We start from the raw sequence: 56,187 nt of genomic DNA on the forward strand, positions 1-56,187 counted from the left end.
AGAACTGCGCGGCGTCCAGCAGGTAGAGCGACTCGCTGCCGGCCTTGACCGAGGCGGTCAGGGAGTGGATGCGCGGCAGCAGGCGGGCGAAGTAGAAGCGCGCCGTGCCGAGCTTGCTGGCGTAGAACTCGTCCTGGACTTCCTTGCCCAGGGCCGCGCGGGCCATCAGCGCCCACATGTAGGCATAGGCGGTGTAGCCGAACACGTGGAGGTATTCCACCGAGGCGGCGCCGATCTCGTTGGGGTTGGTCTTGGCGCGGTCCAGGACCCAGGCGGTCAGCTCGTCGAGATTGGCGATGGCGGCCTTCAGCGGCTCGACGAATTCGCTCAGCTCGGCGGAGGCGCCACTGGCGAAGGCTTTGATCTCGTCGGCGAAGTGCTGGTAGAACGCGCCGCCGCTGCCCACCACCTTGCGGCCCATCAGGTCGAGGGCCTGGATGCCGTTGGTGCCTTCGTAGATCTGGGTGATGCGCACGTCGCGCACCAGTTGCTCCTGGCCCCACTCACGGATGAAGCCGTGGCCGCCGAAGACCTGCTGGCCGTGGACGGTGGTTTCCAGGCCGAGGTCGGTGAGGAAGGCCTTGGCCACCGGGGTCAGCAGGGCGACCATTTCCTCGGCGCGCTTGCGCACCGCGGCGTCCTCGCTGAACTTGGCGGTGTCCAGCTGCATGGCGACGTAGCTGGAGAAGGCGCGGCCGCCCTCGTTGGCGGCTTTCATGGTCAGCAGCATGCGGCGTACATCGGGGTGCACGATGATCGGGTCGGCGGCCTTGTCCTTGGCGACCGGGCCGGTCGGCGCCCGGCTCTGGATGCGCTCGCGGGCGTATTCCACGGCGCTCTGGTAGGAGCGCTCGCCGGAGGCCAGGCCCTGGATGCCGACGCCCAGGCGCTCGTAGTTCATCATGGTGAACATGGCGGCCAGGCCCTTGTTCGGCGCATCGACGATGTAGCCGGTGGCGCCGTCGAAGTTCATCACGCAGGTGGCCGAGGCCTTGATGCCCATCTTGTGCTCGATGGAGCCGCAGGACACCGCGTTCTGCTCGCCCAGCGAGCCGTCGGCGTTGACCATCACCTTGGGCACCAGGAACAGCGAGATGCCCTTCGGACCGGCCGGGGCGTCCGGCAGCTTGGCCAGCACCAGGTGGATGATGTTCTCGGTCAGGTCGTGCTCGCCGCCGGTGATGAAGATCTTGGTGCCGCTGATCTTGTAGCTGCCGTCGGCCTGGGGTTCGGCCTTGGTGCGGATGATGCCGAGGTCGGTGCCGGCATGGGGTTCGGTCAGGCACATGGACCCGGCCCAGACACCCGCGTACATGTTCGGCAGGTACTTTTCCTTCAGCTCGTCGCTGGCATGGGCGTTGAGCGACAGGCAGGCGCCGGCGGTCAGCATCGGGTAGAGGCCGAAGGACAGGTTGGCCGCGTTGACCATCTCTTCCACCTGCGCGGAGATCACCTTGGGCATGCCCATGCCGCCGTAGACGGGGTCACCGCCCACGCCGACCCAGCCGCCTTCGGCGTAGGTCTTGTAGGCCGCGGGGAAACCAGCCGGGGTGCTCACGGCACCGTCCTTCCACTGGCAGCCTTCTTCGTCGCCGCTGCGGTTCAGCGGGGCGATGACGCCGCCGGTGACCTTGCCGGCCTCCTCGAGGATGGCGGCAGCGGTGTCGACGTCGACCACTTCGGTCAGGGCCGGCAGCTCCGCCCAGAGCTTGGCAACCTCGAAGACTTCGTTGAGGACGAAGCGCATATCGCGCAGGGGCGCTTTGTAGTCAGCCATGTGCAAACCTCGTAAACACTCACAGGTGGCCAAGGGCGGCCGGTTTCACGGATAAGGCCAGAAGTGTACATGAACAACATTTAAGACACATAGAGTCTTAACGTGACTGAATAAAACAAAGTAGTCACGCACTTCTCTGTCCATCAAAAAGGCCCGCGCGGGGCGGGCCTTACGACCGTCGATAGGCTGGCTACAGAGAGAAGTTCTCCGCCGGCAGCTGCATCAGGCAGTCGCTGCCCGCCTCCACCGCAGCCCGGTGGGCCTCGGTACGCGGCAGCAGGCGCTTGAAGTAGAAGTCGCAGGTGGCCAGCTTGGTCTGATAGTAGGCGCTGTCACCCTCGCCCGCCTGCAGCTTGCCGTCGGCGACCAGGGCCATGCGCAACCAGAAGTAGGCCAGGGTGATGTAGCCGGAATACATCAGGTAATCCAGCGCAGCTGCGCCCACTTCGTCGGGGTTCTTCATCGCGGCCATGCCGACCTTCTGGGTCAGCTCGCCCCATTGCTGGTTGAGGCGCGCCAGTTCGGCGGCCTGGGCTTTCAGGCGCGGGTGTTCGGCCTGGGCCAGGCAGAACTTGTGGATCAGTTTGGTGAAGCCGCGCAGCAGCTTGCCCTGGCTGCCCAGCACCTTGCGCCCGAGCAGGTCCAGCGCCTGGATCCCGTTGGTGCCTTCGTAGATCGGGGCGATGCGGCAGTCACGCACCAGTTGTTCCATGCCCCATTCGCGGATGTAGCCATGGCCGCCGAACACCTGCATGCCGAGGTTGGTAGCTTCCAGGCCGGACTCGGTCATGAAGGCCTTGCAGATGGGGGTGAGGAAGGCCAGCAGGTTTTCCGCTTCCTCACGGGCGGCGGCGTCCTCGCTGCGGTGGGCGATATCCAGCTGCTGGGCGGTGAAGTAGGCCAGGGCGCGATTGCCTTCATTAAAGGCCTTCATGGTCAGCAGCATGCGGCGCACGTCGGGGTGGACGATGATCGGGTCGGCGGCCTTGTCCGGCGCCTTGGGCCCGGTCAGGGCACGCATCTGCAGGCGGTCGTTGGCGTAGCGCACAGCGCCCTGGTAGCTGGCCTCACCCAGGCAGAGCCCCTGCATGCCGGTGCCCAGGCGCGCGTGGTTCATCATGGTGAACATGCAGTTGAGGCCCTTGTTGGCCTCGCCGATGAGGAAGCCCGTGGCGCCGTCGAAGTTCATCACGCAGGTGGCGGAAGCCTTGATGCCCATCTTGTGTTCGATGGAGCCGCAGCTCACCGCGTTGCGCTCGCCCACGCCTTCACCGGCCGGGAGGAACTTGGGCACGATGAACAGGGAAATGCCTTTGGTCCCGGCTGGTGCGTCGGGCAGCTTGGCCAGTACCAGGTGGACGATGTTCTCGCTCATGTCGTGCTCGCCGGCGGAGATGAAGATCTTGGTGCCGGAGATCGCGTAGCTGCCGTCGGCCTGAGGCACGGCGCGGGTCTTGATGATGCCGAGGTCGGTGCCGCAATGGGGCTCGGTCAGGCACATGGTGCCGGTCCAGCGGCCTTCGGTGAGGCGGGTCAGGTACGTCTGCTTCTGCTCTTCGCTGCCGTGGGCGTGGATCGCCGACATGGCGCCGTGGGTCAGGCCGGGATACATGGCCCAGGACTGGTTGGCCGAGGCGACCATCTCGCTGATGATCAACCCGAGGGAGAGCGGCAGCCCCTGGCCACCATAGGCCGGGTCGGCGGCCAGGCCGTTCCAGCCACCCTCGACGTACTGGGCGAAGGCTTCCTTGAAGCCCTTGGGCGTGGTCACCACGCCGTCGCGCCACTGGCACTCCTCTTCGTCGCCGGAGCGGTTGATCGGCGACAGCACCTGCTCGCAGAACTTGGCGCCCTCCTCGAGGATGGCGGCGACCATGTCCGGGGTGGCGTCGCTGGCGCCCAGGGCCGCGTAGCTGGCCGGGTAGTCGAAGACTTCGTCAGTGAGGAAGCTGATGTCGCGCAGAGGGGCCTTGTATTCGGGCATGGCAGATTCTCCTTGGAAGGGCAGCACTCGAACCATCGACCCTACTGCGCGCCCGCCCTGCCCACAACAACGCTGCCGCTGCTGAATGCAGCGTCATAACCACCCCGTCCCGCAGCTTGCGCGGGAAACGAAAAAGCCCGCCGGATGGCGGGCTCTTTCTACAGCGCTTGAACCTTAGTAACCCAGGGCGAAGTCTTCTTCGGCCAGGTCCATCAGGTTGTTGGCGCCGGACAGCATGGTTTCCACGTGCGCGCGGGTACGCGGCAGGATGCGCTTGAAGTAGAAACGCGCGGTCTGCAGCTTGGCCTTGTAGAAAGCCGTGTCGCCGGTGCCTTCAGCCAGCTTCTCGGCGGCCAGGCGGGCGATGTCGGCCCAGAAGTAGGCCAGGCAGGCGTAACCGGAGTACATCAGGTAATCCACCGAAGCAGCACCGACTTCCTCGCGGTCCTTCATGGCGGCCATGCCGACCTTCATGGTCAGGTCGCCCCACTCCTTGTTCAGCTTGGCCAGGGGCTCGACGAATTCCTTGACGGCTTCGTTGCCTTCGTTGGCCTGGCAGAACTTGTGCACGATCTTGGTGAATCCCTTCAGCGCCTCGCCCTGGGTCATGAGGATCTTGCGACCCAGCAGGTCCAGTGCCTGGATGCCGGTGGTGCCTTCGTACAGCATGGAGATACGGCTGTCGCGGACGTTCTGCTCCATGCCCCACTCGGCGATGAAGCCGTGGCCGCCATAGATCTGCACGCCGTGGTTGGCCGACTCGAAGCCGACTTCGGTCATGAACGCCTTGGCGATCGGAGTCAGGAAGGCCAGCAGTGCGTCGGCGGCTTTCTTCTGCTCTTCGTCCTGGCTGTACTTGACGATGTCCACTTGCTTGGCGGTGAAGTAGACCATGGCGCGGTTGCCTTCGGCGAAGGCCTTCATGGTCAGCAGCATGCGGCGCACGTCCGGATGCACGATGATCGGGTCGGCCGCCTTGTCCGGAGCTTTCGGGCCGGTCAGGGCGCGCATCTGCAGACGCTCACGGGCGTACTTGATGCCGCCCTGGAAACCGATCTCGGCGTGGGCCAGGCCTTGCAGCGCGGTACCCAGGCGAGCGGTGTTCATGAAGGTGAACATGCAGTTCAGGCCCTTGTTCGCCGGGCCGATGAGGTAGCCGGTGGCGCCGTCGAAGTTCATCACGCAGGTGGCGTTGCCGTGGATGCCCATCTTGTGCTCGATGGAGCCGCAGGAAACGGCGTTGCGCTCGCCAGCGGAACCGTCGGCGGTCGGCATGAACTTCGGCACGATGAACAGGGAAATGCCTTTGGTGCCGGCCGGAGCATCGGGCAGGCGGGCCAGGACGATATGGACGATGTTGTCGGCCATGTCGTGTTCACCGGCGGAGATGAAGATCTTGGTGCCAGAGACTTTGTAGGAACCATCGGCCTGAGGCTCGGCCTTGGTGCGCAACATGCCCAGGTCGGTACCGCAGTGCGGCTCGGTCAGGCACATGGTGCCGGTCCACTCGCCGGAGACCAGCTTGGTCAGGTAGGTGTGCTTCTGCTCGTCGGTGCCGTGGGCGGACAGGGTGTTCATCGCGCCGTGGGACAGGCCGGGGTACATGCCCCAGGACCAGTTGGCCTCGCCGACCATCTCGCTGATGGCCAGGCCGAGGGACTCGGGCAGGCCCTGGCCGCCGTGGTCGACGTCGTGGGCCAGGCTCGGCCAGCCGCCTTCGACGAACTGCTTGTAGGCTTCCTTGAAGCCGGTCGGGGTCTTCACGCCGGACTCGCTCCAGGTGCAGCCCTCGGTGTCACCCACACGGTTCAGCGGAGCGATTACCTGCTCGCAAAACTTGGCGCCCTCTTCGAGGATGGCGTTGACCATGTCCGGGGTGGCGTCCTGGCAGCCAGGCAGGCTCTGATAATGCGCTTCGTAGCCGAGCAGTTCGTCGCGGACGAAACGAATATCACGCAAGGGGGCCTTGTAATCAGGCATAGCGGTAAACCTCTGCGGTGGGTTCCTAGTTCAGCTGACCGGAGCGCCGGTCGCTTGCTGCATCTGGTAAGCGATTGCCGAAGCAATCAAACAGGCGTTTGAAACATACGTTTACCCCAAAACCTTGTCAAGCGTCCCGTCCGACCGACCGGTCACGCACCTGAGCAGGCAGCCGCCCTGTCTCAGACAGTAAAGATCAAGAAACAGTGGGACAGCGCCCGGCCGGAAGCAGGAACGAGGGAGGAGTTCGGAAAGGGCTGGACCGGCCCGGGAAGCGATCAGGCTTGGGTGTCGATCAAGGTACCGAGCACGGCGTCGGCGGTTTCGATGACTCTGGCGCCGGCCTGGGCCTGGACCTTGCCGACTTCCAGGGCGACCAGGCTGGTGGCCAGGTCGGCGGCTTCCGCCTGCGGCTGGTCGACTCGGCGCAGGCTGCTGCCGGCGATATCGCCAGCGGCCTGGTCGATACGACGCTGGCCGGACTGGATGGCGCCGAGGCCGGCGCTGAAGGTACCCTGGATTTCCATGGCGGACACCGAAGGTGGAAGGGCGTTGCGGGCAATTGAAGCAGCCGAACCAACGCCGCGCAATCCGGCCTAGACGTAGTAGGAGCGAGCTTGCTCGCGAACGTTCCCGGCAAGGGCTTCGCGAGCAAGCTCGCTCCTACCCGGCAATCCGCAGCAGTGGAGAGAGTTTGAGGAACGCCGCCACCGCCGCGGGCGTCGCGTCGGCCAGGCGCGGCACGCGGCCAAGGCAGGGGGCGGGCAGGCGTTCGCCCAGTGTGGCCAGGTTCTCCTCCAGGCGCGAGGTGGCCGGGTCCACCACATTGGCCACCCAGCCCGCCAGGGTCAGGCCATCGCGGAGGATCGCCTCGGCGGTCAGCAGCGCATGGTTGATGCAGCCCAGGCGCACGCCTACCACCAGAATCACTGGCAGGCCGAGGGCGATGGGCAGGTCGGACAGGCTGGCCGAACCGGCCAGGGGCACGCGCCAACCACCGGCGCCTTCCACCAGGCTGAAGTCGGCGCCCTTGGCCAATACCTGGCGCACCGGACCGGCCAGGGCTTCCACATCCAGTTCGACACCCGCCTCCCGCGCCGCCAGGTGCGGGGCGATGGCCGGGGCAAAGGCCAGCGGGTTGACCTCGTCATAAACCAGCGGCAGCGAGCATTCGCCCAGAAGCGCCAAGGCGTCGCCGTTGCGCAGGCCTTCTGCCGTCGGCTCGCAGCCGGAGGCCACCGGCTTGGCCGCCGCGGTGGACAGTCCAACGGCCCGCGCGGCGTGCAGCAGGCCGGCGGCGATGGTTGTCTTGCCGATTTCGGTATCGGTGCCGGTGACGAAGTAAGCCACCGCCATATCAGTCTTCCTTCTTCAGCACGCCGTACACCACCTGGTAGGTGGCGGGCAGCCCCTGGGGCTGGCGGAAGCGCTCGTACGCCTCCACCAGCGCGAGGATGCGCGCGCGTCCGGTGAGCCCTCCGGGCCGTCCGGGATTGAGATTGTGCGCGCCCAGGGCCTTGAGTTCATGGGTAAGGCTGCGCAGGTCGGGGTAATGCAGGACCTCCGGCTGGCTGCTCAGGTCCAGCGGCAACAGGCCTGAGGCGGCGCAGAGGTCCTGGTAGTCCTCCAGGCGGCGGAAGCGATTGACGTGAACGAAGCCGTCCACCGCATGCCAGCTGTCGCGCAGTTCCTGCAGGGTGCCGACGCAGAGGCTGCTGAACGCGAAGATGCCGCCCCGCTGCAGCACGCGGCGGGCCTCGGCGAGCACGGCGGCGAAGTCCGCGCACCACTGCACGGCGAGGCTGGAGAAGATCAGCTGCTGGGTGTTGCCCGCCAGCGGCAGGTGCTCGGCATCGCCGGCGATGAAACGCTTGGCGCCACCCTGTGGGCGGGCATGGCGCAGCATGCCTTCGGCGATATCCAGGGCCAGGCCTTCGGCGGCGGGAAAGCGCCCGGCCAGGGCGCGAGAGAAATGTCCTGTGCCGCAACCCAGATCGAGCCAATGTTGCGGCGCGAAGCCATCCGGCAAGCGGCGCAGTAGCTCGTTGCCGACGGCACGCTGCAGGGCGGCGACGCTGTCGTAGCTGTCCGCCGCGCGGGAGAAGGAAGCCGCCACCTGACGCTTGTCCGGCAATTGGCCCTCGGCTTCGACTGCGATCCTTGGATCAGACATCGTCACCCTCACGCATGAAGCCGAGGATGGCCGCCGCCACCTCTTCCGGCCGCTCCAGCGGCAGGCCGTGGCTGGCCTCCTCGAAGACCTGCACCTCGACGTCCGGCAGCCACTCCAGCAGGGCCTTGGCGGCGGCGGCCGGCACCAGCGCATCGCGGCCGGAGAACAGATGCAGTTGCGGCCCGCCGTAACCTTGCAGTGCCGCGCGGGTATCCAGCACGTCCAGCAGGCGCAGGCCGGCATCCAGCACCTTGGGCTCGGTCGGCAGCTGGGTGACCTGCAGCTGGCGCGCCAGGGTGCGGGCATCCCGCGCGCCCTGGGCAACCAGTATGGTGAAGCGCTTGAGGGTCAGGCCGGGGTCGAGCCGGCAGGCCTCGTGAAAAGCCGCGAAGACTTCCTGGGACATGGCGCAGGGCCAGTCGTCGCGGTCGCGGAAGCTCAGGTTGCTGCACAGGCCGATCAGCCCGCGGCAGGCGTCGCCACGGCGCGCGGCCAGTTGCGCCGCCAGCATGCCGCCGAGGGACCAGCCGGCCAGCCAACTGTCGCGGGGCAGGCGCGCATCCAGTTCGTCGAGCCAGGCGCCGGCCTGGTCCAGGGTTGGCAGCGGCTCGATCTCCACCGCCAGGTGCGGCGCTAGTTCCTGCAAGGCTTCGCGAAGAGGTTCGAGGGCGGCCGGGCCGATCGCCCAGCCCGGCAGCAGAATCAGGTGTTCACGCATCGATGGCTTCCTCCTTCGCCAGGATTGCCCAGCATTCAGCCAGGGCGCTCAGCAAAGATTCAAGCTGCTCTTCGCTATGGGCGGCGGAGAAGGTGACGCGCAGGCGCGCACTGCCGGCCGGCACGGTAGGCGGCCGAATGGCACCGACCAGGATGCCGCGATCGCGCAGCAAGGCGGAAAGCTTCAGCGCGCGGGCGCTATCGCCGACGAGGATGGGCTGGATGGGCGTCGGGCTGTCCATCAGGGTCAGGCCGATTTCCGCCGCGCCCTCACGGAAACGCCGGATCAGCTTGTCCAGATGCTCGCGGCGCCAGCTCTCGCGCTGCAATAGTTCCAGGCTCTTCAAGGTGGCGCAGGCCACGGCGGGCGGCTGGCTGGTGGTGTAGATGTAGGGCCGGGCGAACTGGATCAGGGTCTCGATCAGCTCCTCGCTGCCGGCGACGAAGGCGCCCGCAGTGCCGAAGGCCTTGCCCAGGGTGCCCACCAGCACCTGCACGTCGTCCTGGCCCAGGCCGAAGTGCTCGACAATGCCGCCGCCAGTGGCGCCAAGGGGGCCGAAACCGTGGGCGTCGTCCACCATCACCCAGGCGCCCTTCTTCCGCGCCTCCTGGCACAGCGCCGGCAGGTCGGCGAGGTCGCCGTCCATGCTGAACACGCCGTCGGTGACTACCAGGGTATTGCCTTCGGCCTTTTCCAGGCGGCCGGCCAGGCTGGCGGCATCGTTGTGCAGGTAGCGGGAGAAGCGCGCCCCGGAAAGCAAACCGGCATCCAGCAATGAAGCGTGGTTGAGGCGGTCTTCCAGCACCGTATCGCCCTTGCCCACCAGCGCGGTGACGGCTCCCAGGTTGGCCATGTAGCCGGTGGAGAACAGCAGCGCACGAGGACGGCCGGTGAATTCGGCCAGTGCCAGCTCCAGCTCGTGGTGCGGGCCGCTGTGGCCGATCACCAGGTGCGAGGCCCCCCCACCGGCGCCCCACTTTTCCGCGCCATCGCGCAGCGCACGGGCCACCTCGGGATGGCTGGCCAAGCCCAGGTAGTCGTTGGAACAGAAGGCCAGCATGGGCCGGCCATCGACCAGCACCTCAGGCCCCTGCGGGCTCTCCAGCAACGGGCGCTGGCGGTAGAGGTTGTCCGCATGGCGAGCGGCAAGGCGGGAGGCGAGATCAAAAGGCATGGGCAGTTCGGTTTTTCGTAGGAGCCAGCTTGCTGGCGAACCTGCAGGAGCCGCAAAGGGTTCGCGAGCAAGAACTCGGCGTCCCCCTCGCTCCTACAGGGTTCGGTGACGCGGTATCAGGCGGATGCGGCGTCGTAGAACAGCTGCGAGTCGCGCTGCTCCACCAGGGCCTGCTCGATGGCGGCCTGGTGCACTTCGTCGGCGTGCTCTTCGCGCTCTTCGGGCTTGATGCCGAGGCGGGCGAACAGCTGCATGTCCTTCTCGGCCTGGGGGTTGGTGGTGGTCAGCAGCTTCTCGCCGTAGAAGATCGAGTTGGCGCCGGCCATGAAAGCCAGGGCCTGCATCTGCTCGTTCATCTGCTCGCGGCCGGCGGACAGGCGCACGTGGGACTTCGGCATCATGATGCGCGCCACCGCCAGGGTGCGGATGAAGTCGAACGGATCGACGTCCTTCTCTTCCGCCAGCGGGGTGCCCTTCACTTTCACCAGCATGTTGATCGGCACCGACTCCGGGTGTTCCGGCAGGTTGGCCAGCTGGATCAGCAGGCCGGCGCGGTCGTCCACCGACTCGCCCATGCCGAGGATGCCGCCGGAGCAGATTTTCATCCCCGCCTCGCGCACGTAGGCCAGGGTCTGCAGACGCTCGCTGTAGGTGCGGGTGGTGATGATGTTGCCGTAGAACTCCGGCGAGGTGTCCAGGTTGTGGTTGTAGTAGTCCAGGCCCGCCTCGGCCAGCGACTGGGTCTGCTCCTGGGTCAACTTGCCCAGGGTCATGCAGGTCTCAAGGCCGAGTTTCTTCACGCCTTTGACCATTTCCAGGACATAGGGCATGTCCTTGGCCGACGGATGCTTCCAGGCGGCGCCCATGCAGAAGCGGGTCGAACCGATGGCCTTGGCCTCGGCGGCGGCCTGCAGGACCTTCTGCACTTCCATCAGCTTTTCCTTGTCCAGGCCGGTGTTGTAGTGGCCGGACTGCGGGCAGTACTTGCAGTCTTCCGGGCAGGCGCCGGTCTTGATCGACAGCAGGGTGGAAACCTGTACCCGGTTCGGGTCGAAGTGCGCGCGATGAACGGTCTGGGCCTGGAACAGCAGGTCGTTGAACGGCTGCTCGAACAGAGCCTTCACCTCGGCGAGGGACCAATCGTGACGGGTAGCGATGGATGCGGTTGCACTCATGGAGGTTTCCTTCGACGCTTGTGTGGCGCCTCTTGTCAGGGATACCCGGACGTGAAGTCCGGGAATTCAGGCTCAGGGCATCATAAGTGGAGATGCGACGCTGTCAACCATGTTCGCGACACAGGTCGACATCTGATCATTTATTGATCACGCCTTCCCTTACACCAGGACAGGTCGCGCGGACCTGGCGAAACGCATGGTGGCAGCGTATACGCCCGCCGAGACCAGGAAGGTCAGCGGCGCCGAGAACGACTGCAGCACACCACCGGCCTGCATCAGTGCGAAGCCCAGCAGCACGCCGCAAAACCAGGCGGCCAGCCCCGCAGCATTCAGGTTGGGGGAATCGGTCACCAGGGCCGCGCCCTTGCCGAGGATGTGCGCCAGCGCCACGCCGACCCAGGCCACCACGAACACGCCCTGCCAGGCCAAAGCCTTGAGCAGCCAGGCGAAGACGTCCGCCAGCATCAATCCGTAGACCACCGCCCCCGCCACCAGGGCCCAGGCCAGGCGCGATTGACGCAGGCGCAGCAGGTCGCCGAAGAAGGCCTGCATGTTCACCGTGGCCAGGTAGTAATTGGCGGTGTTGATCCGCGTCTGGGTGACCCAGACGAACAGCAGGCCCCAGATGCCCATGAGCTGGAGGATGGCCAGCACCACCGTCACTTCGCTCAGCTCGCCCTGGCGCGGGATGCTCGCGGCGAGGTAGATGCCGGCCATGCCGTTGAGCAGGAAGGTCACCAGGTAGAAGGGCATGCCGAAATTCCAGCGGCCGTGGTAGCGGGCATCTCCCGGCTTGCCGAAACGGGCGTAGTCGAAGGTGAACATCATCAGCACCCACACGCCCATGTAGGCGGTGAAGCAATCCCACCAGCCGGTGGACGAAGGCGCGGCGGGGCCGAAGTCCAGCCACTGCGGCTGGTAGCCGTACTCGCCGATGGACAGCGCCACGGCGGCCAGCAGGCCGAACAGGTAGAAGGGCAGCAGCACGCCGTTGAACTTGTCCAGCCAGTTCTGCACGCTGCCGAAGATCAGCGGCACGCTGTACAGCACCACCAGCAGGGCCGCCACGGGGTAGGAAATTGAGGGGTAGAGATGGTTGAACGCCACGGCGATCACCGAGCCCTCGAAGACCGCGTAGTAGATCGCCGTGGAGAAGAAGATCAGCGTCGCCAGGGAGGCGCCGAGGCGGCCGAACAGCACGCGGGAAAACAGCGCCACGGAAAGGCCGCTGCGCACGGCGAAGCGGCTGATCACCGCGTTGACCAGGCCGTAGCAGACCACCGAGAGCAACATGCCGATGATCGCGTTGCGCGCGCCATAGGCCAGCGCCAGCGAGGCGCCGACCACGATGTAGAACATGGCGCTGCACACGGCCCACCAGGCCATGGTCAGCGAAAACTTGCCCATGCGGGCATCGAGGGGAACGGGTTGAGTGGAAAGGTCGATGTCTTGTTCTTGTGTCGACAGGCTTGCCATCTTGGTTTCTCCACAAGATGAAATCCGGGAATTGCGGCAGCAGGGGACCGCAGCGGCCCCCTGCACACAGGGAGCCACCGGTCGTACCGACGCGACTGTTGTTACTCAGGCAAGAAAGAAGCGGTTGAGGCGCTCGAGCTGCTGGTTGTACTGGCGGCGGGCGGCCAGGCCCTCCTCCAGGGTGATGGCGACGAAACGTGCGCGCTGGTTCGGCTGCATCTGCGCGATCAGGTTGAGGTCAGGGCTGATCACCGTGCCGATCATCGCGTAGCCGCCGCCGGACACCGCGTCCCGGTGCAGGACGATGGGCTCCAGCCCGCCAGGCACCTGGATCGAGCCGATGGGGTAGCAGGCGTCGACGATGTTCGACGGATCGGAGCCGGCGCCGAAGGGCTGCTCGCGCGGCTCGAACTCCAGCGGCGTGCCGCCCTTGAAGCGGTAGCCGGTGCGGTCGGCTTCCGAGCCCACGGTCCAGGTATCGGCGAAGAACTGCTCCGCCGCGCGGGCAGTGAGGCGATGGTGGTAGAGCCCCGGCACCACGCGCAGGGTCACCTCCCCGCCCAGCTCGATCTGCAGCGAGCGCGGCAGGGCCAGGCCTTCGCGATCCTGCGCGGAGGGCTGGCCCAGCGGCAGTTCGTCGCCGGCGGCCAGGCGTCGTCCATGGAATCCGCCGATGGCGCCCAGGCCATAGGTGGAACGACTGCCGAGCACTTCCGGCACGTCGATGCCGCCGTCGATGGCGACGTAACCACGGGCCCCGGCCTTGATGTAGTCGAAGCCCAGCACCTGGCCGGCACGGACGCGGAAGGCGGCGTCCAGCGGCATCTCGGCGCCATCCAGGCGTGGCGTCATGTGCGCACCGCAAACGGCCACCAGGGCGTCGCGCTGGAACTCCAGCTGCGGGCCGAGCAGTGTGCATTCGAGCAGCGCGGCGGTCGCCGGGTTGCCCACCAGCAGGTTGGCCGCGCGCAGGGCGTACTGGTCGAGCGCACCCGACGGCGGGATGCCCTGGTGGTAATGGCCTTCGCGGCCGGCGTCCTGCACCGAGGTGGCGAGGCCGGGTTTGAGCACCTTAATCGACATGGAGCACCTCCTGCAGGCGCTGCTTGCAGCCTTGCGGATCCTGGATGAAGGCATCCAGGTCGAAACTGACCGGGCGGATGCGCAACTGGAAGGTTCCCGCCTCGACCTCGGCCACGGCCTGGTCATAGGCGGCGCGGTCGATGGGCTTGAACTGGACGATGTCGCCCGAGCGGAAGAACACCATGGAGTCCTTCAGGTAGCCCAGGCTCTGTTGCGGGTCGTAGATGGGCGCGGGGGTGACGCCGAACATCTGGTAGCCGCCGGCGCCACGCACCGAGTAGATGCAGCCGAAGCAGCCGCCGTGGCCGAGGGTCAGTTTCGGCGTATCGGTGCGCGGGCGCAGGTACTTGGGCACCTGCAGTTGCTGCTCGCGCTCGACCATCTGGTACATGAAGGGCAGCCCGGCGACGAAGCCGACCATGGAGACGAACCAGGGCGAGCCGCTGTGGGCCTCGATGAACGCCTGCACATCGGCGAAGCCGTTGACCTTGGCCGCGTACTCCAGGTCGGTGGAGGACGGGTCCTGGTGGCGATCACGGAAGCGCATCAGCGTTTCATGGGTCCAGGGATCGTTGTAGAGCACCGGGATCTCGATGATCCGTGTCTGGATGCTGCGCTCGGCCGTGGCCTGGGCTTCCAGTTCGCGGACCTTTTCCAGCAGCACCTCAGGGGCGATCTGGTCGGGGTTGAAGCGGATCTGGAAGGAGGCGTTGGCCAGGCAGATGTCGAGCACGCCGGGCAGCGCCTGCTGCTCGACGGCGCGGGTGATCGCCATGCCGCGGAAGAAGGCTTCCAGCGACATAGATTCGGACACTTCGGCGAACAGGTGCTCGTCGCCGCCGAAGCTGTAGCGCACAGGTGCTGCGTTCATCTCAAGCCTCCGGGGCGGCGGGCGCCAGCAGAGCGGCCCGTTCGGCGAGCCAGGGTTCCAGGGTGCCGGTGTCGAACTGGCCATCGCGTACCGCCGGGTCGGCGAGCAGCAGGCGGTGCAGCGGCAGGGTGGTCGCCATGCCGGTGAGGCGGGTGGCGTCCAGCGCCGCTTCGGCACGGGCGAAGGCCTCGGCGCGGTCGCCGCCATGCACCACCAGCTTGGCCAGCAGCGAGTCGTAGTAGGCCGGCACGCGATAGCCCTCGAACAAGTGGCTCTCCACGCGGATGCCTTCGCCCTGCGGCCAGGCCAGCGCTTCGACCAGGCCGGGGCTGGGGAAGAAATTGCGCGCCGGGTCTTCGGCATTGATGCGCATCTCCAGCGCCGCGCCCTGGATGCGGATGTCCTCCTGGCGCAACGCCAGCGGCTCGCCGCCGGCGATGCGCAGCATCCACTGCACCAGGTCGATGCCGGTGATCATCTCGCTGATCGGGTGCTCGACCTGAATGCGGGTGTTCATCTCGATGAAGAAGAACTCGCCGCTGTGGGAGTCGAACAGGTATTCCAGGGTGCCGGCTCCGCAGTAACCGATGTCGCGGGCCAGGCGCACAGCGCTGTCGCACAGGGCCTGGCGCTGCTCCGCGCTGAGGGCCGGCGATGGCGCCTCCTCGAAGACCTTCTGCCGGCGGCGCTGCAGCGAGCACTCGCGCTCGAACAGATGCACCGCGTGCTGGCCGTCGCCGAGAATCTGCACCTCGATATGCCGCGCCTGGCGGATGAAGCGTTCCAGGTACACGGCGCCTGAACCGAAGGCGGCCTGGGCCTCGCGCTGGGCCAAGGGAAACTCGCGGGACAGTTCAGCGGCGTCGTGGGCAATGCGGATACCGCGCCCGCCGCCACCGGCGGAGGCCTTGATCAGCAGCGGGTAGCCCACCGTCTCGGCGCAGGCCAGGGCGGCGGCGAGGTCGTCCAGCTCGCCCGGGGAGCCCGGCACCACAGGCACGCCCGCAGCCTGGGCAGTACGCCGCGCTTCGGCCTTGTCGCCCATGCGGCGGATGGTGTGGGCATCCGGGCCGACGAAGATCAGCCCTGCCTCGACCACTGCCTGGGCGAACGCCGCGTTCTCGGAGAGGAAGCCATAGCCCGGGTGGATGGCGTTGGCGCCGCTGTCCCGCGCCGCCTGCAATAGGGCCTCTGCGTTCAGGTAGCTCTTGTCGGCGCGGGCCGGACCGATGATCCGCACCTCGTCGGCCAGGCGCGCCGGCAGCGATTCGGCATCCGCCTCGCTGCACGCCGCCACGGTGGGAATGCCCAGGGCCTGGGCCGCGCGGATGATGCGCACGGCGATCTCGCCGCGGTTGGCCACCAGCAGTTTGTGGATGAAGTTGCTCATCGCCCTTCCCTCACGCGTCGGTTTCGATGACGGCCAGCAATTGCCCCGGCTCGACCGGGTCGCCGTCCTCGGCGTGGAACGCCAGCACGCGGCCACCCTGGTCGGCAGTCAGTTCGGAGAACTGCTTCATCACCTCCACCAGCCCGATCACGGCATTGGCGGCCACGGTGTCACCCTCGTTGGCATAGTTGTCGGCCTCGGGGCTCGGCTTGCGATAGAAGGTGCCGGGGAGCGGTGAAAACACCTGAAATTCAGCCATGTCTTTTCCTCTTGTAGTACTTGTCTTGGCAGGCGTGGGAAAGGGGGATCAGCGCGGCGCCCGGACGGCAATGCCCGCCGCGTCGAGGCGGGCGCGGGTGCGCTGGACCAGGGCCAGGGCCCCGGGGGTGTCGCTGTGGATGCACACCGATTCGAAGGCGATCGGGATGTCCTGGCCATCCACCGTGCGCACCACGCCTTCCTGGCAGGCACGCAGGACCTTGTCGGCCACCTGCTCCGGGTCCAGCGCGGTGACCCGGCGGATGAACACGATGGAACCGGAGGCGTCGTAGTCGCGGTCGGCATAGAACTCGCGCACCACCGGCTGGCCCAGTTCGCGGGCGATGCGGCAGGTGGCCGAGCCGTCCATGCAGAACAGCAGCAGCTCCGGGTCGAGGCGGCGCAGGGTTTCGACGAACAGGCGCGCCGCGTCTTCGTCACGCGCCAGGTGCATGTAGAGCGCGCCGTGGGGCTTGATGTGCTGCAAGGGCATACCTTGCAAGCGGGCGAACTCGCGCAGTGCGCCGAGCTGGTAGAGCATGTCGTTGACCAGCTCCTGGGCCGGCGCGTTGATGTGCCGGCGGCCGAAGCCGACCAGGTCGCGGAAGCCCGGATGGGCGCCGATGGCCACGCCGTGGCGCTGGGCCAGTTCGACGGTGCGCAGCATGGTGTTGGGATCGCCGGCGTGGAAGCCGGTGGCGATGTTGGCGGTGCTGATCAGCGGCATGATCGCTTCGTCGACGCCATCGCCAATGGTCCATGGGCCAAATCCTTCGCCCATGTCGGAATTGAGGTCGACCTCGGTCATCGCGTGTTGCCTCTTGTTATCGGGTGTCGATGGGCCGACGTTAAAAGGCACCCCAGGTATTGGGAAGATTTATTATTCGATAGACTGAGTTCTGAAAAATCGATACCCCCCAGACAGGTCTCTACCATGGCATTCACCCTGCGCCAGGTCCGTTATTTCGTCGCCACCGCCGAGGTCGGGCAGATCTCCCAGGCGGCCATCCACCTGAGCATTTCCCAATCGGCGGTCACCAGCGCCATCCAGGAACTGGAGAGTCTGCTCGGCGTCAGCCTGTTCATCCGCTCGCCCCAGGGCATGACCCTGACCGACAGTGGCCGGCACTTCCTCAACCACGCCTACTCGATCCTGCGCAGTGTCGAGGACGCGCTGAAGAGCCCGCTGCCGGACACCAGCATCGAGGGCAGCCTGAGCGTGGCAGCCAGCTACACGGTGATGGGCTACTTCCTGCCCTACCACCTGCAACGCCTGGCGCAGTGGTATCCGGGCATCCAGCTGAACCTGTACGAGCAGGAGCGCGAAACCATCGAGCGCAGCCTGCTGGACGGCACGCTGGACATGGCCGTGGTGCTGACCGCCAACCTGCAGCATCCGGACATCGCCGCCGAGACCCTGTTCAGCTCGGAACGGCGACTCTGGCTGCCCAATCGCCACCCGCTCAGCGAGCGGCCCTCGGTCGGCCTGGAGGATGTCGCCCGCGAACCCTTTATCCTGCTGACGGTGGACGAGGCCGACCAGACCGCGCTGCGCTACTGGGAAGCCAGCCGCCTGCAGCCCAAGGTGATCCTGCGCACCAGTTCGGTGGAGGCCGTGCGCAGCATGGTGGCCAACGGCACGGGCGTGGCCATTCTCTCCGACCTGGTGTACCGGCCCTGGTCGCTTGAGGGCCGGCGCATCGAAACTCTGTCGCTGACCGACCCCGTCCCGCCGATGAGCGTGGGTCTGGCCTGGCGCCGCGACCTGGAATTCAGCGAACCGATGAAAGCCTTCCGCGAATATTTCCGGCACTCTTTCCTGGCCCCGCAACTGAGCAGTTCGCGGCGCTGAACCCGCCACGACGGGCGAGTTCAAATCATCAGTTCGACGCTAAAGGAGCACCATCCCGCGATGCGCACAGAAGGATTTTTCGAGTGGCTCGGCCGGATCATCGGCACCGCCATCCGCTTTATAGTCGACCTGCTGTCCGGTGTGCTGGGCGGCATCGGCCAGGCCATCGATGACTTCCTTAACGGCCTGGCACGGGCCATCGGCATGGACGTGTCCTTCTTCAGCCTGATCCTGCTGATCATCGCACTGCTGCTGCTCTACGCCGGCATCCGTGCCTTCATCCGCCGCGCCATCATCAGTGGCCTGATCCTGACGTTTCTCGGCCTGGTGGTGATGAGCTGGCTGATCGCCTGAACCGCGTCCCACGGAGGGGACCATGCATCCACTGCTCGCCCGGCTGCGGCCGGTCTGGCTTCGCCACACCCCCGCTTGCCTGCTCTGCCAGGCCCCCGGCAGCGACCTGCCCATCTGCGCTGGCTGCGAAACCGAGCTGCCGTGGCTCGGCGGTCGCTGCGTCATCTGCGCCATCCCCCTGCCCACCGTCGGCCTGCCCTGCGGCGACTGCCTGAAGCGGCCGCCGTCCTTCGATCGGGTCGAGGTGCCCTGGCGTTACGCCTTTCCCATGGACGGCCTGATCACTCGCTTCAAGCACCAGGCCCGCTGGCCCCTGGGCCGCCTGCTGGGAGAATTGCTTGCCCGCCACCTCGACCACGCCTTCAACGAAGGCATGCCGCGCCCCCATGCACTGCTGCCGGTGCCCCTGGCAGCGCCGAGGCTGCGTCAGCGCGGCTTCAACCAAGCGTTGATGCTGGCCCGCTGGCTGGGCGATGAGCTGCGGATCCCGCTGCAGGCGGACTGGCTGCGCCGGGTCGAGGACGGCCCCTCCCAGCAGGGCCTGGACGCCGGTGCACGGCGCCGCAACCTGCGCCACGCCTTCGCCCTGGATGAACGGGCCGAGTTGCGCGGCCTGCACCTGGCGCTGGTGGACGATGTACTGACGACCGGCACCACCGCGCACTTCCTCGCCCGCTTGCTGAAGCGCGCCGGCGCCGCGCGGGTCGACGTCTACTGCCTGGCGCGCACGCCCAAGCCCGGCGACTGCTGAAGGCTTGACGTGCCGAACCAGCGGGCGCAGCCTGCGCGCCAGACACCCAGACGGACCGCCAGCCCATGAGCCTGTCCAGCGCCCTCACCCAACAACTCACTCGCCGCCCGCAGCGCCTGGCGCTGCTGGAACAGATCGCCGTGCAAGGCTCCATCACCCGTGCGGCCAAGGCCGCTGGCCTCAGCTACAAGGCCGCCTGGGACGCCATCGACGAGCTGAACAACCTCGCCGAGCGGCCGCTGGTGGAGCGTTCGGTGGGTGGCAAGGGCGGTGGTGGCGCGCGGCTGACCGCCGAGGGCGAGCGCCTGCTGGCGCTCTACAAGCGCCTGGAAAGCCTGCAGGCGCGCCTGCTGCAAAGCGCCGAGAGCGAGCAGGACCTGGAGCTGCTCGGCCGCCTGATGCTACGCACCAGCGCCCGCAACCAATTGAGTGGCCGGGTGCTCGGCATCGAAGCCAAGGGCCGCAACGACCTGGTGAGCATCGAGCTGGCCGGCGGCGCACGCCTGCTGGCGCAGATCACCCACGACAGCACCGAGAAACTCGAACTGGCCCCGGGCCGCGGCGTGGTGGCCCTGATCAAGGCCGGCTGGCTACGCCTGCAGTCGCTCTCGGAACCGGCGGACGACACGCTCAACCAACTGCAAGGCCGAATCGAGGAAATCTTCGCTGCCGCCGACGGCCCCAGCGAAGTGCGCATCGCCCTGGCCAGCGGCCAGACGCTCTGCGCCCTGGTCGAGCCCGAACGCCAGGCGCAGCTCGGCCTGAAGGCCGGCGACCCGGTACGCGCACTGTTCGCCGCCGGCCAGGTCTTGCTGGGTACCGCGCTCTGAGCCCTGCCGAGCACGCGCTGCGCGGCCAATGGCGATAGACTGGGCGCCTTACTGCCGGAGCTGCCCATGTCTCACCCCTTCGATGACCTCACCCCCGACCTGGTACTGGATGCCGTGGAAGGTATCGGCTACCTCAGCGATGCGCGGATACTCGCCCTCAACAGCTACGAGAACCGCGTCTACCAGGTGGGCATCGAGGACGCCGAACCGCTGATCGCCAAGTTCTACCGGCCCCAGCGCTGGAGCGACGCGGCCATACGCGAAGAGCACGGCTTCAGCGCCGAACTGGCCGAATGCGAGGTGCCGGTGGTGGCGCCCCTGGTGCGAGACGGCGAAAGCCTGTTCGAGCACGCCGGCTTTCGCTTCGCCCTTTTCCCCCGCCGCGGCGGCCGCGCACCGGAGCCGGGCAACCTGGACCAGCTCTACCGCCTCGGCCAGTTGCTCGGGCGTCTGCATGCGGTAGGCGCCACACGCCCCTTCGAGCATCGCGAAACCCTGGCGGTGGACAACTTCGGCCACCAGTCCCTGGCGACCCTACTGGAGGGCGGCTTCATCCCTCGTAGCCTGCTGCCGGCCTACGAGTCGGTGGCCCGCGACCTGCTCAAGCGCCTGGACAAGTTGTTCGCCGACGTGCGTTACCAGCCGATCCGCCTGCACGGCGATTGCCACCCCGGCAATCTGCTGTGCCGCGACGAGGTCTTCCATATGGTGGACCTGGACGACTGCCGCATGGGCCCGGCGGTGCAGGACCTGTGGATGATGCTGGCCGGCGAGCGCCACGAGCGCCTCGGTCAGCTTGCCGAGCTGATGGATGGCTACCAGGAATTCCACGACTTCGACCCGCGCGAACTGCCGTTGATCGAAGGTCTGCGCAGCCTGCGCCTGATGCACCACAGCGCCTGGATCGCCCGCCGCTGGGACGATCCGGCCTTCCCCATGCACTTCTCCTGGTTCGGCAGCGAACGCTATTGGGGCGACCAGATCCTGACCCTGCGCGAACAGCTGTCGGCGTTGGACGAAGCGCCGTTGAAGCTGTTCTGAGCCAACGGCTTGTCCCCTACAGGTAGGTTGGGCTGAGCTAAGCGAAGCCCAACGCGCCGTGCCACGAATTGTTGGGCTTCGTCGAACTCAGCCCAACCTACTGGAGCTCCTCGCGAAGCCGGGCGTAAAGCCAGCCTTACGCGTTTCGCTTGCACAGTCTTGCGGAAAAAACCTGAGCACACAGACAAGCCCCGATCCCGCCATCTAGAATGTCGCACGACTCGTTAGCTGCCTAAGCAAGGACATTCCATGGCCACCGCCGACCCGCGCCGCGGGTACATCCTGGGGCTCACCGCCTACATCATCTGGGGACTCTTTCCGCTCTATTTCAAAGCCATCCAGAGCGTTCCGGCGCTGGAGATCATCGTCCATCGCGCCCTCTGGTCCGCCCTCTTCGGCGCGCTCCTGCTGCTGGTCTGGAAACACCCCGGCTGGCTGCGCGAATTGCGCGACAACCCCAAGCGCTTCGGTGTGCTCGCCGCCAGCGGCATGCTGATCGCCGGCAACTGGCTGGTCTACGTCTGGGCGGTGAACAACGGGCGCATGCTGGAGGCGAGCCTCGGCTACTACATCAACCCGCTGGTCAACGTGCTGCTGGGGATGCTGATCCTTGGCGAGCGCCTACGCCGCCTGCAGTGGATCGCCGTGCTGCTGGCGGCCGTCGGCGTGGCCCAGCAGATCTGGCAGGTGGGCGCGCTGCCCTGGGTGTCCCTGACTCTGGCACTGACCTTCGGTTTCTACGGGCTGATCCGCAAGCAGGCGCCGGTAGCGGCCCTACCCGGCCTGGTGGTGGAAACCTGGCTGCTGCTGCCCCTGGCCATCGGCTGGTTGCTGCTCAGCCCGAACGCCGCCTCCACCCAGGCCGCGTTCTGGAGCACGCCGGAAGCCCTCTGGCTGGTCGCCGCCGGCCCCATCACTCTGGTGCCGCTGGTGTGTTTCAACGCCGCCGCGCGCCACCTGCCCTATACCACCCTGGGCTTCCTCCAGTACCTGGCGCCGACCCTGGTGATGCTGCAGGCCATCTTCCTGTTCGGCGAGCACTTCGACCCGAGCAAGCTGGTCGCCTTCTCATTCATCTGGGCAGGCCTGGCCATCTACAGCGTCGACGCCTGGCTCACCCTGCGACGCAATTACTGAGCCCCCGTTGGTGGATCGAGGGAGCGCGATCCACCAACCGGGCCTGCCGCAGGGTGGACATTCCCGCGGCGGGTTTCCACCGATGGGGTCCGTCACTTCTCCTGATGCAGGTTCAGCTCCACCATCAGGTCATCGGCCAGGGTCTCCAGCTTGGCCTGCAGCACGTCCAGTGGCAGGGTCAGCGGCACCGCCAGCACCGCCTCGGCGTGGAACAGCGGCTCGCTGCTCATCGGAGCCGGCATCACCTCGGTGACCAGGCTTTCCAGGTTGACCCCCAGTTCCGTCAGCAGCCGGGTGATGTCGCGGACGATCCCCGGCCTGTCGTTACCCACCAGGTCCAGCAGGATCGGCTTCCAGGTACAGGCCGGCTCGATGCCGCTCTGTGCCAGCATCACGCGGATACCATGGGAGCTCAGGCCCTGCAGGCCCTCCACCAGCTCGTCGTAGCCCTCGGCCGGCACCGCTACGCGCAAGATTCCGGCGAACTGCCCGGCCATGCGTGACATGCGGCTTTCCAACCAGTTGCCGCCATGGGCGGCGATGCACTGGGCGATGCGCTCGACCAGCCCGGGCTGATCAGGCGCTATGACCGTTAATACCAGATGATCCACGCTCGACTCCTCATAGTGGCAACCGGCGCCTGGCCTCAGGCCAGGCTCAGCCAGTAGGTGAAGAAGACTTCGTCCCGCACATAGCCGAGCCGCTCATAGAGCGCCTGGCCGGCGACGTTGGTCTTCGCGGTTTCCAGCTGGATGCCGCAGGCGCCGGTATTTTCAGCGTGGGCGCGAGCGGCGTTCATCAGGTCTTCGCCCACCCCCTGACGCCGGGCTGCGGGCACTACATAAAGATCGCTCAACAACCAGGCCGGCGCCATCGCCAGCGATGAATGAAAGGGATACAGCTGCACGAAGCCCAGGGCGCTCCCCGCACCATCACGGGCGATCAACAGGGTCGAGTCGCCACACTGCATGCGCTCTTCGAGAAAGGCGCGAATCTCCGAAAGCGGTCTGGGCACCTCGTAGAAGTCCAGGTAGCCGGCAAACAGACTGGCGAGGTGATCGAGGTCACTGCGGGTGGCAGGGCGAACGGGCATGGTGTGGCTCCGGGCGAGGCTCGACGGAGTATAGGAAATGCCCTGCAAGCTGCGCGAAAAGGCCATCAAACGATGTGCGACGGCCTGTCGCAGTCCATCTGAAAAATAAATCGTGTACATTTTTCAGATTTAGCTGGAACAATGTGCCAGTTTTTTGAGAACATTCTGCCCGCCGTTGTGACCGTAAACCAGCTTTTAGTCGCATAACGACGCGACCCCGCTGATTTTCGCGACGGCTTCATGTAGTATGCCGCGCTTCGGACTACAAGAAGGGAAACCCCCGGTCCGAACGGATATTGAGCAGAGTGAGGCAAGCAATGACTGAGCGCGTTCAAGTCGGTGGCCTTCAGGTCGCCAGAGTCCTGTTCGACTTCGTGAACAACGAAGCCATCCCCGGAACCGGCATTGCCGCCGACACGTTCTGGGCCGGTGTGGAAGCCGTCATCAATGACCTGGCTCCGAAGAACAAAGCCCTCCTCGCCAAACGCGATGAATTGCAGGCCAAGATCGACGCCTGGCACCAGGCACGCGCCGGCCAGGCCCATGACGCCGTGGCCTACAAGGCGTTCCTCCAGGAGATCGGCTACCTGCTGCCGGAACCGGCCGATTTCCAGGCCACCACCCAGAATGTCGACGAAGAAATCGCCCGCATGGCCGGCCCGCAGCTGGTGGTGCCGGTGATGAACGCGCGCTTCGCCCTGAACGCCGCCAACGCCCGCTGGGGTTCGCTCTACGACGCCCTCTACGGCACCGATGCTATCAGCGAAGAAGGTGGCGCCGAGAAGGGCAAGGGCTACAACAAGGTTCGCGGTGACAAGGTGATCGCCTTCGCCCGTGCCTTCCTCGACGAAGCCGCGCCGCTGGAAAGTGCTTCCCACGTCGACGCCAGCGCCTACGCGGTGAAGAACGGCCAGCTCGCCGTGACCCTGAAGAACGGCAGCGAGGTCGGCCTGAAACAAGCCGCCCAGTTCGTCGCCTTCCAGGGCGAGGCCGCCAAGCCTGCCGCCGTGCTGCTGAAGAACAACGGCCTGCACTTCGAAATCCAGATCGACCCGACCAGCTCCATCGGCCAGACCGACGCCGCCGGCGTGAAAGACGTGCTGATGGAGTCCGCGCTGACCACCATCATGGACTGCGAAGACTCTGTCGCCGCGGTCGATGCCGACGACAAGGTCGTGGTCTACCGCAACTGGCTGGGCCTGATGAAAGGCGACCTCGCTGAAGCCGTCAGCAAGGGCGGCCAGACCTTCACCCGTACCATGAACCCCGACCGCGTCTACACCAAGGCCGACAGTTCCGAGCTGACCCTGCACGGCCGCTCCCTGCTGTTCGTGCGCAACGTCGGCCACCTGATGACCAACCCGGCCATCCTCGATGCCGCTGGCAACGAAGTACCGGAAGGCATCCAGGACGGCCTGTTCACCGGCCTGATCGCGCTGCACAACCTCAAGGGCAACACCAGCCGCAAGAACACCCGCACCGGTTCGATGTACATCGTCAAGCCGAAGATGCATGGCCCGGAAGAAGTGGCCTTCGCCACCGAAATCTTCGGCCGCGTGGAAGATGTGCTGGGCCTGCCGCGCAACACCCTGAAGGTCGGCATCATGGACGAGGAGCGCCGCACCACCATCAACCTCAAGGCCTGCATCAAGGCCGCCGCCGAACGCGTGGTGTTCATCAACACCGGCTTCCTCGACCGCACCGGTGACGAGATCCACACCTCCATGGAAGCCGGCGCCATGGTGCGCAAGGGCGCCATGAAGACCGAGAAGTGGATCGGTTCCTACGAGAACAACAACGTCGACGTCGGCCTGGCCACCGGCCTGCAAGGCAAGGCGCAGATCGGCAAGGGCATGTGGGCCATGCCGGACCTGATGGCCGCGATGCTCGAGCAGAAGGTCGGCCACCCGCTGGCCGGCGCCAACACCGCCTGGGTACCGTCGCCGACCGCCGCCACCCTGCACGCGCTGCACTACCACAAGGTCGACGTGTTCGCTCGTCAGGCCGAACTGGCCAAGCGCGCCCCGGCTTCGGTGGACGACATCCTGACCATCCCGCTGGCGCCGAACACCAACTGGAGCGCGGAAGAGATCCAGAACGAACTGGACAACAACGCCCAGGGCATCCTCGGCTACGTGGTGCGCTGGATCGACCAGGGCGTCGGCTGCTCCAAGGTGCCGGACATCAACGATGTCGGCCTGATGGAAGACCGCGCCACCCTGCGTATCTCCAGCCAGCTGCTGGCCAACTGGCTGCGCCATGGCGTCGTCAGCCAGGCGCAGATCGTCGAGAGCCTGGAGCGCATGGCCGCCGTGGTCGACCGCCAGAACGCCAGCGACGCGCTGTACCGCCCGATGGCGCCGAACTTCGCCGACAACGTGGCCTTCCAGGCCGCGCTGGAACTGGTGGTGGAAGGCACCAAGCAGCCCAATGGCTACACCGAGCCGGTCCTGCACCGTCGCCGCCGCGAGTTCAAGGCGAAGAACGGCCTCTAAGGCCAGCTCATGAAAAAGCCGCCCTTCGGGGCGGTTTTTCTTTGCAGGGCCGCCAGCCTGATTTGCAGGTTGGGTATCGCTGCTCCTACCGCCTTGGCGTACCTCGACGCGGCGCGAGGCAAGTGCCTCGATCAAGCCCTCCGTCTCTCCGCCATCAGAAACACCGCCAGTACACAGCACAATAGGCCAAGGGACGATGGCAGCCCCTGATGTCCGAACACTTGCATCGCGAAGCCCGTCGCGGGCGAGCCGAGGATGCCGCCGATGCCCCATACGAGCGCGAAGGCCGCGTTACCGGCGATCAGGGCTTGACCGGTGAAGCGCTCGCCGAGCTGGATCAGCGACAGGGTGTAGATCCCGAACGAGGCCCCGCCCCAGGCGAAAACCAGCGGCCAGATGAGCCATGTGCCGAAGCTCCATGGCATCAGCAGGCAGCCGGCCAGCGAAGCCAGGACACAGCACAACAGGGTCCGCGCCGAGCCGAACCGTTCGGCCACGCGCCCGAGCAGGATCTGCAGCACGGCATTGCCCGCGATGAAACAGGTGATGATCGAAGCGATGCGTTCCTCGGCGCTGCCGAGCGCCGCGCCATAGACCGCGAACAACGAAAGCAGGATCTGCTCGAAGGCGGCTGCGGCGAAAACCGCGAACAACAGCAGCGGCGCCAGTGCGAAGAAGCCGCCCACCGACGTCGCCTCGCCTTCATGGGGCATCTTTGGCAGGCGCGGCGCGACCGCAAGCACGATCAGGCCGCAGAGAAGGAAGGCTAGGATGCCGATCATGAAGGGCGGCCAGCCCTGGGTGCCGACCAGGCCGAGCGACAGCGGGCCGAGGGCGAAGCCACCCGAAACGATCGAGGAATAGAGGCCCATGATGCGGCCCCGGCGCGGCGCGGGCGTGATCGAGAGCAGCCACGTCTCGCTGATCACGTAAAGCGGATTGGCGAAGAAGCCGAGCAAGAAGCGCAGCGGCATCCAGGCCCGGACGTCCTGTGTCCAGGCAATCGCGACCAGGGTGAGCGCGGCCAGGATCGAACACAGGATCGCCAGCCGCGCCCCGCCCACGCGCCGCACCAGCGCCGGAATGAAGGGCGCGGAGACGATGAAACCCAGCGGCGTCATCGCCGCCGACAAGCCGATCAGGCCGGGCGTCGTTCCCTGCCGCTCGAGGATGAAGCTCAGCAGCGGATAGGTCAGCCCCTGAGCCACGGCGAATACCGTGACGGTCGCGATGATGCCCGCCATCGCGGCCCAGGGGAGCCGGCGCTCTCGCAGGGATGTCGTGTAGTGCCGACGCGACACTTCCGACGGTCCCAAGGGGGGAGTATCGTTCATGACAACCTCCATGGGGTTTGCGGGCCCCGAGGTTCTCGACCCGAGAGGGGATGATTCTGCGGGATACGAACAGCGTCGTACTTAAGCTCTCCCAAAAAGTTCTCAAAAACTCCAAACGGGGGCCGTATGCAGGGGCCACGCTTTGCCTTTGGTCCGTTCGTGCTTGATCCGGCTGCGGGAACGCTCCTTCGGAACGATGTCCCCGTTGCCGTTGGCTACCGCGCGCTGAAGCTGCTTGCGGCGCTCGTCGGACGGCCCGGCGAAATCCTGGGCAAGGCCGAGTTGATGGACGCGGCGTGGCCGGGCACGGCGGTCGAGGAAGGCAACCTCACCGTCCAGATCGCGTTGCTGCGCAAGCTGCTGGGGCCGGCCGCCGACGGTGGTCAATGGATCGCCACGGTTCCGCGCGTCGGCTACCGCTTCACTGGGGCCATCGAACAGCTCGGTAACGCGAAACGAAACCCTTTGCCGCTGCCCAGCAAGCCATCGATAGCCGTGCTGCCTTTCGTCAATGTCAGCAACGATCCCGAGCAGGAATCCTTCGCGGATGGGCTGACCGAAGACCTGATAACCGACCTGTCCAGGATCCCCGGCCTGTTCGTCATCGCACGCACCTCGGCCTTTGCCTACAAGGGAAAGGCGATGGAATTGCGCGGGATCGCACAGGACCTTGGCGTGCGTTACTTGCTGGAGGGTAGTGCAAGACGCGCCGCCGGGCGCATGCGCATCAACGCACAGCTGGTCGATGCAGTGAGTTGCGATCATCTATGGGCAGAACGCTTCGATCGCAGCCTGGAAGACATCTTTGCCGTTCAGGACGAGGTCACCGGCAAGATCGTGGAGGCGCTGCTCGGCCGATTGCGCACACCGGCGCCACGCAATCGGCCCAGGAATCTCGAGGCTTACGATCTCTGCGTGCGGGCCCGCAAGCTGATGGATGATTCGCCGCAGACGGCGCAGGAAGCGCATCTGATGCTCACACGCGCGCTTTCGCTCGATCCGGAGTACGCCGAGGCCTATCGCTGGCTCGCCATGAACCACTGGATGGGATGGGTGCATTGCGGCGGACCAACGGAACCTACCCGCAGCGTTGCTTTGGAACTGGCGCGCAAAGCCGTAGCGATCGATCCCAACGATGCTGGCAGCCGCTGGATCCTGGCGTATCTCCTTGCCTATGAACGCCGCTTCGCCGAGGCGGATGCGGAATTCGCCAAGGCGATCGAGCTCGACCCCAACGAAGCCGACACCTGGGCGGCATTATCCGACATCGCGGTCCTGGCCGGGCGTGTCGAGGAGGGCCTTGAGCACATTCGCAAGGCGTTCCGGCTGAACCCGTTCCCGGCAAGTTGGTACTACCTGACGCTCGGCCAGGCGCAGTATGCGGCCGGCGAATACGAAGCCGCTGTCGAGACACTGCGCAGGGACGAAACCTATCGTACAAGCTCGCGCCGTTTCCTGGCGGCAAGCCTTGCCCAACTGGGCCGGCTCGACGAGGCGCGCGCAGAGGTCGAACTGTTCCTCGTCGGCAACCCGCATTTCACGACCCGCCACTGGGCCGCGACGGAGCCATTCCGCGACGCTGCGACGCTTGAGCATTTCGTTGATGGCTACCGCAAGGCCGGTCTTCCGGAGTGACGCGCCGGCGTGCATCGAGCCGCGTGCAGCGATCGGCGAGCAGTGCCCGCTCGAAACTCCCATGCCAGTCCTGCAGCGCATTTCGGCAGCGCAGGTGAACCTGGAGAAGTTCGTCGTCGATGCTCAGGGTGGTAGCGAAGATCGGGCAGGATTCGGCGAAGGGCGAAGCTTCCAGCCAGCCGCGCAAGGTCGTGATGAAACAGCGCAGGCATAAAAAACCGCCTGTCCCTGGCGGTTTTTTCAGGCGCTTTTCAGCGCGATAACTTTCGCTTTGGCTTTCGGCTTCTCCGGCCTGGGGCGCACCCGAGGTGGCGGAGGTGGCGCCTTGGGCTGGGGCGGTGCGCCCAACTCATTGCCTACGAGGTTGGTCAGGCGGCTCATGTCCACGGGTTTGAGGAGGAAGTCCACCACCTTCATGTGCATCGCCTCGATGGCGTCCTGCACGTCGGCGTTTCCGGAAACGATGATGACCGGCAGGCTCGGCCGCGCCGACTGGCGAATCTGGCGCACCAGTTCCAGGCCGCTGCCGCTTTGCATGTGCAGTTCGGTGATCATCAGGCCGATGGACGGCCGTGCAGCCAGCAGCGCCAGGGCCTGCTCGCCGTTGTCGGCAGTGATGCAGGGAATGCCCTGGGCAACCAGTTCGTCGGCCAGGGCATCGCGCCCGACCTCGTCGTCGTCCACCAGCAGTACACTGGGCGGCGCGCTGGGTACGCGCATGATTTCCTCAAGCGCTTGCAGCTCAGCCTCACTCAGCAGGTCACCGTAACTCATGGGGTCGTCCTCGTTTGGACCTTCCCTAGCAGGCCCATTACCCGCACTTTTAAGCTTTAGCACGGGGCTCGGTGGTCGGATGCGCAAAATGCACACAAGTTCCCGTGCAGAACGCATTAGCCGCCGAACGGTAGCCTTTTGCCCTTATCCGGAGGCGTTCGTGGTTAGACTTACGTCCAATTTGTGTCGCGCCCGGTCGCGAGCAGCATTGCTCCACTAACAAGAACAAGGCAGGCAGGTCCATGAACAAGGCAGACGCCTTTGCCCAGGCCGGCAAGCAGGCGGTGATGCAGAACATCCACGGCACCATGGAGTTCCTGCAGAAGTACCCGCCCTTCAACCAGATGGAAAGCGCCCACCTGGCCTTCCTCGTCGAGCACTGCCTGCTGCGCTTCTATGCCGCCGGCGACTCCATCATCAAGCCCCTGGACGGGCCGGTGGAGCACTTCTACATCGTCAAGCAGGGCCGCGTGGTCGGCGAACGGCCGCACTCGGCCCGGCGCGGTACCGAAACCACCTTCGAGATAGCCAGCGGCGAGTGCTTTCCCCTGGCAGCCCTGCTCGGCGAGCGCGCCACCCGCACCGAGCACCTGGCCGGCGAGGACACCTTCTGCCTGCTGCTGGGCAAAGCCGCCTTCGTCAAGCTGTTTGCCCTTTCCAACCCCTTCCGCGACTTCGCCCTGCGGGGGGTCAGCAGCCTGCTCGACCAGGTCAACCAGCAGGTACAGCTGCGCGCGGTGGAAACCCTCGGCGCCCAGTACTCCCTGGATACCCGCCTGAGCGAGCTGGCGGTGCGCCAGCCTATCGCCTGCCTGCCGGAACTGCCCCTGCGCGACGCCGTACGGCTGATGCACGAGCAGCAGGTGGGCAGCATCGTGATAGTCGACTCCGGCCAGCGACCGCTGGGAATCTTCACCCTGCGTGACCTGCGCCGGGTGATCGCCGACTCCAGCGCGGACCTGGCCAGGCCCATCGCCGACGTCATGACCCAGGCGCCGTTCCACCTGCCGCCCGAGGCCAGCGCCTTCGACGCCGCCCTGGCCATGACCGAGCGGCACATCGCCCACGTCTGCGTGGTCAGCGGCGAGCGCCTTTCCGGAGTGGTTTCCGAGCGCGACCTGTTCTCCCTGCAGCGGGTCGACCTGGTGCACCTGGCGCGCACCATCCGCCATGCCGGCCGAATCGAGACCCTGGCCGCCCTGCGCGGCGAGATCCAGCGCCTGGTGGACAACATGCTCGCCCACGGTGCCAGCTCGACCCAGATCACCCGCATCATCACGCTGCTCAACGACCACACGGTTTGCCGGGTGATCGAACTGACCATCGAGGAAATGGGCGACCCGGGCATTCCCTTCACCTGGCTCTGCTTCGGCAGCGAAGGGCGCTGCGAGCAGACCCTGCACACCGACCAGGACAACGGCATCCTCTTCGAGGCGGCCGACGCCGCCGAGGCTGCGCTCACCCGTGGGCGCCTGCTGCCGCTGGCCGAGCGCATCAACCAGGCGCTGGCGCAGTGCGGCTTCGAGCTGTGCAAGGGCGGCATCATGGCTGGCAACCCGCAGCTCTGCCTGTCGCGCAGCGAGTGGAGCCGCCGTTTCGCCGGCTTTGTCCGCGAGGCCACCCCGGAGAGTTTGCTGGGTTCAAGCATCTACTTCGACCTGCGCGCCGTATGGGGCCCCATCGAAGGCTGCGAGGCGCTGCAGCGGGAGTTGCTGGTCCTGGTGGCGGACAACAGCCTGTTCCAGCGCATGCTGGCCGACAACGCCCTGCGCCAGCGCCCGCCGGTGGGCCGCTTCCGCGACTTCGTGGTGGCCCGCAAGGGTGCCGAGAAGGACACCCTCGACCTGAAAATCCAGGGACTGACCCCCTTCGTCGACGGTGCCCGGCTTCTCGCGCTGGCCCACGGCATCAGTGCCTGCAATACCCTGGAGCGGCTGCGCCAGTTGGTGGCGCAGGAAGTGGTCGACGCCCAGGACGGCGCCGCCTTTGAAGAGGCCTACCATTTCATCCAGCTGACCCGCATGCAGCAGCATCAGCACCAGGCGCGCCAGGGCCTGCCCTACTCCAACCGGCTCGACCCGGATACCCTCAACCATCTGGACCGGCGCATCCTGCGCGAGTCCTTCCGCCAGGCCCAGCGCCTGCAATCCAGCCTGGCGCTACGCTATCAACTATGAATTCTTTCCCCTGGTTCACCCGCCGCACGCCCATAGATCCGGCTCTCGCCGCCCGCCGCGACCGCCTGCCCGATCCCCAGCCCCTAGACGAGCGCCCCCTGCGTGAGCAGCGCTTCGTGGTCCTCGACCTGGAAACCAGCGGCCTGAACATGAGCCGCGACCTGGTGCTGTCCATCGGCGCGGTCAGCATCTTCGATGCCGCCATCGACCTCGGCAGCCAGTTCGAATGCACCCTGCAGCGCGACACCGGCAAGCTCAGCGCCAGCGTGCTGATCCACGGCATCGCCCCGAGCGAACTGGCCGCTGGTGTGGAGCCGGCGGAAGCCCTGCTGGGCTTCATGGAGTTCCTCGGCGATAGCCCGCTGCTGGCCTTCCACGCCACCTTCGACCAGCGCATGCTCGGCCGCGCCCTCAAGCACGACCTTGACCACCGCCTGCGCCACTCCTTCCTCGACGTCGCCGAGTTGGCGCCCATGCTCTGCCCCGAGGCCGGCATCCGCAACGGCGGCCTGGACGAGTGGGTCGAGCATTTCGGCCTGCAGGTGCAGCAGCGCCACAACGCCAGCGCCGACGCCCTGGTCACCGCCGAGATCGCCCTGATCCTGTTCAGTCGCGCCCGCCGCCAGGGACTGGAAAGCCCTGCCGCACTGGCATCCGCCCTGGCCCGCTGGCAACGCCGCCAGCACGCCCCCGCCCTCTGAACCTGACTCGCCAGGTACGCGTTCAGGCTCACGGCTGCATCCGACAGCCTGCAATTGCGGCTATTGGCCAGTCTCTGACATCATTCGCGAATTATTCTCGCTTTGATTCCGCTTTTGCTGTGCGGGGGGATGCGGTGCCTGCTGGGGATTCCACAAACCACCATCTGGTGGAACTGCTCTATCGCGACCATCGCGCCTGGTTGCTCGGCTGGCTGCGCAAGAGCCTGAGCTGCCCGCAACGCGCCGAGGACCTCGGCCAGGACACTTTCATGCGCCTGCTGGGCAAGCCCGAGCAACTGCGCCTGCGCGAACCCCGCGCCCTGCTCGCCACCATCGCCCGCGGCCTGATGATCGACCACTTCCGCCGCAGCGCTCTGGAGCGGGCCTACCTCGACGAGCTCGCGCTGGTGCCGGAAGACGTCCAGCCCAGCCCGGAAGACCAGGCCCTGGCCCTGGAAGCCCTGCGCGAGATCGACCGTCTGCTCGGCAGGCTTTCCAGCAAGGCGCGCGCAGCCTTCCTCTACAACCGCCTCGACGGCATGCCCCACGCCAAGATCGCCGAGCGCCTCGGGGTCTCCGTGCCGCGCGTGCGCCAGTACCTCACCCAGGGACTGCGCCAGTGCTACATCGCCCTCTACGGAGCGCCGACATGAAAGGCGGCCCGGTTTCCGCACAGGTGCTGGACGAAGCCATCGGCTGGCAGCTCTGCCTGGATTCGGGCGAGGCTGGCGACCAGGAGCGCAGCGCCTTCAGCCGCTGGCACGCCGCCCACCCCGAACACGCCCGCGCCTGGGCCCAGTTGAGCGGCCTCGACGCCCAGTTCGGCGCCGCTGCCCCGAGCCCCGCCCGCCGTGCCCTGCTGCGTGCTGACAGCCAGGCGCGCAGGCGGCTGCACCGGGCCGGCCGCGGACTGCTCGGAATGGCCCTGCTCACCGGCGTGGGCCTCGGCCTGCTCAGCCAGCAGCGCCCGCTTGGCGACTGGCTGGCCGACGAAATGACCGCCAGAGGCGAACAGCGCGAACTGCAATTGGCCGACCGAACCCGGGTGCGCCTGAACAGCCGCAGCGCCCTGGATATCGACTTCAGTGCCGACCAGCGCCGGCTCGTCCTGCGCAGCGGGGAAATCCTGGTGGAGACCGGCCACGGCGACCCGCGGCCCTTCGTGGTCGCCACCGAGGACGGCGACCTGCGCCCGCTGGGCACCCGCTTCCTGGTGCGCCGCGAAGCCGGGGGCACGCGCCTGACCGTGCTGCGCTCTGCGGTCGCCGCGCGTCCGGCGCGAGCCGAGGGCGAGCGCATCATTCGCGAAGGCCAGCAGGTGCTGATGCACGACTACGCCCTGGAGCCCAGCCTGGCGGCCCCCCTCGTGGCGGATGCCTGGAGCCGCGGCATGCTGGTGGTCGACGACGTGCGCCTGGCCGACCTGGTTGCGCGCATCGGCGAATACCGCTCCGGCTACTTGGGCGTGGATTCCTCCATCGCCGACCTGCACATCAGCGGCAGCTTCCCCCTGCACGACAGCGACCGCGCCCTCGCCGCGCTGCCACCGAGCCTGCCGGTACGCATCGAGCGCTACAGCGACTGGTTCGTACGGGTCGTGCCGAAGGATTAGGAAGCCGAGGTCGAGCTCAAAACCTCGGAGGGTGCGCTATGCGCACCAAAACCTTCGCGCGAGATGGCCGGTGCGCACGGCGCACCCAACGAGCAGCTTCGCTGAATCCCCCACGGGATGCTCCGCCGTGCACCACTCGGCACATTCACGCGAACCCCTGGCGGCTCCAGGCGTCGATTGACGTACCACTCAAGACACGGAGGCCGCCGTGATGATCCGCCCATTCGCCTTCGCCCTGCTCGCGGTCCTGCTCTGCGGGACCGCTTCAGCGGCGGATGTCACCTACTACCCCGTCCCCGTGGGCACCGGGCCGCAGGACGTAGCGCCGGCCACTGACGGGCGCGTCTGGTTCACGGCCCAGCGCCAGGGCGCCGTCGGCCTGCTCGACCCCATCACCGGCCAGACCCAGCTGGTGCCCCTGGGTGTCGGCTCTTCGCCGCGCGCGCTGGTGGTGGACCAGGACGGCAGCGCCTGGGTAAGCGACCGTGGCCTCGATGCACTGGTCCGGGTCAATCCGGAAGACCTCACCGTACGGGTCCACGCCCTCAAAGGCACAGCTGCCGGAACCGACCTCGAAGGCATCGCCCTGGATCGCAACGGCGACCTCTGGTTCACCGGCCAGCGCGGCTTCTTCGGCCGTTTCAAGCCGGCCAACGGCACTGTAGAAGTCTGGCCAGCGCCAGGTGGCCCCGGCCCCAATGGCATCACGGTGACGCCCAGCGGCGAGGTCTGGTACGCCAACCAGAACGCCCGTCACATCGCCCGCGTCGACCCCACCACTGGCCACGCCAAGGTAGTGGATGTGCCGGATGCCAACGCCGGCCCGCGCCTGATCTGGAGCGACTCGCGCGGCACCCTCTGGGTCAGCGAGGCCGGCAGCGACCGCCTCAGGCGCTACGACCCGCTGGGCGAGACCTGGAGCAGCTGGCAGATCCCTGGCGGCAACGCCGACGCCCATGCCCTCTATGTCGACGAACAGGAACGGGTCTGGCTGAGCGACTTCCGCACCAACGCCATCATGCGCTTCAACCCCTTCAGCCGCCTCTTCGCCAGCTTCCCCAGCAATCGGCCGGATGCCCAGGTGACCCAGCTGTCCGGCCGTACGGGCGAGATCTGGGGCGCCGAGTCGGCGCAGGACCGGTTGGTGATGATCCGGTATTGAGCCGTCTCCTCGGCCCGCTTTTCCTGGGGGGACGAATTCATTCGCTGAGGGCAGCGGAGCTGCCCCCTTGGGATCGATTGGCAGACCTTCGGCCTGCTTAGCGATTGAAATCGCCCCCACAAGGGATTGCGCAACTTGCGAGAGAGTCATTCAAAGTGGGAAGCGCGCCTCCGCACTTGCCTGCCCGGCGGCAATCCAATGCGGTATAACTGCCCCAATAGACCGCTGCAGCTGCCGAGGACTTCGCATGAGCGCCAGCCTGACCCTCTTCTTCTCCCCCACCTCGCCCTACGTCCGCAAGGTCATGGTGCTGCTGCACGAGACCGGCCAGCTCGACTCGGTGGCCCTGCACGGCATCACCCTGACTCCGCTGAACCCCAGTGCGGAGCTGAACGACAATAACCCCGCGGGCAAGATCCCGGCGCTGCGCCTGGCCGATGGCAGCGTCCTGCACGACAGCCGGGTGATTCTCGACTACTTCGACCACCAGCACGGCGGCGAGCCGCTGATCCCCCGCGACGGTGCGGCGCGCTGGCGTCGCCTGACCCTGGCTTCCCTGGCCGATGCGGTGCTGGATGCCGCCATCCTGGTGCGCTACGAAACTTACCTGCGCCCGGAAGACAAGCGCTGGGACGACTGGGTCCTGGGGCAGTGCAGCAAGATCGACCGCGCCCTGGAATCCTTCGAGCAGGCCGCCGACGAACTGGACGAACGCTTCGATGTGGCCGCCATCAGCGCCGCCTGCGCCCTGGGCTACCTGGACTTCCGCATGCCCGACCTCAACTGGCGCCGCGACTGCCCGAAACTCGCCGCATGGTACTCAGCGGCCAGCCAGCGACCCTCGCTGCAGGCCACGGCTCCGGCGCACTGAGCCCGAGCCATTGCGCGGGCGGGGCAGGCAGGCGCCGAACAGCTTGTCCAGCTTCGCCGCCAACGCCGCACCGCACGCCTGATCGTCACGCAACCCTATCAGCCTCATTGCGCACCTCCCGTTCGCCGGTACCAGAGGTGGAAGAAGCCAGCCGCCAGCAGCAGTGCACACTGCCCCAGGGCCGCGCAGAGTTCGAGGAAGGTGCGCAGCGCCGGGTTGCGGGCCGCATCGACCAGTCCGGTTAGCCCTTGCCAGAAACCTCCCGGCAGCAGCCCCAGGGCCAGGCTGGCCAGGGGCTTGCCGGTGAACAGCCAGAGCTCGATGCAGCCTGAAGCGCCGGCTAGCAGCAGGCCCCCCAGCAGCAGTATCGAGATCGCCAGGCCGAGGACGAAACAGCCGCCGAATTGCATCAGTACACGCATGTCCGTCGCCTCCTCAGTTGCCGGTGGCCGGCAGGTTGCGGCCGACGCCGTACCAGTCCAGTTTGCGGGTCAGCACCATCACGCAGGCGAGCAGACCGAACACCAGTAGCGAGCCCATCAGCAGCGCGTAATCCTCGGCGCTGAGCAGGCCGTAGAGCATTCCGTAGAGCGCCGCGAGCCCCAGGGTGAAACCGCCGCCGCGCACCCAGCTGTGCAACACGTGGCAGAGGTAGAAACCCACCAGCGCCACGCAGGCTGCCGCCGAGATGCCATAGGCCAGGACGAACTCCAGGTGCTCGGAGAGAGACAGCAGCAACAGGTAGAAGAACGCCAGGGCCAGGCCAACCAGGCCGTACTGCACCGGGTGCACCGCAAGGCGCTTGAGCACTTCCACCAGGAAGAAGCCGGCGAAGGTCAGGGCGATGAACAGCAAGGCGTATTTGATCGCGCGGTCAGTCTTCAGGTACTGGTCCACCGGGTCGACGAAACTCACCCCGAAATCCCGCGAGTTGAAGGCGTTGCACTGGCCCTGCCTCACGCAGTCGGCCAGCGCCTCCTGCAGGTTGGTGGCGAAGAAGCTGGTCTGCCAGATTGCGCTGAAGCCCTGGGCGCCGATGCTGCGTTCGCTGGGCAGGAATTCACCGATGAAGCTCGGATGCGGCCAGGGAGAACTCAGCTCCACCCGCGAATCACGGCCCACCGGGGTGATGCTGAGGCTGGAGGTGCCCTGCAGCTTGAGGTCGAAGGCGAAGTCCAGGCTCTGCGGCGCCGCGGCCTGCAAGGGTGCGAGGGGCACGTGCACCCCGCCGTTCAGCAGGCGATCGCCGCTGCCGGGCTGGAAGTCCAGGGACCGGCCGTTCAGGCGCAGCTTCAGCGCATTGCCGATGCCGCGGATATCGCTGATGCCCACCGCCAGGAAGGGCTGCTCGAAGCGGTAATCCGCAAGGTTCTCGCCGATCCCGTAATTGGCCGGCACCAGGATCTGCCCGCTGATCTGGCTGTCGCTCTTGTACAGCCGCGCCTTGTAGATACCCCGGGCGCGCAGTTCGGTATCCACGCTGCCGACCAGGCTGAAACGCTCGGGCAGGAAGTACAGCCGGCTGCTCACCTCGCGCTCTTCGAGATGGCGCTGGCCGGTCTGCTCATAGGTCTTCCATTCGCGCACCGTGCGCTTGTAGGGCACCACCAGGATCGGCCCGGTGATCCGCTGGCTGTAGCTGGAACTCTGGGCGATGTTGGCCAGCACGCCATCGCGCGCCAGCTGGCGCTCATCGATCAGGCCGTCGATCAGCAGCAGTGGAATCATCAGCAACAACATCAGCAGGGCGATGATGCCCAGCTTGAAACCCAGGGTGCGGGTCATGGCGACTCTCCTTGTGTTGGGATGGGGAGAGTCTGGGGAGCGCCCGAGGTGGGCCGATGGGGGAAATGTGGAGATTGTGTGGGGATTGGGTGGGGGGCAAGGACGTGATTGGCAGGTCTTCTGTGGGGGCGAATTCATTCGCTTAGGGCAGCGCAGCTGCCCCGGGGACTCGGAGGGCAGGACTGCGTCCTGCTTAGCGAATGAATTCGCCCCCACAAGGAAGCGGGCAATTCCTCTGCCGCGGGCTACGCCCCACGGATGTACTGCTCCAGGTGATTGATCAGGCTTTCCTGCTCGGCGGTGATGTCCCGCACCAGATCGCGGATGGACAACAGGCCCACCAGCTTGCCGTCGTCCAGCACCGGCAGGTGGCGCAGGTTCTTCTCGGTCATCAGCTGCATGCAGTACTGGTTGCTGTCGCGCAGGGTCACCACGAAGAGGTTGGAGGTCATCACCTCTTCGATGGTGGTGGCGTAGGCCGAGCGCTCCAGCGCCGCGACGCGGCGCACGAAGTCGCGCTCGGTGACAATGCCCACCAGTTCGCCACCCTGCATTACCACCAGCGCGCCGATGTCCTTGTCGGCCATCAGCAGGGCGGCTTCCAGCACAGTGGTCGTGGGGTCGACACTGAAGATCCGGGTATGGGACTTGGTTTTGAGAATCTCGGCGACAGTTTTCATCCGGCAGCTCCTGAAGGGCCTGTGTTTCTTGTAGTCGAAGCTCGGCGCTCTGATCAGGGCCGCATCAAGAATCAAGCCAAAATCTGATTGCACAATGGCGACACCCGCCAAAAGTCAGGGCGTCGTCCTGGTCAATGTATAGCCGAAGGCGCAAGCGGCCGGCGTCGCCGGGCGGCGGCCGCATGTCAATCCGCGACGACAGGCAGTCGCAGACAGGCCTGAACGCCGTCGTCGCGGTTGCGAACCTCGAGTTCGCCGCCGTGGAGCCCGGCCACTTCCTGCACGAAATTGAGGCCAAGCCCCGTGCTCTTGCGCCCCGTTGCGGGGCGCGGCAGGGAGTAGAAGCGTTCGGTGAGGCGCGGCAGGGCGAACTCGGGGATGGGTTCGCCCTGGTTGAACAGGCGCAATTCGAGCCAGGGGCCGCGCCGCTCGGCCTCCAGCCGCAGCAGGCCGCCGGCCGAGATGAAGTCCAGGGCGTTGTCCAGCAGGTTGGCCAGGGCCTGGCTGAGCAGGAAGCGCTCGCCCAAGGCGCACAGTCCTGGCGCAACGCGGTTCTCCACCCTGAGTCCGGCCGCCTGGATGCGAGCTGCCTGGGCCTGCAGCAGTTCCTCGGCGAGATCATGCAGGCCCACCGGGACCCGCTCTTCCAGGCCCTGGCGCTGCTCGACCCGGGCCAGGTTGAGCAGGCGCTCGATCAGCTGCTGCAGGCGCGCGCCCTCGTTGCCGATATTGGCCACGAAGCGCTGCCGCTGCTCGGCCGGCATTTCCCCCTCCAGCAGCTCGGCGGCGCCACGGATGGCCGCCAGCGGGCTTTTCAGCTCGTGGGTCAGGGTATGCACGTAGCGTTCGACGTAAGCCTTGCCTTCCAACTGGGTGCGCATGCGCTCCACAGCGGCAGCCAACTGGCGCAGCTCGCCGCCGCTCATGCGCGGCAGTTCGGCGCGCCGGCCTTCGCTCACCGCCTGGGCGTAGTCGCGCAACCGGCGCAGGGCGCGGCTGAGCCACCAGGAGAGCAGCCCGCCCACTAGCAGACCGAGACCGATCAGCCCGGCGCCGAGCCAGGTCAGGCGCGTCTGCGAACGCTCGATGTAGGGCTGCAGCGAGGCGTTGGGCTTGGCAACCGATACGACGCCTATGATCCGTTCGCCGTCGCGGATCGGCGCGGCCACGTACATGACCGAGGAATCCGGGTCGCTCGGGTCTTCCCGGCTGGAGCGAGCGCCGTACTGGCCACGCAGGGTGAGGTAGACATCGTTCCAGCGCGAATAGTCCTGGCCCACCGCCGCGCCGCTGGAATCCAGCAGCACGATGCCCTTGTCGTCGGTGACGTAGATGCGGTGGTTGACCCGGTTCTTGCGCACGCCCCAGATATCCGCTTCCGGCTGGCGCTGGCCGTAGGCGCGCAGCAGTTCGGGCAGGCGGCCCTGGTCGAGGGTGCCGGCGCGCACCTCGTCCCGGAGGATTTCCGCCAGCAGGTTGGCGGTGTCCACCAGGGTCTCTTCGGTGGACTGGCGCACGCCGGGGCGGATCTCTTCCATCACCGTGCTGAGCACGAACCAGCCGGCGAGGCCGACGAAAAGGAAGTAGACCAGGAAGATGCGAATGCCCAGCGGCATCAGGCGTGGTCCGGCGAATAGCTGTAGCCCAGGCCGCGATGGGTCTGGATGGGTTCGGCGGCCGGCGCCACCTGGCGCAGCTTGGCACGCAGGCTCTTGATGTGACTGTCGATATTGCGCTCGTAGCCGGCCTCGCTGGCCACGCCCAGAGCGTCCAGCAACTGCTCGCGGCTGAATACCCGCTCGGGCTGCGCCAGCAGCGCCTGGAGCAGACGGAACTCATGGCGGGTCAGGCCCAACGGCTGGCCGTGGTAGTGGATGCGCACCCGCTCGCCGTCGACCTGGAAGGGCCCGTTGGCGGCGGGTGCGGAGGCCGGCTCGCGAGGCGCGGTGCGTTTGAGGATGGCGCGCACCCGCGCAGCCACTTCGCGCGGGCTGAAGGGCTTCACCACATAGTCGTCGGCGCCGATTTCCAGGCCGACGACCCGGTCGATCTCGGCATTGCGCGCGGTGAGGAAGAGCACCGGCACCTCGGAGAAGCGCCGCAGCGCCTTGCACAGTTCGAAGCCGCTGGTATCCGGCAGGCCGACGTCGAGGATCACCAGGTCCACCGGCTGCTGGCGCAACAGCTCCAGCGCCGGGCCGCCGAGGCTCAGCCAGGTGGTGGCGTTGCCGTCGGCCTGCAACGCGTAGATCAGGGTGTCGGCGATGGCGGCTTCATCTTCGACGATGAGGATGTGCGGCATGGGCGTCCCGGCGCATGGAAGTGACGGGCAAGGTGCCGCAAGGTTTTCACTCAGTCAATCAGCACTGGGGCTGGCCGGCGGTGAACTTGCGGCCGGGGTAGACGGCGGCCTTGAACTCGCGCAGGGCCTTGGCGCCGATCAGCAGTGGGTAGTTGAAGCTCGAACGGTCGGTGAGGTTGACCTCCACGGTGCGCTTGACGCCACCCAGGCACATTTCCATATCCACCACCGGGCGCTTGGAAAGCTCGGCCGAGGGTGCTTCGTCTTCATCGCCCAGTTCGTCGGCGCGGTTCTTGATCTTGCTGATGCGCGACAGGCGGTGCTCGAACAGCGTGTCGTCGGCATTCTTGGTGGCCAGGCGGAAGCGCACCCAGTCCTCGCCGTCGCGCTTGAAGCGCTCGATGTCCTTGGCCGAGAGCGAGGCGGTGAGGGCGCCGGTGTCCATCTTGGCCTTGAAGGTCTGGCCAATCTCCGGCAGGCGCACGTATTCGTAGCGGCCATAGAGGGTGGGTTCCTGGGCGGCGAGGGCGGGCAGCGCCACCAGGGCAAGCAGAGCGATAACGGATTTCAAGACACCATCTCCTGATTCAGGGGGTACGGTTCTGGGACTGAGCGGATGGGTAAAAGGTTCGCCATCGGCGAGGCAGCGGGCTGCCCAGAAGCATACCCGCCCCCCGGGAACGGGCAAGGCCCGGCCGCGAGAGAACCGCTCGTCGCGTCATCGACGACTGCGTATCATGGCGCGCAATCAAGCGCACGAGGACGAGGCCCCATGCAGGCACTGCTGACCGGAATCGCCACCACCCTGCTGCTTCTGCTCAACACCCTGACCCTGATCGGCCCCATGCTGGCCATCGCCCTGCTCAAGTTCGTCCTGCCTGGCCAGCACCTGAAGGATGCCTGCTCCCGAGGCGTGATGTGGGTAGCCGAAACCTGGGCGGAGAACTGCAAACGCGTCTTCGCCAGCTTCACCCCCACCCACTGGGACATCCGCGGCGGCGAAGGCCTGCGCAAGGACACGTCCTACCTGGTGATCAGCAATCACCAGTCCTGGGTCGACATTCCGGCGCTGGTCCAGGCCTTCAATCGCAAGGCGCCCTACTTCAAGTTCTTCCTGAAGAAGGAGCTGATCTGGGTACCCTTGCTCGGCCTGGCCTTCTGGGCCCTCGACTATCCCTTCATGAAGCGCTACAGCAAGGCCTTTCTGGAAAAGCATCCGGAGATGAAAGGCAAGGACCTGGAAATCACCAAGGCCGCCTGCGAGAAGTTCAAGCGCATGCCGGTGACCGTGGTGAACTACCTCGAAGGCACCCGCTTCACCCCCACCAAGCACGCCAATCAGAAATCACCCTATCGGCACCTGCTCAAGCCCAAGGCCGGCGGCGTGGCCTTCGTGCTGGCGACCCTGGGCGAACAGCTGGATGCCGTGCTGGACGTCACCCTGGTCTACCCGGGCAATGGCGTGCCCGGCTTCTGGGCGCTGCTGAGCGGCCAGGTGTCGCAGGTCATCATGGACATCCGGACCCTCGAGCTGGACCCGGCACTCTGGCAGGGCGATTACGAGAACGACCCGGAATTCCGTCAGTACGTCCAGGCCTGGGTCAGCCGGCTCTGGCACGAGAAAGATGCGCGCATCAGCAAGCTGAGCGCGGAACTGGAGGGGTAGGCCCAAAAGGCCTACCTCTCCACAGCTCAGGTCGAAATGCCACTCACCGGCGCCGGTTGCACCGGAACCTGCTGGATCGGGGCCTGCTGGACTGGCGTTTGCTGGACCGGCGCCTGCTGCAACCCCGGGGTCACCGGCGGCACGGTCCATTGCCAAAGGCTGCTCAGGCTCTGCAGCAGCGAATTGGCCAGGCCCTGCTGGCCGAGGAAGGACAGGATCAGCGGGGCGAACCGGCCGATCAGGCCGCTATCCATGCCCATGGTGCCGAAGGCCTGGCTGACATCCGCCATGCTGTTCATCTGCTGCCCCGCCAATATGCCGGCCTGATTGCCCAGGCCACTACCCAGACCATTGCCCGGCTGCTGGCCGAGCAGGCCGCCGATGCTGCTCAAGAGGCCCTGGGTATTGGGGTCGGTAAGCATGCCGACGCCCGGCACCGCCTGGTCCAGCTGGGCGAACTGGTCAGCCGGCAGGTTGTTGCGCGCCAGGCCGAAGAGCGCCGCAGCGCCGCCCAGGGCCTGTTCCGGCGTGATCTGCAACTGGCCGCCCAACTGCTCGAGCATCGCAGCCGACTCCGCCGGCGCGATACCCGGCCCCTTTTCCTCCTGGCTGCCCGCACCGCTCGCGGCAGCAGCGGCGACGACATCGCCCAGGGTGACGGCGAACACCGGGCTGGCGGCCAGGCTGAGCAGGACGGCCAGGGTCAGGCTTCGGGGAGTGTGCATAGGTCGACCTCGAGGAAAGATCCTTGCCGGAACACTGCGTACCGGCAGGTGAGCGGAGGCTCGGCAATATGACTGCGACGGCCGGGTTGTCGTTCCCGGCATTCCGTCAGTTTGATGCAACCTCAACCTGAGACCCGCTTGCCCCACACAGAAAGGGGTTTCATGGATAGATGCTCTACCTGTCGAGGTGCCCGGGGGAATTGAACCACTGCGGGGTGATACCAGTGCCGGAGAAGGCATTTGAATGCATGCCCTGGCGAACACCGAAATCTCGATCGCATCCAGCGAATTGCACCGGGCTGCGTGATCAAGTGAAGAGGCTCAGATCAATACCTTCGGTGGCCAACGCTCGACGAACAGCCGGTCGCTCGATGACAAGGCGAATGGTTTGGGCCCACACCGGATACTTTCCGTTCATATCCTGATTGATCCATTTGCCCCAAAGCCAGAACACCAGAAGCACGGGATGAACGATGGTGTAGGTTTCAGGGAGGGGCATTGCCTTCAACTGATGTTCGATGAAGGCGTAGTCCCGCGCGACATTCTTCATCCCCTTGGCCATGACATCGGGAAAGCACGCCGGATCCTCAATGACTCGCTGAGGCCTCCAGATCTGGCCGTATGCCAGCGTATGAACGGTTCCCGACAACCAGTTCAACCACTCAACACAACGTGCCAGCGCTCCAGGCTCGCGTGGAGCGAGATTGCTTTCGGGATGCTGAAAAGCAAGAAAAAGCAATATGGCCGGCAGCTCGGTCAGGACACCGCTGACGCCACCGATATTCCCTGAACTTGATTGCAGAGCGGGTACTCGGCCTTTGGGATTGATCGACAAGTATTCAGGAGTCTGGGTCCCAACGCCTTTCAATGCAGAACGCAACTCCAGTTCGAAAGGCAACTCAAGTTCTTCCAGAAGTATATGTGCCGCCAGCGAACAGGCACCTGGCGAGTAGTAAAGACGATACATAAGTGCTCCTTTGGATATCCTTATAAAGAAGAATACTAGCAGCTCTCGATGGACGTGCAAAATCAACTATCAGACAGCACTGACAAATTAATCAGATTTTGCGCACACAAATAAAAGACCAACATAAAAATTTAAACAAGCCTATCAGCCATGCAACAACAAAGCTGTAGTTTTCTACAGGTGACGAACCTCCTCCATCACGAAACTATATATCCATCGGCACCCGGTGGATAACGACCAAATTAGTGCCAAGCGCTGACATGACGAAGGAATGTCTTATGCCATATGTGGTGACTGCTGAATGCGTATCGTGTAAATCAACGCGGTGTGTTGATGTATGTCCTGTGGATGCATTCCGTGAAGTACCAATGCAGCTGATCATTTGTCCGAAGACTTGTATCGAGTGCGGTGTGTGTGAACCTGAATGCCCTGTAGACGCTATCCTGCCTCCGGACCTGACAGACCCTTACTTCATTGATGTCTTGGAAATTAATACGCAACTGGCCAAGTTAGCACCCGTGCTTTCTAAATCCCTAAGCCATTAATTTCACTACACACCAACAAGGAATATCGTAATGAATGAAAAAGTCGTCAACCTAAAGGCGTGGTTAAAATCCGCCTGGGACTCGAAAGAACAATGGTCTTCAGCCAACGACAACCCTGCGCAGCGCGAGCAACTTTGTCTCGCAGCAAGAGTTCTTGCCACCCGCGCCTACAGCGAACAGGACGACCATGCCCTGACACAGCTTCATCAGTGTTTGGCCCTGATATACCGCCATGAATTCGAATGCATCCAGTTCGAACAAATTGATATGGATACACGCCCGGCACTTGGCGAAATACTATCCATCCTCGAAAATTCCATGCTTCAACATGAGATTCGAGAAATCGGTCCGACCAGCACACTGGATTATCCAGAACAAGGTACACAGTACGTAAAATGGCTGAAAAAACTGATTTCACAATGCCCTTCAAGCGTTCATGAATTCTATACTGAATTTCTCAGTGAGCGCGCTACCGCCGAGGACTTAAAGTACTACTTAATCCAGGAAACAAATCTGGATCCGCGATTTGACGACATTCTCGCCTTCATGCAAGTCGGGCTTCCCGTTGACCAAAAAATGGAACTCGCCAAAAACTACTTTGACGAGATGGGAAATGGCCAGTCCGCCGAGGTTCATTCGAGAATATTTTCAGAGACACTGGAAGCGGTCGGCATCACACCCCATGACCTCTCCCACAATATGCTGACCAATTCGATAGCGTCGGGAAACCTCAGTGCCTGTCTCGCCTTGTCACGACGCCACTTCTATAAGGCCGTAGGGTATTTTGGCGTAACCGAATACCTCGCACCACGTCGTTTCAAACACGTAGTCAAAGCCTGGAAGCGCAACAACTTACCCGTCGAGGGTGCGAAGTACCACAACTTGCATATCTACATCGACACCGAACACGCCAATGGTTGGTTCAATAACGTTGTCGCACCTTTGGTCGAGCAAGACCCACGCATCGGCGAAGAGATAGCTAAAGGCGCACTCATGCGCATCAACTCGTCGGCGCGTTACCTAGACGAGCTCATGCAAAAACTTTCAACCCCCACCCCGCTGGCCGTCTGAATGGAGAAGAGCATGTCTGTGATGAAGCAGGATTACCAAATCATAAAACTGGCCCCGTTCAGCAACGAGATTATTGAAAGCTACTCACGTCTGGTCGCGGACCCGTACATGGGGAGTGGAAACCGCTTCAGACGTTTTTCACAGTACCGAATGTTATTTAAAGAACGATGGAGTTTTGAAAAGCTTGAACATCGCCCTTACATGACTTTCTCCAAATACAACCCGGTTTCCGGTGGTATCAAGCGGTTCTACGAGCCTCTGGAGGTTGACTTCACCCCCTATATAGAACAGGCCGCAACCTGCATACCTCTTGATCCTTCACATGACTGGCAAATTAATGTCCATCAATACCGGGTTATCGTCACACCTTCATTAGAAGGTATCACGGTGCCTGAGGGGCGCCACCGCGATGGTCATTCTTTCGTGATGATCGGCGTGGTTAAACGTGAAGGCATTCAGGGTGCAGTCATGAAACTCTACAGAACCCCTCAGGATACGACACCATTTTATGTCGGAACGGTATGGGAAGGTCAGGCTGCCTTGTTGAACGACCAAACACTTCTGCATGACGTTACCGAAATAACTGCGCTTGAAGAAACCGGTTATCGGGACATATTTGTGGTCGCATTCTCTCCCTGGGCCGAACGCTGGCATGGAGAAGAGTTCGAAAATAAAGTGATTGAATCTACAACTTTATAGATACAAGGAATGCCCTGATGAGCAATGAGACTATCTTTAGCCGTGACGTACTTTTCAGCCGTATGATTGGTCTGGTTAGCGAGGCTGACATGCGGACCCTGGAAGGAAAGCGAGTTGCAATTCCAGGCTGTGGCGGAACCGGTTATACCTACGCCGAGTGCTTGGTCCGGATGGGTGTAGGCGCTATTAACCTCGCCGATGCCGATACCTTCGGCCCTGAGAACATGAATCGCCAGTTCGGCTGTTCGACCCAAACGATTGGCCGAAAGAAGTCCGAGGTGCTGACCGAGCGACTCCATTGCATCAACCCCGCTATCCAAGTGAATAGCGTTGACTTCCTGAGTGAATCCAATGTCGATGAATACCTCGACGGTGTCGACGTAATCTGTGACACCTTAGACTTTTTCGTGATCAAACCCCGTGTACTCCTTTACCAAGAAGCGCGCCGCAGAAATATCCCTGTCGTACTCTGCTGCCCGGTCGCTTTTGGTGTAACGGCGCACATTTTCATGCCAAACAGCATGACTTTCGAAGATTATGCAGACATTGACCCTCAAGCCAGCGAAGAAAACAACCTGCGGAAATTTGGAGCGTCGCTGACCCCCTCAGCCTTGCACAAACGCTACATCGATTCGCCCCAACTTGATTTTTCTGCAAGGAAAGTCGCGTCACTGAGTGCCACCTGTCTGATGGCAAGTTCGTTCGGCTCGATGCTTGCACTGATGCTGCTACTAAAAATGGACTTCCATCTCAAGCCTGTGCCGCACAGCTACGAATTCGACCTGCGGGCCAATGCGTTCAACGAGATCCAACGCTCATAATCTCATTCAAGGTGATAGCAACGATGGATCGTTCTCACAGCATGCAAGACTGGGTTTTTAGAGAGGCTCTAGGCAACTACGATATTGATTTGGGGGACAGCAATGCCCCCTGCATAACCATTGAACAGTTCCTGCCAATTGTTGCCCGGACCGCGTTGGATTACGGTACAGATCGCGGTTCCCTAGCGTTGCGAAATAAAATAGCAGCGCACTATGGCATGGGGATTTCTTCGGTTGGTATTGCACATGGTGCGCAAGAGGCGCTGTACCTTCTTTACCGCACACTATTTCGCCCAGGAGATCATGTCATCACATTCGCTCCGGGCTGGAAACAAGCATGGCGAGTCCCTCAGGACATCGCATGTGACGTATCCATACTCGACTACAACCGCGACCTCAAGGTTACCTCGAATGCCATTAAGCAGGCACTGACGGTCAACACCAGAGCCATTATCCTAAACAATCCGTGCAATCCGACGGGCAAAAAAATACAACCTGAAGAACTCACAGCGATTCTCGATATCAGTCGTAAACGCGGTATATATTTAATTATCGACGAGGAGTATCTAGTCGATCCGCGTGAATCGTTGGCTGGGCGATCAGAGAATGTAATCGTAAGCTCAGGAATATCAAAGATCCATGGCGCCCCTGGGCTTCGAATAGGTTGGTTATGTGGCGAGAAAGAGCTCATTGATAACGCCATGAATTACAAACACTTCACAACCATTTCCAACTCTGTGCTGTGCGAACGTATCGCTCTTCAGATACTTGAGGAGCATGACCAGCGAATCCAAGTCTATAGACAGCTTTGTCAAGCCGGCTTCGAGGCACTCGAGCAATGGGCAAAAAATTGTTTTCCTATGATCGAGTTAGTTCCCCCGGAAGATACGCCATTCTGCTGGGCACATTTGACCACGTCCGAGTCCTCACTGGCATTCTGCCGCCGTGTACTTGAGAAAGAACGTGTTTTGACCATGCCCGCTGAACTCTTTGGGCAACACCATGGTATGCGACTGACCTTCGCGCGGCCCCTGGAAGAGCTAAAAGAGGGTTTGCGAAGAATAAAAAAACAATTTCGCTTCCCTCTCTCGATGTATTAGCCCTATAGCGGAATTTCGAAATGTTGAAAAAAATTTTTATTGACGGCGAGAATGGAACTACCGGCCTAAAGATCCGTAGTCAACTGGATAATCACCCCGGGGTGGAGATATTGCGCATTGATGAAAAATACAAAAAAGATCCTGCGGCCAAACGAGATCTGATGGCTAAAGCTGACATCAGCATACTGTGTTTACCCGATGCAGCTGCGCGGGAGGCAGTTTTGATTGCTCAAGAGACGGCGACCCGAATCATTGATGCCAGTTCATGTCATCGGACGGCAGAGAATTGGACATATGGCTTGCCAGAACTTTGCACAAACCAACGGCAACGGATCGCGAACGCACGTCTGGTTGCCAATCCAGGTTGTTTTGCAACAGCTGCAATATTACTGCTAAGACCATTGATCCAACACCAACTGATTGACCGAGACGCACAGATCTCGATCCATGCGGTATCTGGTTATTCCGGTGGTGGTAGTACCATGATAGAAAAACACAAAGCCCCTGGCAGGACTGGAGATATGGTCTTCTATGGCCTTGAACTCGCACATAAGCACTTACCGGAAATTATCTCCTACAGCGGCTTGAAGAATCCCCCGATATTTCTTCCCAGCGTTGGAAATTTCTACCAAGGCATGGTCGTAATGATCCCACTGCACCAGATAAATTTCTCCAGCGCTTTGAAGATTTTGCAAACACTGACTTCTTATTATGCTGATGAGCCATTTGTAACTGTCTCCCAAATTATGATCGGATCAACAATCGACACCCAGGTTAAAGCGGGGTCAAATACCATTTTTTTCCATGTTCTCGCGGACCACTCTTTTTATAAGACTGGCCGCTTGGTGCTACTCGCCAAACTCGACAACCTCGGCAAAGGTGCAGCAACCGCGGCCATTCAAAACATGAACATCATGCTAGCACTTCCGGAAAATCAAGGTATTACATACTAGGGTAATGGACATGGACTTCATAAAGTACACCGCTCAAGGCAATGATTACATTGTCATCGACCCGAATAAATTAACCCTCCCGATGACTCCAGAAAACATCAAGAAAATCTGCGATCGCCGAACAGGTATTGGTGCCGACGGAATTTTACATGGCCCTCACCTGAAAGGAGAAAGCCTTGGACTGTTCACTTACAATGCCGACGGCAGCACATGTTCCAGAAGCGGTAACGGCCTGCGCATTTTCTCTCGCTATCTTATTGACCACGATTACTGTCAAGCCAATACCGTACACATCACGCTACTCCCAGAAAAGAACCCCATAGAGGTTCATAAAACCTCCTCGGGCAACCAGTTCGTGGTAAATATGGGAAACTATGCATTCGAACTCAAAAATAGCGCATCAGACGGGCAACCTCCGAAGATGATATTCAATGAACCGGTCACACTGGCGGGTCATGAGTTTTCACTGTCCTGTGTGAACATCGCAAACCCCTACGGCGTACTTATTCCTCGCTCCGCCAATACACTTGAACTGGAAACGCTCGTCCCTGAAATAAACGCACTGGATATACTGCCCCCACGTTCCAATCTACTACTTGCGAAATCGATTCAGAATAATTGTATAAAACTTACGTGCTGGGAGCCAGGAGCCGGGCTTACACAAGCATCCGGGGGCGGTGCCTGTGCAGCCATGGCCGTGTGCTTCGAAATGGGCCTGGTAGAGGATAGTGCCCTGGTCAAGATGCCCGGTGGCAATGTGTTGCTATTTCTGGATCGAGATGGCAGCACGACATTGACTGGGTCTGTTTCACAAGTGTGCTCCGGTTTCTTCTCGCTTGACTTCGAGAATACGATTGCTCATGCCTGCTGATATCAAACTGCGTCCAGCGCTCATGTCGGATCTGGAAGACATTGTTGCGATCTACAATTTTGCCGTTGCTGAGGGCAATAGTACCTGCGATGTCTCCCCTGTCCCCGCTGAGCAATGGCGTGACTGGCTTGCCTCACATATCGGTAGCCGGCGTCCTGTGTGGGTAGCTGAAAACACCGCTGAAAGCAGGAAGGGGGCAATCGGCTACCTTGCGCTGTCTTACTTCATGAACGAACGTCCAGGGTACTTCAGAACATCGGATATGGGCGTGTACATACACCCACAGTATCAAGGAAAGGGCGTGGGATCCTTACTGCTGGATTTCGCCATCAATCAGGCTTCAGCGTTGGGTATAGATACATTTGCCACCACGGCTTTTGCACACAACACAGGCAGTGTCCGTTTGTTCCAAAAATTTGGATTCGAGCGCTGGGGCTATTTCCCCAAGGTCGCGAAAGTGAGGAATCAGGATTTTGACCTCATCATGCTGGGCATCCACCTTTCACCGCCTGCGAATTGACCAGTCGCCAGCTGCGCCAGTGCTTCAGCATGACAAAATTTATCAAACCCCACGCACCACAATATAAATATCTTGTGTTGTCCCACAGACTTAAACTAAGTTTTAAAACAACAAGTAACAGGACGTTATATGACTTCATCTATTTCGGATCTCTACGACGCCGTCAAAAAAAGAGACACCTCGGCCATTCTTGAAATTCTAAAAAAAATCCACCGAACTCGGATTCGAGTTTATATCCTACCGCTTGCGCTATTCAATATCCATTACCGCACCCCGTGTTGTCACGCTGAATAACTACCCCGACGCCTGGAACAAGGAATACGATCAGAATAATTACTTCGCATCCGACCCCATTATCAAGCATTGCTTAAATTCCAACTCCCCAATAATTTGGTCCGAGCAAAGTTTCAGTTCAAACAGGGCACTGTACGAGCATGCAAAAGCATTTGGACTTCGTTATGGATGGACGCAGTCCTCTTGGGCAACACCAAGCAGCAAGGGATTCGTCTCGTTATCACGCGGCGCGCTGCCTATATCCCCAAAAGAGTTGGAGAGTAAAGAAGCCAAGATGTCATTTCTGGTCAGAGAGGTGCATGCCTGCGTATCGGAGGTGCTGATGCCCATGAACCCTCCACGTCTTCATGAGGAGTTGAGCTTGCGGGAAATAGAGATACTGAAATGGATTGCCGACGGAAAAAATGGAGAAATCATAGCACAGTTACTTGGTATAACCGAAAGAACCGTCACTTACCACGTTGTAAACATCATTCAAAAAATGGACGTCACCAATAGAACAGCTGCCGCAGTCAAAGCAGTCTTGTTAGGCATCATCTGACATCAAGGAGGATAAGTGGTGTAACTGCCACGGTTCCGGAATTTGAGTTTGATCACAGCACGTATCTGAGCGGATTGTTTGTCACTGAGGGATTGAAGTCCCTCAAGCTACATGTAGCTGCTGCCCAGGTTTGCGCAGATTCGCGGATTGCGCAGCAACAACCAGTGCGCTTGCTTGAAGATCCGTCGTGCAGATTTGTAATAGCGCAGTCGATCGACCTATTCCACCCGCACAAGGTCGAAAACAGGCCCCCCACCGTGGACTAGCCTTCAAGAACCACCCTCCCTGGTCCGCTGCCATGAGCGAAACCCGCCTCGCCGAACTCGATGCCGCCCTCCCCGGCCTGGCCCGCAGGATTCGCGTACTCGACGCCATCGCCTGGCCCGACGGCATCGAGGAACGCTTCCTCGCCGACTGGCACGCCGGTCGTCCGAAACTACCGGATGTGTCGCTGAAACCCCGTGACCACGGTACAGAGATCGAAGCCCTGGAAACCCTCGCCAACCAGTGCGACAGCGGCCATCCCGCCGGGGCTTTCCTCGCCGCCACTGCGCGCAGCTATGCCTTCGCCGGGCACATGCTCGGCGCCATCGGCACGCCGGCCTTCACCGACTATTCCGCGCGCCTCTACCAGCGCCCGGACCATTACTACGAACGCCAGAAGATGACACCCCTGGACGCGGCGCGCTTCTTCCTCGAGACCACCGATGCCCTGCTCGACAGCCGGCAGATCCCCGCCACCGAAGCGGACATCCCGGCCGAGGACTTCGCCGCCTGGATGCGTACCGAAGTGGATCGCTTCTTTGGCCCCGGCCAGGTGCGCGTGGTGCTGGACCCGGACCTCGCCTCCAAGGCCATCGCCGGCGCCACGCGCATCCGCCTGCGGGCCTCGGCGCGCTTCTCCGAGCTGGACAAGGCCCAGCTGCTGCAGCACGAAGCCTTCGTCCACGTCGGCACCGCCCTCAACGGCCGTGCCCAGCCGCGCCTGACCAGCCTGGCCCTGGGCGCGCCGCGCACCACCCTGACCCAGGAAGGCATCGCCATGCTCGCCGAGCTGCTCACCGGCAGCATCGATATCCAGCGCCTGCGACGTATCGCCCTGCGGGTGGTAGCTGTGCAACAGGCCCTGGACGGCGCCGATTTCATCGAGGTGTTCAAGGGGTTCCTGGAGGCCGGACAGTCGGAGGAGGAATCCTTCCGCTCGACCCAGCGGGTGTTCCGCGGCACCGATGTGCGCGGCGGCGGCGCCTTTACCAAGGACGCCTGCTACGTGATCGGCATGCTCGGCGTGCACACCCTGTTGCGGGTGGCGGTGCGCGACAACCGCCCCGAGCTGCTGCGCCAACTGTTCGCCGGGCGCCTGACGGCAGGCGATGTGGTGCGGCTGGCGCCGCTGTTCGAATCGGGATGGCTGGTACAGCCGCGCTTCGTCCCGCCCTGGGCGGCCGACCTTCGCCGCCTGGCGGCGACCCTGGCGTTCTCCGCCTTTGTCGGGCGGATCAAGCTGGATGTGGTCAGCCTGGAGCGGTTCGTGGAGTTGGAGGAGGAATGAGGTGTGGCACGGATAACCCCCTCTCCCTCCAGGGAGAGGGCTGGGGAGAGGGTGACATCCATTCGCACCGGGCTTCCCTCTCCCCCGGCCCCCGCCCTGCGCCCCGGCCTGATCGCTACGCGCTCAGGCGCTCATCGGCACCGGAAGCGATGCTTCCGAAAGCGTGCCTCTTCGCCCCGGAGGGAGAGGGGAGAAAGAAAAAAAAGGGGCCCCGAAGGGCCCCTTGAGGGACAGACGCCGCGGCTGTCACACCCACGGCGTCGGGGTAGGACGGTGGGTCAGGCGGCGCTGAAGGTCTTGTGCGGGTCGATGACGAATTTCTTCGGCACGCCGGCATCGAACTCGCCGTAACCACGCGGCGCGTCGTCCAGGCTGATGACCTGCACGCCCACCACTTCGGCGATGTTGATGCGGTCCCACATGATCGCCTGCATCAGTGCGCGGTTGTACTTCATCACCGGGGTCTGGCCGGTGTGGAAGCTGTGGGATTTCGCCCAGCCGAGGCCGAAGCGGATGCTCAGGCTGCCGATCTTGGCGGCGGCATCCACCGCCCCCGGGTCTTCGGTGACGTAGAGGCCGGGGATACCGATCTTGCCGGCCACACGGGTGACCTGCATCAGCGAGTTGAGCACGGTGGCCGGTGCTTCGTGCTGGGCACCGGAATGGCCATGGCCGCGGGCTTCGAAGCCCACGGCGTCGACGGCGCAATCCACTTCCGGCTCACCCAGCAGGTCGGCGATCTGCTCGTGCAGCGGGGTGTCCTTGGACAGGTCGGCGATTTCGAAGCCCTGGGCCTTGGCGTGAGCCAGGCGCACCGGGTTGACGTCGCCGACTATGACCACCGCGGCACCCAGCAGGCGGGCGGAAGCCGCAGCGGCCAGGCCAACGGGGCCGGCACCGGCGACGTAGACGGTGCTGCCTGGGCCGACGCCGGCGGTGACCGCGCCGTGGTAGCCAGTCGGCAGGATGTCGGAGAGGCAGGTCAGGTCACGGATTTTCTCCATGGCCTTGTCGCGATCCGGCAGCTTGAGCAAGTTGAAGTCGGCGTAAGGCACCAACACGTACTCGGCCTGGCCACCGGTCCAGTCGCCCATGTCGACGTAGCCGTAGGCGCCGCCGGCACGCGCCGGGTTGACAGTCAGGCAGACGCCGGTGTGCTGCTCCTTGCAGGAACGGCAACGGCCGCAGGCGACGTTGAAGGGTACGGAAACCAGGTCGCCGATCTTCAGGTTTTCCACGTCACTGCCCTTCTCGATCACCTCACCGGTGATCTCGTGGCCGAGCACCAGGCCGACCTGGGCGGTGGTACGGCCGCGCACCATGTGCTGGTCGGAGCCGCAGATGTTGGTGGAAACGACTTTCAGAATCACCCCGTGCTCGATCTTCTTGCCGCGGGGGTCCTGCATCTTCGGATAGTCGATCTTCTGGACTTCGACCTTGCCCGAACCGAGATAAACGACACCACGATTACCAGACATGCGTAATTCTCCGTTGTTGTTGTGAACACAAAGGCGTGACCCACGGCCACGCGGCCTTGTACTGGAGCTTGCATCTGTTGCCGGAATCCGCCGGTGAAACCTGGCAGGGGCGGGTTCCGTGAAAGTAGGGTGCGCCGTGCGCACCAATGGGTTCCCAAGGTGCGCACGGCGCACCCTACGAACTGCTACCGGAAGAAGGGGCACCCTCTCCCCAGCCCTCTCCCTGAAGGGAGAGGGGGAAAAGCCTTATGCGTTGAGCACCACCGTACGGTTGGCGTTGAGGAACACGCGGCGCTCGATGTGGTAGCCGACGGCCTTGGCCAGGGTCAGGCACTCGATGTCGCGGCCCTTGGCGATCAGGTCTTCGGGGTAGTGGGCGTGGTCCACCGACTCCACGCCCTGGGCGATGATCGGGCCCTCGTCCAGGTCGTTATTGATGTAATGCGCCGTGGCCCCCACCAGCTTGACCCCCTTCTGGTAGGCCTGGTGGTAAGGCTTGGCCCCCTTGAAGCCGGGCAGCAGCGAGTGGTGGATATTGATCGCCCAGCCATCGAGCTTCTTGCACAGCTCCGGCGAGAGCACCTGCATATAGCGGGCGAGCACCACCAGTTCGGCGCCGGCTTCCTCGATCACACGGAGTACCTTGCGCTCCTGCGCCGGCTTGTCGTTGGGGTCGAGGGGGAAGTGGTGATAGGGAATCCCGTGCCAGCGGGCCAGGGGCTCCAGGTCCGGGTGGTTGGAGACCACCGCTACCACGTCCATTTCCAGCTGGCCGATGCGTTGGCGGTAGAGCAGGTCGTTCAGGCAGTGGTCGGCTTTGGAGACCATCAGCACCACCTTGGCGCGATAGCCCGGCGGGGTCAGCTCCACCTGCATGTCGAAGGGCGCCAGGCGCTCGTCCAGGCCGGCGCGGAAGGCCTGCTCGTCGAAGTCGTCCGGCTGGCGGAACTCGACGCGGATGAAGAAGCGCGACGACAGCCGATCATCGAAGGAATGGTGCTCGGTGACGTAGCAGCGCTGCTCGAAGAGAAAGCGCGTCACCGCATCCACGGTGCCGAGCACGCTCGGGCATTGGGCGGCGAGAATCCAGGTATCGGGGGTGCGGCTCATCTCTATCTCCCGGGGTACACCAACGTAGGTTGGCGCTGAGCTTGCGAAGCCCAACAAGGAGCGCGCAGCGCTCCCTGGTGCTCACCAGGGGCTGTGGCAGCCGGTTCTGCGAACCGGTCGTTGGGCTTCGCTGCGCTCAGCGCCAACCTACCCGTAGCCCCCTTCCGATTACGCTTTCACTGCCAAGCCGAACTCCGCGCTGGCATCCTGCAGCCAGAGCCAGATGTAGTCGGCGAAACTGCGGCGCACCAGCAGTTCCCAGGTGTCTTCGCCGGTGTGGCGGATCACCAGTTGGGACTTGGCGAAGTTGCTGCCCACCGCCTTGCCCACCGGGAAGTTGCTCGGGTGCACGTCATAGGACGTGGACTTCATCAGCACTTCGCGAACCTTGGGTCCGGAGAGTTCGAGAATGGTCTGCCCGCCGCTGACGTTGACCACGGAGATGTGCTGGCCGTCCAGCGCCTTGCGCAGGCGTTGCTCGGTCTCGAACTCCTGGCCGCTCGGGACGATCAGCAGCCACTCGTCCGGGCCGAGCCACTGCAGCGAGGTGTCGCCGTTGGCGACCAGGGTCAGGGCCACCGGCAGCTCCAGGCCGAGGGCCTTGTGCACGCCGCCGGCGAAGGCCGGGT

General features: G+C 63.9%; 54 protein-coding genes and 2 pseudogenes (1 of these 56 only partly in view). 26 read left to right on the forward strand and 30 right to left on the reverse strand.

Annotated features, from left to right (window positions below; translation table 11 throughout):
- The 15 genes from E8F12_RS12120 to E8F12_RS12190 form a co-directional block, all read right to left on the reverse strand.
- The coding region (locus tag E8F12_RS12120; RefSeq protein ID WP_280325482.1) for an acyl-CoA dehydrogenase C-terminal domain-containing protein at window positions 1-1,777 on the reverse strand (1,777 nt) is incomplete at its 3' end.
- Between the two features lie 190 nt (window positions 1,778-1,967).
- Window positions 1,968-3,761 carry an acyl-CoA dehydrogenase C-terminal domain-containing protein gene (locus tag E8F12_RS12125; protein ID WP_280325483.1) on the reverse strand — a complete coding sequence of 598 codons (1,794 nt, stop codon included), beginning with the start codon at window positions 3,759-3,761 and terminating at the stop codon, window positions 1,968-1,970.
- A 174-nt stretch (window positions 3,762-3,935) separates the two neighbouring features.
- Window positions 3,936-5,741, reverse strand: a complete 1,806-nt coding sequence (locus E8F12_RS12130) for a phenylacyl-CoA dehydrogenase (protein ID WP_280325485.1) — start codon at window positions 5,739-5,741, stop codon at window positions 3,936-3,938.
- Window positions 5,742-6,019: 278 nt separating this feature from the next.
- A complete protein-coding gene (locus tag E8F12_RS12135; RefSeq protein WP_280325487.1) occupies window positions 6,020-6,268 on the reverse strand; it encodes a hypothetical protein in 249 nt (82 codons plus the stop codon).
- Between the two features lie 136 nt (window positions 6,269-6,404).
- Window positions 6,405-7,097, reverse strand: a complete 693-nt coding sequence (bioD, locus tag E8F12_RS12140; RefSeq protein ID WP_280325489.1) for a dethiobiotin synthase — start codon at window positions 7,095-7,097, stop codon at window positions 6,405-6,407.
- A 1-nt stretch (window position 7,098) separates the two neighbouring features.
- On the reverse strand, window positions 7,099-7,914 hold the full coding sequence (bioC, locus tag E8F12_RS12145) for a malonyl-ACP O-methyltransferase BioC (RefSeq protein WP_280325490.1): 816 nt from the start codon (window positions 7,912-7,914) through the stop codon (window positions 7,099-7,101).
- On the reverse strand, window positions 7,907-8,632 hold the full coding sequence (locus E8F12_RS12150) for an alpha/beta fold hydrolase (protein ID WP_280325491.1): 726 nt from the start codon (window positions 8,630-8,632) through the stop codon (window positions 7,907-7,909). The genes bioC and E8F12_RS12150 overlap by 8 nt, the downstream gene beginning before the upstream one ends.
- Window positions 8,625-9,806 carry an 8-amino-7-oxononanoate synthase gene (gene bioF, locus E8F12_RS12155; protein WP_280325492.1) on the reverse strand — a complete coding sequence of 394 codons (1,182 nt, stop codon included), beginning with the start codon at window positions 9,804-9,806 and terminating at the stop codon, window positions 8,625-8,627. Before bioF ends, E8F12_RS12150 begins: the two co-directional genes overlap by 8 nt.
- Window positions 9,807-9,922: 116 nt before the next feature.
- Window positions 9,923-10,981: a biotin synthase BioB gene (gene bioB, locus E8F12_RS12160; RefSeq protein WP_280289252.1), complete on the reverse strand. Its 1,059-nt coding sequence runs from the start codon at window positions 10,979-10,981 to the stop codon at window positions 9,923-9,925.
- Between the two features lie 159 nt (window positions 10,982-11,140).
- A complete protein-coding gene (locus E8F12_RS12165) occupies window positions 11,141-12,388 on the reverse strand; it encodes an allantoin permease (protein ID WP_280325552.1) in 1,248 nt (415 codons plus the stop codon).
- 174 nt (window positions 12,389-12,562) lie between these two features.
- Window positions 12,563-13,540 (reverse strand): biotin-dependent carboxyltransferase family protein, encoded by a 978-nt coding sequence (locus E8F12_RS12170; RefSeq protein WP_280325493.1) that lies wholly within the window; start codon window positions 13,538-13,540, stop codon window positions 12,563-12,565.
- Window positions 13,530-14,411, reverse strand: coding sequence for an allophanate hydrolase subunit 1 (locus tag E8F12_RS12175; protein WP_280325494.1), 882 nt, complete (start codon window positions 14,409-14,411; stop codon window positions 13,530-13,532). The genes E8F12_RS12170 and E8F12_RS12175 overlap by 11 nt, the downstream gene beginning before the upstream one ends.
- A gap of 1 nt (window position 14,412) precedes the next feature.
- Window positions 14,413-15,801: an acetyl-CoA carboxylase biotin carboxylase subunit gene (locus tag E8F12_RS12180; protein ID WP_280325495.1), complete on the reverse strand. Its 1,389-nt coding sequence runs from the start codon at window positions 15,799-15,801 to the stop codon at window positions 14,413-14,415.
- A gap of 10 nt (window positions 15,802-15,811) precedes the next feature.
- A complete protein-coding gene (locus E8F12_RS12185; RefSeq protein WP_280325496.1) occupies window positions 15,812-16,060 on the reverse strand; it encodes an acetyl-CoA carboxylase in 249 nt (82 codons plus the stop codon).
- A 48-nt stretch (window positions 16,061-16,108) separates the two neighbouring features.
- Window positions 16,109-16,867, reverse strand: a complete 759-nt coding sequence (locus tag E8F12_RS12190; RefSeq protein WP_280325497.1) for a 5-oxoprolinase subunit PxpA — start codon at window positions 16,865-16,867, stop codon at window positions 16,109-16,111.
- 126 nt (window positions 16,868-16,993) lie between these two features.
- Between E8F12_RS12190 and E8F12_RS12195 the strand changes: the two genes are divergently transcribed.
- From E8F12_RS12195 to rarD, 6 genes are all read left to right on the forward strand, one after another.
- Window positions 16,994-17,911 (forward strand): LysR family transcriptional regulator, encoded by a 918-nt coding sequence (locus E8F12_RS12195; protein WP_280325498.1) that lies wholly within the window; start codon window positions 16,994-16,996, stop codon window positions 17,909-17,911.
- A gap of 60 nt (window positions 17,912-17,971) precedes the next feature.
- Complete coding sequence (locus E8F12_RS12200) at window positions 17,972-18,265, forward strand: hypothetical protein (RefSeq protein WP_280325499.1); 294 nt, start codon at window positions 17,972-17,974, stop codon at window positions 18,263-18,265.
- 22 nt (window positions 18,266-18,287) lie between these two features.
- Entirely contained in the window at window positions 18,288-19,016 is a 729-nt protein-coding gene (locus tag E8F12_RS12205; protein ID WP_280325500.1) for a ComF family protein, read from the forward strand.
- Between the two features lie 65 nt (window positions 19,017-19,081).
- Window positions 19,082-19,846 carry a TOBE domain-containing protein gene (locus E8F12_RS12210; RefSeq protein ID WP_280325501.1) on the forward strand — a complete coding sequence of 255 codons (765 nt, stop codon included), beginning with the start codon at window positions 19,082-19,084 and terminating at the stop codon, window positions 19,844-19,846.
- A gap of 66 nt (window positions 19,847-19,912) precedes the next feature.
- Window positions 19,913-20,887, forward strand: coding sequence for a serine/threonine protein kinase (locus tag E8F12_RS12215; RefSeq protein ID WP_280325502.1), 975 nt, complete (start codon window positions 19,913-19,915; stop codon window positions 20,885-20,887).
- A gap of 249 nt (window positions 20,888-21,136) precedes the next feature.
- Entirely contained in the window at window positions 21,137-22,024 is an 888-nt protein-coding gene (gene rarD, locus E8F12_RS12220) for an EamA family transporter RarD (RefSeq protein WP_280325504.1), read from the forward strand.
- A 92-nt stretch (window positions 22,025-22,116) separates the two neighbouring features.
- Here rarD and E8F12_RS12225 read toward each other — a convergent pair whose 3' ends face one another.
- Together E8F12_RS12225 and E8F12_RS12230 are read right to left on the reverse strand one after the other, a co-directional pair.
- Entirely contained in the window at window positions 22,117-22,635 is a 519-nt protein-coding gene (locus E8F12_RS12225; RefSeq protein WP_280325505.1) for a glycine cleavage system protein R, read from the reverse strand.
- Window positions 22,636-22,670: 35 nt separating this feature from the next.
- Window positions 22,671-23,117, reverse strand: a complete 447-nt coding sequence (locus E8F12_RS12230; protein WP_280325506.1) for a GNAT family N-acetyltransferase — start codon at window positions 23,115-23,117, stop codon at window positions 22,671-22,673.
- Between the two features lie 317 nt (window positions 23,118-23,434).
- Between E8F12_RS12230 and E8F12_RS12235 the strand changes: the two genes are divergently transcribed.
- Window positions 23,435-25,612: a malate synthase G gene (locus E8F12_RS12235; protein WP_280325507.1), complete on the forward strand. Its 2,178-nt coding sequence runs from the start codon at window positions 23,435-23,437 to the stop codon at window positions 25,610-25,612.
- A gap of 131 nt (window positions 25,613-25,743) precedes the next feature.
- Here the strand turns inward: E8F12_RS12235 and E8F12_RS12240 are convergent, their stop codons facing one another.
- Window positions 25,744-26,946, reverse strand: a complete 1,203-nt coding sequence (locus tag E8F12_RS12240) for an MFS transporter (protein ID WP_280325508.1) — start codon at window positions 26,944-26,946, stop codon at window positions 25,744-25,746.
- A gap of 126 nt (window positions 26,947-27,072) precedes the next feature.
- Here E8F12_RS12240 and E8F12_RS12245 point away from each other — a divergent pair, with 126 nt between their 5' ends.
- On the forward strand, window positions 27,073-28,581 hold the full coding sequence (locus tag E8F12_RS12245; RefSeq protein ID WP_280325509.1) for a winged helix-turn-helix domain-containing tetratricopeptide repeat protein: 1,509 nt from the start codon (window positions 27,073-27,075) through the stop codon (window positions 28,579-28,581).
- A gap of 61 nt (window positions 28,582-28,642) precedes the next feature.
- Window positions 28,643-28,795 carry a hypothetical protein gene (locus tag E8F12_RS12250; RefSeq protein ID WP_280325510.1) on the forward strand — a complete coding sequence of 51 codons (153 nt, stop codon included), beginning with the start codon at window positions 28,643-28,645 and terminating at the stop codon, window positions 28,793-28,795.
- A gap of 119 nt (window positions 28,796-28,914) precedes the next feature.
- Here E8F12_RS12250 and E8F12_RS12255 read toward each other — a convergent pair.
- Window positions 28,915-29,355, reverse strand: a pseudogene (locus tag E8F12_RS12255) (response regulator); the annotation flags it as partial.
- A 242-nt stretch (window positions 29,356-29,597) separates the two neighbouring features.
- Between E8F12_RS12255 and E8F12_RS12260 the strand changes: the two are divergent.
- From E8F12_RS12260 to E8F12_RS12285, 6 genes are all read left to right on the forward strand, one after another.
- Complete coding sequence (locus E8F12_RS12260) at window positions 29,598-31,532, forward strand: putative nucleotidyltransferase substrate binding domain-containing protein (protein ID WP_280325511.1); 1,935 nt, start codon at window positions 29,598-29,600, stop codon at window positions 31,530-31,532.
- The gene (locus tag E8F12_RS12265; RefSeq protein WP_280325512.1) at window positions 31,529-32,233 is read left to right on the forward strand and encodes a 3'-5' exonuclease; all 705 of its coding nucleotides are present in this window, start codon (window positions 31,529-31,531) and stop codon (window positions 32,231-32,233) included. Before E8F12_RS12260 ends, E8F12_RS12265 begins: the two co-directional genes overlap by 4 nt.
- Window positions 32,234-32,367: 134 nt before the next feature.
- A complete protein-coding gene (locus tag E8F12_RS12270; protein WP_280325513.1) occupies window positions 32,368-32,886 on the forward strand; it encodes an RNA polymerase sigma factor in 519 nt (172 codons plus the stop codon).
- Complete coding sequence (locus tag E8F12_RS12275; RefSeq protein ID WP_280325514.1) at window positions 32,883-33,845, forward strand: FecR family protein; 963 nt, start codon at window positions 32,883-32,885, stop codon at window positions 33,843-33,845. The genes E8F12_RS12270 and E8F12_RS12275 overlap by 4 nt, the downstream gene beginning before the upstream one ends.
- 211 nt (window positions 33,846-34,056) lie before the next feature.
- Window positions 34,057-35,007, forward strand: a complete 951-nt coding sequence (locus E8F12_RS12280; RefSeq protein WP_280325516.1) for a lyase — start codon at window positions 34,057-34,059, stop codon at window positions 35,005-35,007.
- A 247-nt stretch (window positions 35,008-35,254) separates the two neighbouring features.
- Window positions 35,255-35,878 carry a glutathione S-transferase family protein gene (locus E8F12_RS12285; RefSeq protein WP_280325517.1) on the forward strand — a complete coding sequence of 208 codons (624 nt, stop codon included), beginning with the start codon at window positions 35,255-35,257 and terminating at the stop codon, window positions 35,876-35,878.
- Window positions 35,879-35,982: 104 nt separating this feature from the next.
- Here the strand turns inward: E8F12_RS12285 and E8F12_RS12290 are convergent, their stop codons facing one another.
- The 6 genes from E8F12_RS12290 to E8F12_RS12315 form a co-directional block, all read right to left on the reverse strand.
- A complete protein-coding gene (locus tag E8F12_RS12290; protein ID WP_280325518.1) occupies window positions 35,983-36,300 on the reverse strand; it encodes a hypothetical protein in 318 nt (105 codons plus the stop codon).
- 13 nt (window positions 36,301-36,313) lie between these two features.
- A complete protein-coding gene (gene creD / locus E8F12_RS12295) occupies window positions 36,314-37,663 on the reverse strand; it encodes a cell envelope integrity protein CreD (protein WP_280325519.1) in 1,350 nt (449 codons plus the stop codon).
- Between the two features lie 245 nt (window positions 37,664-37,908).
- The gene (locus E8F12_RS12300) at window positions 37,909-38,343 is read right to left on the reverse strand and encodes a CBS domain-containing protein (protein ID WP_280325521.1); all 435 of its coding nucleotides are present in this window, start codon (window positions 38,341-38,343) and stop codon (window positions 37,909-37,911) included.
- 185 nt (window positions 38,344-38,528) lie between these two features.
- Window positions 38,529-39,959, reverse strand: coding sequence for a two-component system sensor histidine kinase CreC (gene creC, locus E8F12_RS12305; RefSeq protein WP_280325522.1), 1,431 nt, complete (start codon window positions 39,957-39,959; stop codon window positions 38,529-38,531).
- On the reverse strand, window positions 39,959-40,645 hold the full coding sequence (gene creB / locus E8F12_RS12310) for a two-component system response regulator CreB (RefSeq protein ID WP_280289278.1): 687 nt from the start codon (window positions 40,643-40,645) through the stop codon (window positions 39,959-39,961). The genes creC and creB overlap by 1 nt, the downstream gene beginning before the upstream one ends.
- Window positions 40,646-40,703: 58 nt before the next feature.
- The gene (locus E8F12_RS12315; protein WP_280325523.1) at window positions 40,704-41,216 is read right to left on the reverse strand and encodes an ATP-dependent zinc protease; all 513 of its coding nucleotides are present in this window, start codon (window positions 41,214-41,216) and stop codon (window positions 40,704-40,706) included.
- A gap of 201 nt (window positions 41,217-41,417) precedes the next feature.
- Here E8F12_RS12315 and E8F12_RS12320 point away from each other — a divergent pair, with 201 nt between their 5' ends.
- Window positions 41,418-42,311 (forward strand): acyltransferase, encoded by an 894-nt coding sequence (locus E8F12_RS12320; RefSeq protein ID WP_280325525.1) that lies wholly within the window; start codon window positions 41,418-41,420, stop codon window positions 42,309-42,311.
- 26 nt (window positions 42,312-42,337) lie between these two features.
- Here E8F12_RS12320 and E8F12_RS12325 read toward each other — a convergent pair whose 3' ends face one another.
- The gene (locus E8F12_RS12325; RefSeq protein WP_280325526.1) at window positions 42,338-43,036 is read right to left on the reverse strand and encodes a DUF2780 domain-containing protein; all 699 of its coding nucleotides are present in this window, start codon (window positions 43,034-43,036) and stop codon (window positions 42,338-42,340) included.
- Between the two features lie 307 nt (window positions 43,037-43,343).
- Window positions 43,344-44,003: a glutathione S-transferase gene (locus E8F12_RS12330; RefSeq protein ID WP_280325527.1), complete on the reverse strand. Its 660-nt coding sequence runs from the start codon at window positions 44,001-44,003 to the stop codon at window positions 43,344-43,346.
- Between the two features lie 575 nt (window positions 44,004-44,578).
- Here E8F12_RS12330 and E8F12_RS12335 point away from each other — a divergent pair.
- The 10 genes and pseudogenes from E8F12_RS12335 to E8F12_RS12380 all read left to right on the forward strand — a co-directional run bounded on the left by E8F12_RS12335 (window position 44,579) and on the right by E8F12_RS12380 (window position 52,970).
- Window positions 44,579-45,619 (forward strand): iron-containing redox enzyme family protein, encoded by a 1,041-nt coding sequence (locus E8F12_RS12335; RefSeq protein WP_280325528.1) that lies wholly within the window; start codon window positions 44,579-44,581, stop codon window positions 45,617-45,619.
- Between the two features lie 12 nt (window positions 45,620-45,631).
- Complete coding sequence (locus E8F12_RS12340; RefSeq protein WP_280325530.1) at window positions 45,632-46,318, forward strand: 2OG-Fe dioxygenase family protein; 687 nt, start codon at window positions 45,632-45,634, stop codon at window positions 46,316-46,318.
- A 17-nt stretch (window positions 46,319-46,335) separates the two neighbouring features.
- The gene (locus E8F12_RS12345; RefSeq protein WP_280325531.1) at window positions 46,336-47,139 is read left to right on the forward strand and encodes a ThiF family adenylyltransferase; all 804 of its coding nucleotides are present in this window, start codon (window positions 46,336-46,338) and stop codon (window positions 47,137-47,139) included.
- A 23-nt stretch (window positions 47,140-47,162) separates the two neighbouring features.
- A complete protein-coding gene (locus E8F12_RS12350) occupies window positions 47,163-48,239 on the forward strand; it encodes a pyridoxal phosphate-dependent aminotransferase (protein ID WP_280325532.1) in 1,077 nt (358 codons plus the stop codon).
- A gap of 20 nt (window positions 48,240-48,259) precedes the next feature.
- Window positions 48,260-49,192 (forward strand): N-acetyl-gamma-glutamyl-phosphate reductase, encoded by a 933-nt coding sequence (argC, locus tag E8F12_RS12355; protein WP_280325533.1) that lies wholly within the window; start codon window positions 48,260-48,262, stop codon window positions 49,190-49,192.
- A gap of 10 nt (window positions 49,193-49,202) precedes the next feature.
- A complete protein-coding gene (dapF, locus tag E8F12_RS12360; RefSeq protein ID WP_280325535.1) occupies window positions 49,203-50,063 on the forward strand; it encodes a diaminopimelate epimerase in 861 nt (286 codons plus the stop codon).
- Window positions 50,053-50,583 carry an N-acetyltransferase family protein gene (locus tag E8F12_RS12365; RefSeq protein ID WP_280325536.1) on the forward strand — a complete coding sequence of 177 codons (531 nt, stop codon included), beginning with the start codon at window positions 50,053-50,055 and terminating at the stop codon, window positions 50,581-50,583. The genes dapF and E8F12_RS12365 overlap by 11 nt, the downstream gene beginning before the upstream one ends.
- Before the next feature lie 223 nt (window positions 50,584-50,806).
- Window positions 50,807-51,172, forward strand: a pseudogene (locus E8F12_RS12370) (autoinducer binding domain-containing protein); the annotation flags it as partial.
- A 33-nt stretch (window positions 51,173-51,205) separates the two neighbouring features.
- Window positions 51,206-51,418: a helix-turn-helix transcriptional regulator gene (locus E8F12_RS12375; protein ID WP_280325553.1), complete on the forward strand. Its 213-nt coding sequence runs from the start codon at window positions 51,206-51,208 to the stop codon at window positions 51,416-51,418.
- Between the two features lie 298 nt (window positions 51,419-51,716).
- Window positions 51,717-52,970, forward strand: a complete 1,254-nt coding sequence (locus E8F12_RS12380) for a flavohemoglobin expression-modulating QEGLA motif protein (protein ID WP_280325537.1) — start codon at window positions 51,717-51,719, stop codon at window positions 52,968-52,970.
- 278 nt (window positions 52,971-53,248) lie between these two features.
- Here E8F12_RS12380 and fdhA read toward each other — a convergent pair whose 3' ends face one another.
- From fdhA to soxG, 3 genes are all read right to left on the reverse strand, one after another.
- Window positions 53,249-54,448, reverse strand: a complete 1,200-nt coding sequence (fdhA, locus tag E8F12_RS12385) for a formaldehyde dehydrogenase, glutathione-independent (protein WP_280325538.1) — start codon at window positions 54,446-54,448, stop codon at window positions 53,249-53,251.
- A 246-nt stretch (window positions 54,449-54,694) separates the two neighbouring features.
- On the reverse strand, window positions 54,695-55,558 hold the full coding sequence (purU, locus tag E8F12_RS12390) for a formyltetrahydrofolate deformylase (RefSeq protein ID WP_280325539.1): 864 nt from the start codon (window positions 55,556-55,558) through the stop codon (window positions 54,695-54,697).
- A 168-nt stretch (window positions 55,559-55,726) separates the two neighbouring features.
- On the reverse strand, window positions 55,727-56,187 hold the 3' portion of the coding sequence (gene soxG, locus E8F12_RS12395; protein WP_280325540.1) for a sarcosine oxidase subunit gamma family protein. The gene runs 169 nt beyond the window's last position; only the last 461 of its 630 coding nucleotides appear in the window; its start codon lies off the right edge, out of view; it ends in the stop codon at window positions 55,727-55,729.

The sequence above is a fragment of the Pseudomonas sp. BN102 genome (assembly GCF_029871245.1).
Lineage (GTDB): Bacteria > Pseudomonadota > Gammaproteobacteria > Pseudomonadales > Pseudomonadaceae > Metapseudomonas.

Bases quoted from the DNA above. Each gene is read 5' to 3' on its own strand.
- E8F12_RS12235 (WP_280325507.1), top strand. From the start codon at position 23,435: ATGACTGAGCGCGTTCAAGTCGGTGGCCTTCAGGTCGCCAGAGTCCTG.
- E8F12_RS12130 (WP_280325485.1), bottom strand. From the start codon at position 5,741: ATGCCTGATTACAAGGCCCCCTTGCGTGATATTCGTTTCGTCCGCGAC.
- creD (WP_280325519.1), bottom strand. From the start codon at position 37,663: ATGACCCGCACCCTGGGTTTCAAGCTGGGCATCATCGCCCTGCTGATG.
- E8F12_RS12215 (WP_280325502.1), top strand. From the start codon at position 19,913: ATGTCTCACCCCTTCGATGACCTCACCCCCGACCTGGTACTGGATGCC.
- E8F12_RS12250 (WP_280325510.1), top strand. From the start codon at position 28,643: ATGCCAGTCCTGCAGCGCATTTCGGCAGCGCAGGTGAACCTGGAGAAG.
- E8F12_RS12325 (WP_280325526.1), bottom strand. From the start codon at position 43,036: ATGCACACTCCCCGAAGCCTGACCCTGGCCGTCCTGCTCAGCCTGGCC.
- E8F12_RS12170 (WP_280325493.1), bottom strand. From the start codon at position 13,540: ATGTCGATTAAGGTGCTCAAACCCGGCCTCGCCACCTCGGTGCAGGAC.
- bioB (WP_280289252.1), bottom strand. From the start codon at position 10,981: ATGAGTGCAACCGCATCCATCGCTACCCGTCACGATTGGTCCCTCGCC.
- E8F12_RS12290 (WP_280325518.1), bottom strand. From the start codon at position 36,300: ATGCGTGTACTGATGCAATTCGGCGGCTGTTTCGTCCTCGGCCTGGCG.
- purU (WP_280325539.1), bottom strand. From the start codon at position 55,558: ATGAGCCGCACCCCCGATACCTGGATTCTCGCCGCCCAATGCCCGAGC.
- bioF (WP_280325492.1), bottom strand. From the start codon at position 9,806: ATGCCTTTTGATCTCGCCTCCCGCCTTGCCGCTCGCCATGCGGACAAC.
- E8F12_RS12230 (WP_280325506.1), bottom strand. From the start codon at position 23,117: ATGCCCGTTCGCCCTGCCACCCGCAGTGACCTCGATCACCTCGCCAGT.
- E8F12_RS12125 (WP_280325483.1), bottom strand. From the start codon at position 3,761: ATGCCCGAATACAAGGCCCCTCTGCGCGACATCAGCTTCCTCACTGAC.
- fdhA (WP_280325538.1), bottom strand. From the start codon at position 54,448: ATGTCTGGTAATCGTGGTGTCGTTTATCTCGGTTCGGGCAAGGTCGAA.
- E8F12_RS12300 (WP_280325521.1), bottom strand. From the start codon at position 38,343: ATGAAAACTGTCGCCGAGATTCTCAAAACCAAGTCCCATACCCGGATC.
- E8F12_RS12165 (WP_280325552.1), bottom strand. From the start codon at position 12,388: ATGGGCAAGTTTTCGCTGACCATGGCCTGGTGGGCCGTGTGCAGCGCC.
- dapF (WP_280325535.1), top strand. From the start codon at position 49,203: ATGGACTTCATAAAGTACACCGCTCAAGGCAATGATTACATTGTCATC.
- E8F12_RS12275 (WP_280325514.1), top strand. From the start codon at position 32,883: ATGAAAGGCGGCCCGGTTTCCGCACAGGTGCTGGACGAAGCCATCGGC.
- E8F12_RS12180 (WP_280325495.1), bottom strand. From the start codon at position 15,801: ATGAGCAACTTCATCCACAAACTGCTGGTGGCCAACCGCGGCGAGATC.
- E8F12_RS12200 (WP_280325499.1), top strand. From the start codon at position 17,972: ATGCGCACAGAAGGATTTTTCGAGTGGCTCGGCCGGATCATCGGCACC.
- E8F12_RS12350 (WP_280325532.1), top strand. From the start codon at position 47,163: ATGGATCGTTCTCACAGCATGCAAGACTGGGTTTTTAGAGAGGCTCTA.
- E8F12_RS12190 (WP_280325497.1), bottom strand. From the start codon at position 16,867: ATGACCGAGGTCGACCTCAATTCCGACATGGGCGAAGGATTTGGCCCA.
- bioC (WP_280325490.1), bottom strand. From the start codon at position 7,914: ATGTCTGATCCAAGGATCGCAGTCGAAGCCGAGGGCCAATTGCCGGAC.
- E8F12_RS12285 (WP_280325517.1), top strand. From the start codon at position 35,255: ATGAGCGCCAGCCTGACCCTCTTCTTCTCCCCCACCTCGCCCTACGTC.
- E8F12_RS12240 (WP_280325508.1), bottom strand. From the start codon at position 26,946: ATGAACGATACTCCCCCCTTGGGACCGTCGGAAGTGTCGCGTCGGCAC.
- E8F12_RS12210 (WP_280325501.1), top strand. From the start codon at position 19,082: ATGAGCCTGTCCAGCGCCCTCACCCAACAACTCACTCGCCGCCCGCAG.
- E8F12_RS12375 (WP_280325553.1), top strand. From the start codon at position 51,206: ATGAACCCTCCACGTCTTCATGAGGAGTTGAGCTTGCGGGAAATAGAG.
- E8F12_RS12380 (WP_280325537.1), top strand. From the start codon at position 51,717: ATGAGCGAAACCCGCCTCGCCGAACTCGATGCCGCCCTCCCCGGCCTG.
- E8F12_RS12150 (WP_280325491.1), bottom strand. From the start codon at position 8,632: ATGCGTGAACACCTGATTCTGCTGCCGGGCTGGGCGATCGGCCCGGCC.
- rarD (WP_280325504.1), top strand. From the start codon at position 21,137: ATGGCCACCGCCGACCCGCGCCGCGGGTACATCCTGGGGCTCACCGCC.
- bioD (WP_280325489.1), bottom strand. From the start codon at position 7,097: ATGGCGGTGGCTTACTTCGTCACCGGCACCGATACCGAAATCGGCAAG.
- E8F12_RS12320 (WP_280325525.1), top strand. From the start codon at position 41,418: ATGCAGGCACTGCTGACCGGAATCGCCACCACCCTGCTGCTTCTGCTC.
- E8F12_RS12340 (WP_280325530.1), top strand. From the start codon at position 45,632: ATGTCTGTGATGAAGCAGGATTACCAAATCATAAAACTGGCCCCGTTC.
- E8F12_RS12330 (WP_280325527.1), bottom strand. From the start codon at position 44,003: ATGTATCGTCTTTACTACTCGCCAGGTGCCTGTTCGCTGGCGGCACAT.
- E8F12_RS12345 (WP_280325531.1), top strand. From the start codon at position 46,336: ATGAGCAATGAGACTATCTTTAGCCGTGACGTACTTTTCAGCCGTATG.
- E8F12_RS12260 (WP_280325511.1), top strand. From the start codon at position 29,598: ATGAACAAGGCAGACGCCTTTGCCCAGGCCGGCAAGCAGGCGGTGATG.
- E8F12_RS12195 (WP_280325498.1), top strand. From the start codon at position 16,994: ATGGCATTCACCCTGCGCCAGGTCCGTTATTTCGTCGCCACCGCCGAG.
- E8F12_RS12135 (WP_280325487.1), bottom strand. From the start codon at position 6,268: ATGGAAATCCAGGGTACCTTCAGCGCCGGCCTCGGCGCCATCCAGTCC.
- E8F12_RS12175 (WP_280325494.1), bottom strand. From the start codon at position 14,411: ATGAACGCAGCACCTGTGCGCTACAGCTTCGGCGGCGACGAGCACCTG.
- E8F12_RS12185 (WP_280325496.1), bottom strand. From the start codon at position 16,060: ATGGCTGAATTTCAGGTGTTTTCACCGCTCCCCGGCACCTTCTATCGC.
- E8F12_RS12245 (WP_280325509.1), top strand. From the start codon at position 27,073: ATGCAGGGGCCACGCTTTGCCTTTGGTCCGTTCGTGCTTGATCCGGCT.
- E8F12_RS12205 (WP_280325500.1), top strand. From the start codon at position 18,288: ATGCATCCACTGCTCGCCCGGCTGCGGCCGGTCTGGCTTCGCCACACC.
- creB (WP_280289278.1), bottom strand. From the start codon at position 40,645: ATGCCGCACATCCTCATCGTCGAAGATGAAGCCGCCATCGCCGACACC.
- creC (WP_280325522.1), bottom strand. From the start codon at position 39,959: ATGCCGCTGGGCATTCGCATCTTCCTGGTCTACTTCCTTTTCGTCGGC.
- E8F12_RS12265 (WP_280325512.1), top strand. From the start codon at position 31,529: ATGAATTCTTTCCCCTGGTTCACCCGCCGCACGCCCATAGATCCGGCT.
- E8F12_RS12280 (WP_280325516.1), top strand. From the start codon at position 34,057: ATGATCCGCCCATTCGCCTTCGCCCTGCTCGCGGTCCTGCTCTGCGGG.
- argC (WP_280325533.1), top strand. From the start codon at position 48,260: ATGTTGAAAAAAATTTTTATTGACGGCGAGAATGGAACTACCGGCCTA.
- E8F12_RS12335 (WP_280325528.1), top strand. From the start codon at position 44,579: ATGAATGAAAAAGTCGTCAACCTAAAGGCGTGGTTAAAATCCGCCTGG.
- E8F12_RS12365 (WP_280325536.1), top strand. From the start codon at position 50,053: ATGCCTGCTGATATCAAACTGCGTCCAGCGCTCATGTCGGATCTGGAA.